Origin of the sequence: Herminiimonas fonticola, assembly GCF_003293745.1 — a bacterium.
Classification (GTDB): domain Bacteria; phylum Pseudomonadota; class Gammaproteobacteria; order Burkholderiales; family Burkholderiaceae_D; genus Oxalicibacterium; species Oxalicibacterium fonticola.
Genome location: NZ_PTLZ01000001.1, coordinates 168979 through 226649, shown reverse-complemented (window position 1 = coordinate 226649; position 57671 = coordinate 168979). Strand labels below are relative to the sequence as shown.

The window sequence follows — 57671 nt, the reverse complement described above, 5'->3', positions numbered from 1 at the left end:
GCGACTCTGTTTTGCATGGCATGTCGATTGCGTAGTGATCTCCACTGACAGAAATGTTTGTCACAAGTGATGCGTATCAAAGTATGCGCATCGCAAATAAAACGTCGCGGCACAAAGATGCCGTGCAGAGTTCAAAGGAGATTCACATGCTCGATTTTTTAGCGAGAGAGAAAAGCGTCGCCGGTCCGGGTTTCAATCGCTGGATGGTGCCGCCGGCAGCACTGGCAGTTCATTTATGTATAGGACAGGCGTATGCCTTCAGCGTATTCAATGGCCCGCTTTCCAAAATAATCGGTATCGACAGTTCCGCACCGGATGACTGGAAGCTCACAACACTGGGTTGGATATTCAGTATTGCGATTGTCTTTCTCGGTTTGGCTGCTGCTTTCGGTGGCAAGTGGCTGGAAAAAGTCGGTCCGCGTCTGACCATGTTTGTGGCGGCGTGCTGTTTCGGCGGCGGCTTCATGGTGTCGGCACTCGGGGTGCATCTGCATCAAATCTGGCTGGTCTATCTAGGCTACGGCGTACTTGGCGGAATAGGATTGGGACTTGGCTATGTGTCGCCGGTTTCGACGCTGATCAAATGGTTTCCCGATCGACGTGGCATGGCGACCGGCATGGCGATCATGGGCTTTGGCGGCGGTGCAATGATAGGCGCGCCATTATCGGTCTTCTTGATGAGTTACTTCAAATCGCCGACTTCGGTTGGTGTGACGGAGACCTTCATCGTCATGGGTGGGCTGTATTTCATTTCAATGATGATAGGCGCGCTGTCGATTCGCATCCCTGCTCCAGACTGGAAACCTGAAGGCTGGACGCCGCCCGTGGTCGAAAACAAGATGATCACACGCAATCATGTGCACATCGACCAAGCCATGAAGACACCGCAGTTTTATCTGTTGTGGCTAGTGTTGTGCCTGAACGTGACGGCCGGCATCGGCGTGCTTGGACAGGCATCGGTAATGATTCAGGAAACCTTCAAAGGCGAGGTAACGGTAGCCGCTGCGGCTGGTTTTGTCGGTCTGATGAGCGTGTTCAATATGGGCGGTCGTTTTATCTGGTCGTCGATCTCGGATTATCTGGGACGTAAAAATACTTACTATGCCTTCTTCGTCCTCGGCGCGATTCTATATGCCTGCGTACCGTATGCCGGTCATGTAGGTAGCGTCGCGCTATTCGTCATGTGTTATTGCCTCATCGTCAGTATGTACGGCGGCAGTTTTGCCACTGTGCCGGTTTATCTGGCTGATCTGTTTGGCACTAAATTTGTCGGTGGTATACACGGTCGTTTGTTGACGGCATGGTCGGCGGCAGGTGTATTCGGTCCGGTGCTGGTTAATTACATACGCGAATACCAGGTCAATCATGGTGTGCCGAAGGGCCAGGCGTATGAGGTAACGATGTACATCATGGCGGGGTTGTTGATACTCGGCTTTATCTGCAATCTGTTCATCAAGCCGGTCGAGGCCAAGCATCATATGGCTGATGATTCTGCACGCGAGAGAGCGCCATTCGGCAGCGGCGCACTGCAACCATCCGGCGCAAATTGAACGCAGCATGAAGCAATAACAGGAGAATATTTATGTCTAGCCATCATTCAGAGATCAAGCCTAGTAGTCCGATTATCGTTGTTATCTTCTGGGCTTACGTCATCATTCCATTGGCATGGGGCGTGTCCTCAACCATGCAAAAAGCGATGGCATTGTTTCATTAAGTTTTTGCAGGAATGAAAAAAAGCGAGGCACTCATCGGCCTCGCTTTTTTGTTATTTCAACTACTATGCAGTTTGTTATGATCAAAGACGTATGTACAAAAAAGAATCGTGCATAGCCTGCAGTTATCCAACATAGAATCCGACATGACTGCTGCAAAACATATTCATACTGAAGACGAACCTTTTGTCGAAGCATTCGGCGGATGGCAGGAGCGTTCCATTCTCATCGTCGATGACGAACCCGGCATGCGCAGTTTTTTGCAGCGGACCCTGGTTGGTCGCTGTAGCCGTGTCGAAGCGGTTGAATCGGTGGAAGACGCCAGCGTACTACTGGGCTTGCGTCATTTTGATTTGATCATTCTGGATAATTCATTACCCGGCAAGGCCGGCGTCGATTGGTTGCAAGAGATACGCGAGTTGGGTTTGCATAACGACGTCGTGTTGATCACCGCCTTCGCCGACCTGGAAATAGCCATCCGCGCCTTGCGTGCAGGTGCTGCAGATTTCTTGTTGAAACCATTTCGCGTTAATCAAATTCTGAGCGCCATCGGTCGTTGCTTCGATCGCACGCATCTGCGCCGTGAGAATTTTGTTTTGCGGCGCGAACTGGATTATCACGTCGATCTGGGTGTCGATGGCCTGGTCGGCCAGTCGGAAGCTTTGCAGCCGATACGTGCTGCAATCAAGCGACTTGCCACCGTTCCCAGCACGGTCTTGATCACAGGTGAATCCGGTACCGGCAAGGAGATTGCGGCGCGCGCGATGCACTACTTGAGCAGTCGTTCCGGCAATCATTTCGTGCCGGTGAATTGCGGTGCGGTAGCGCCGGATATCATCGAGAGTGAATTATTTGGTCACGTCAAAGGCGCATTCAGCGGTGCTGCATCTTCGCGCGAAGGATTGTTTTTTTACGCACAGGGCGGCACGCTGTTCCTGGATGAAGTCGCCGAATTGCCACTGGCGTTACAGGTCAAATTGCTGCGTGTGCTGGAAGAAAGAAAGATCCGTCCGGTCGGAGCCGAGCGCGAAATCCCGGTTGACGTACGTGTTATCGCAGCGACCAATCGCAATGTGGAAGAAGCCGTGCGTGAAGGGCGCTTTCGACAGGATCTGTACTATCGCCTCAACGTTGTGCAACTGCACATGCCACCCTTGCGTAAGCGTATTGATGACGTTCCGGCTTTGGCATCATATTTTGTGCGGCAGTTATCGCAACAACTGGGCGTGCCACCACAAGAGCTGGACAGTACCCTGCTCGCTTCGATGACATCCTACAATTGGCCAGGCAATGTACGCGAATTGCGGAATGCCATCGAGCGTTGGTTGATACTGGGCAGCATTCCACATCTCGCACCTGCCAAGCCGTCTACGCAGAGCGATGCGCATAATGGCGACGAATCACTGGATGCAATCGAGAAGCAGCACATGCTTAAAATTCTCACAGAGACCGGTGGCAACAAGACAGAAGCTGCGCGTCGTCTGGGCGTGTCACGCAAGACACTTGAGCGCAAATGCGCCGAGTGGGGCGTATAGGAGCTTCAACCATGCGTGGATTTGTTCAGCGCGTGTTTGCGATGCGCTTCCTTGGCAATACCTCCGTGCGCACCAAGTTATTACTGGTGGCTTTGGTGCCCTTCCTCACGGTGTTGCCGATACTTTTTTCGCTGATTTCATATTGGGGCGTGGCTTATTACGATCGCCTGCTCACTTTCAAAGTCAGTAGCGATTTGACGGTGGCGCACGAATACTTCATACACGTACGTGAAAAAATCGGACTTGATATTGCCAGTCTTGGCGAGTCGCATCCGTTTGTGATGACGGTGCGTGATGGCGATCATGCGAGCTTGCAACGCATGCTCATGGAAAAGCATGAGGCATTGGAACTCGATTTTTTGAATTTGCTCGATACGAATGGACGTGTCATCGCATCGTCGAATCGTATGAATGGAGCGCTAGGTAACAGCCACGCGAACTGGCCGGTGGTACGCGCTTCGCTGGAAGGAACAAAAGCAACTGGCATCGATATCTATTCCGAAGATCAACTCAAGCAAATCAGCGACAAGGTTACGCGGCAAGCTTATCTGGAACTAGTCAATACCTCGAACGCCGCACCGACCGACAAGACTGCTGAGAGAAGCGGCATGATCATCCATTCCGCGACACCAGTGCGCAATGCAGATGGCAGTTTGCTGGGCGTGCTGGAAGGCGGCATGTTGTTGAATCAGAATCTGGGCTTTGTCGACACCATCAACAGTCTGGTCTATGCGGATGGTTCGCTGCCGGAAGGTAGTGCCGGCACCGCAACATTATTCATCGACGATGTACGCATCGCCACCAACGTACGCTTGTTTGGTAACAAGCGCGCCTTAGGTACGCGCGCATCACAAATTGTGCGTAATCATGTGCTGAATGATGGCAGGACGTGGCTGGACCGTGCCTTCGTCGTGCATGACTGGTATATCTCTGCTTATGAACCGATCAGCGACAGTTTTGGTAATCGCGTCGGCATGTTGTATGTCGGCTATCTGGAAAAACCATTCCGGAATGCCAAGGAAACCGCGATCGCCCTGCTTGCTACGCTGTTCACGTTGATCTGTATTGGCGGCGTGTATTTTTCTCTACGCGTTGCTCGTGATATTTACGGTCCATTGACGAGCATGAACCGCACGATGACGGCCGTCGAACAAGGCAATATGCATGCGCGCACAGGTGGCACGCAGACGCGTGACGAATTGGGTAGTCTATCGCACCATCTGGATGAATTGCTCGATACTGTGCAACAGCAAAACGAAGAGCTCAAGGCATGGGGCGACCAGCTCGATCGCAAAGTGGTGGAGCGCACGATAGAGCTGGAAAAAACCAACAAGTTATTAGTGCAGGCACAACAGCAATTGGTGTTGGCAGAAAAATTGGCCGCCATAGGCGAGATCACTGCCGGCGTCGCGCATGAGATTAATAATCCGATTGCGGTGTTGCAAGGCAATCTGGATGTATTGCGCGATGCGCTCGGTGCTGCCGCCAAGCCAGTGCAAGGCGAATTGCAATTGATGGATCAACAGATACATCGCATCAATACCATCGTCACCAAATTATTGCAGTTCGCCAGTCCAGGTGAGTTTGCCGGTTATGTTGAAACCATTTCCGTCAATGATGTCGTGACTGATTCACTGGTGCTGGTGCGTCACTTACTCAATCAAAGCAATATCGAAGTGGTGCATAACCGCTACGCGACGTTTGCAGTGCCGATCAATCGTGGCGAGTTGCAACAAGTGTTGATCAACCTTTTTACCAACGCCATCCACGCGATGAAAGACGGCGGCAAGCTCACGATAGAAACCTGCGACTGGCAAGATGAAAACGGTACACGCGGTATCACTATCGCGGTGAAGGATACCGGGATCGGCATCAAGCCAGAAGATATGGCGCGCGTATTTGATGCCTTCTTCACGACCAAGCGCCAAGGCGGCACTGGCCTTGGTTTATCCATCAGCTATACATTGGTCGCGCGTTATGGCGGCACCATTACAGTTAAAAGCGAACCTGGTGCAGGGACAGAATTCACCGTCAACTTGCTGGCGTGATGTCCACTTCCAGCGCCATCAATATTGCAGCGATCAGCAGATGCGCGTGACTTCTATTCATCATTTTTCTTTCGTCATTTGTCTTCGCGTTTTATCTTGACGCGATCTTGATGCCAGACCTGTCACTGTCTTGGTGAGCAGGTTCTTGAATAAAAATTCAGCGAAAATAAAACCCGCGCTATCGCTAGGCGGGCTTGGCAAGGGACAGAAAATTACTTCTTCTTTTCGACAGGATCAGTAGTCGAGTGATTGTTTGCCTGACCAGAAAGCGGCATGTCGGTTGATTCCTGCTGCTTGGTTAATTCTCTCGAATCAGTTTGTGCGGGGCCGCCGGCATTACCGCTACTGGATGTGCCGTACGGTGTGGTAGGCAATTTGGAATCCGATGGTGGCAGCGTACTTGTTGGTGCGGCAACGGAACCGCCCATGGTTGGTGCAGGCGGCGTCTCTGCCTTTTTACAACCGATCAACAGTATCGCGAGAAAAGCGGAAACAAGAATGGAACGGGTAAAAGGCATATGACCTCCTATGGTTAGTTGGCCAAGTCATTGTAGTGAGCGAATCGCCGGATAGTAAGGCTTATTTTGTGAAATGAACAAGAAAGATAAAGAAGATTCTATTTTGCAAAAGTTACACGGAAGATGCCCGTGCAATTTGCAAACTGCATAAGTTTTTAACGCTAAAACAGCTGCGCTTAACTTACACCGCAAATGAAATTCAGCGGGTGAGCTACTTGAAAAAGTTGATGACGATGAAGAACTTGCAACAATAGTGGTGACCGACCTGAATGTTCGATTCGCGCTATCCTGTTCAGCTAGTTCTCGCTTGTGCGCATGGTCGCCGAGACGGGATTGCAACCATTCATCGCTTACAGATTGCTGTTCATGAAATCCCTGAAAAATACACCGCTTTCCATTCTTGATTTATCGCCGATTCTGGTTGGCGGTACGCCAGCCGATGCATTTCATCGTTCACTGGATTTGGCGCAGCGCGCAGAAAAACTTGGCTACAACCGCTACTGGCTGGCCGAACATCACAGCATGCCGGGCATTGCCAGCGCCGCGACGTCGGTGGTGATAGCCTACGTTGCCGGCGGCACATCAAAGATCCGTGTTGGCTCAGGTGGCATCATGTTGCCGAACCATGCACCGCTGGTTATCGCGGAACAATTCGGTACGCTGGCTTCGCTGTATCCGGGACGTATCGATCTCGGCCTCGGTCGTGCGCCGGGATCGAATCAGGCAACTGCGCGTGCCTTGCGTCGCGATATCAGTGAAGATGGAAATGAATTCCCACGCCAGTTGAATGAGTTGCGCGCCTTCCTGCAACCAACTGATGGCGAAGCGCAGGTGCAGGCGATTCCCGGTGAAGGTCTGGATATTCCAATCTGGTTATTGGGATCCAGCAGTTACAGTGCGCAACTCGCTGGTCATCTCGGTTTGCCATTTGCATTTGCAGGGCAATTTTCACCCGATTACATGCTGACCGCGCTGAATTTGTATCGCGAAACCTTCCGTCCATCTGCAAACTTGGATAAACCGTATGCGATGGTGGGCGTTAACATCTTCGCGGCAGATAGCGATGAGGAAGCGCAGCGTCTGGCGACCTCGCAACAGCAAATGCATTTGGGGCTGGTGCGTGGCAAGCCGGGCAAATTGCCGCCACCGGTAGAGAACATGGATAGTTCATGGTTGCCGCATGAGCGTGTGTCGGTTGAGTCCATGTTGCGTGCTTCGATTATTGGCAATGCAGCGACAGTGAAAGAAAAGCTCAATCAATTTTTAGAGACTACGCAAGCCGATGAGATCATCATCAACACGATGGTGTTCGATCATGCAGCACGTGCACGCTCTTATGAAATCGTCGCCGATGTCTGGCAGTCATAAACTCGTGACCCTGTTCACATAACTATAACCAAGGCATCCGATCATGGTGGATAACTCGCTCTACAACACCGAAGAAATCATTCGCTTGCTGAAGCCGGAGCAGATCGGGCCGGATCAATTTGTCGGGCAAAGTCATTTCATGGGTAGCCCGAATATTTTCGGCGGCCAGACCCTGGGTCAATCGCTGTATGCCGCCGGCATCACGGTACCGGATCGACGCCCGCATTCCATGCATGCGATGTTCCTGCTGCCCGGTAATCATCAATTGCCGGTTGAGTATGAAGTGGAGCGCGTGCGCGATGGCGGTACCTTCAGCACGCGACGTGTGGTCGGCACGCAGGAAGGACGACGCATCTTTGTGATGTCGGCTTCGTTTCAGGTTGATGAAGATGGTCTGTCGCATCAAAAGCCGGCACCGCCTATGAGCGATCCGGACGCGTTGCCGTCCAGTCTCAAGGTGTGGCAGGAACGCGGTATTTCTACCGGTCGTGCGTTTCAGCCCGTGCCTGTGGATTTTCGTACCAATCGGGATGACAATCTTTTCGGCGGTCAGGTTGATTCTGCCACGCGCAAGGTGTGGGTGCGCGCACCGCTTCCTTTGGGCGACGATCAGTTAATGCACGATGCATTTTTCGCTTACGTATCCGATTACGGATTCTTGTGGACGGCGCTACAACCGCACGGCATACGGATGGATGATCCGCGCTTGCAGATTGCCAGCCTCGATCATTCGATCTGGTTTCACAGACCTTTGCGCATGGATGACTGGTTGCTGTTTTCCATGGAAAGCCCGAATGCATCGGGCGGTCGCGGACTGTGTTTTGCGCATATCTATAACCGCGATGGCGTGTTGATGGCGAGTGCGACGCAAGAAGGCTTGATACGTTTGCGGGAAAGTAAAAAGTGAATAAATCGTATCGCTGTTTTGCGTTGATCAATTTGATTGGATTGTTGCTGTCGGGTTTGTTGTTTACGTGGATGTCACGTAATGGAGCTGTGGATTTTTGGGCGGCGAATTTGTTTTTCGATAGCGCCACGCAGCAATTCCCTTTGCGTATTTCACACGGGCTGGATTTTTGGGGGCATACAGTACTCAAGGCAATTACCGTGTGGGCGTGGGCGCTGTGCATAGTGTTGGCGATTGCGAGCAACTGGCTTGCGCTATTGCGGCCGTGGCGCCGTGTGTTGACGGTGTTCGTCGTGATGGCCGGTGCTGCGGCCTTCGTGGTGCAGACCTTGAAAGGCGCCAGCGTGCATTCCTGCCCGTGGGATATCAATACCTTTGGTGGTCACGCAATGTGGTTTCCCTTGTTTGAAACCATCAACAATGTGAGTGGCCCAGGACGCTGCTGGCCGGGTGGACATGCTTCCGGCGGCTTCGCAATTATTGCGGGTTACTTTGCGTTGAGAGAGAGCAAGCGCCAACTTGCACATTGGGCGTTGGCCATAGGCATGGCATTAGGTGTTGTGATGAGCTTGGTGCAAATGGTGCGCGGTGCGCATTTTCTGTCGCACAATCTGTGGAGTGTGTGGCTGGTGTGGGTCACGTGTTTTGTGATCGATTTCTTGCTGCACCTAATGCAAAGCAGAAAAAATCCGGCGGTATAAAGCCAGCGCTTATTGCTCATGCGTAAAGCGCGTGTGCGTACTGCGAAAAATCAAGACTGAATTTCTTCAGTGCTCGCTTTGATCGCAGCTTCTTCATCCAGTCGCAGATGACGGCGGTCCAGCCACCATGCCAATACCGGTAGCACCAGAAATCCGCCCGGTGCGACAAACAGCACCATGTAAGGGCTCAATTCCACCAGCTTGTGTAAATGCACCTTGATGCGCTTGCGGTCGAGTTCGGTCCAGCGATAACCATTGCGTTGCTTCATCAACAGCGGCAACAAGCCGCGCATCTGCGTCATCTCGTCCCACAGGCGTACGCGCTCGCGATTTTGCAGAGCCCAGACACCATATGCGGATTTTTGTACCACGCGAAAAGGCAGGGCGACGACGGAGATGATTCGGTGAGACACAAGAGATCCGGGAAGGAGAAGCGAGGCCTGATTTTACGCGAAGCGACTGTTGTCAGTCAGAAAACCTGCATATAGGTCAATCGCTGTTCCTTGCCGGGCAAAGCGCTTTACTTCAAGTCGATCACCATTTCAAAACCGCCGAAGATCATGCGCTTCGCGTCAAAGGGCATCTTGTCCGGCGACATGTCAGCAACACGTGGATCTTTCATCACTTTGTCGTTGACCTCGTCGCGGTGCTCGCGTGAACGATAGACGATCCATGAAAAGATGACCGTTTCGTCATCCTTCAAATCTACGCTTTGCGGAAATGACGTGAGCTTGCCCGGTTTGACGTCATCTGCCACGCACTCCCGATATTCGAGTGCACCATATTCTCTCCAGATCACACCAAACTTGTGAGCGAATTCTCTGTACTGATCAATATTGCTTTTCGGTACAGGTACAACGAAACCGTCTACGTAAGCCATGTAGTTCTCCTTGAGTGGTTAGCGGTTTGCATTCGACTTCGGGATAGTGGGACAGTTCGTCAATATCGTTATTCGAGGTTTGTTTTGATAATAGGTATGAGCTATTACTTCTTTCAATTTAATCAAATTGCTTGATTTAATGAGAATGATTATTCTTTGCTTCAAGGCCTCAGGCATTAGCTATCAAGAAAGGATGAATCATGGTCACTGCAGCAAAAACCACCAGTCAAATCGGCATGCACATGGGCGTTGCGTTCGGCCTCATGTATGTCTTCACCGGTTCGCTCGCATTGGGCGGTGTAGCAGCGGTTGTTGAGCCTATCGTCAATGTGACCTTGTTACCTTTGCATGACAAAATGTGGGAACGTATTCGTGCAAAAATCGAAGCGCGCAAAGCGAATGCAGCGAGTGTTGCGACAAGCGCTATTGCAAGTTCTGTTGCGCCTAAACAGATGCAGATGGTTTAGCTTCATACGCACATGAACTTCATTCCACGCTAAAAAAGCCGCTGAACCATCAGCGGCTTTTTTACGATTGGGGTATCGAGGTTTTTGACAATAGCGCTCAAAGCAAAGTCCACACGCTTTTCTGCAAGCTATCGGATAATACGAAATCATTTCCTTGCGGAGCTTGCCCATGAAAATAGCGATTCTTGATGATTATCAGGATTGTGTACGTCAGCTAGATTGCTTCTCACTATTGCAGGGGCATGAGGTCAAGACCTTCACCAATGGTGCACGCGGTGTCGGACAACTGGCGATACGCCTGGCCGATTTCGATGCCTTGGTATTGATACGCGAACGCACGGTCTTGTCGCGTCCTTTGCTGGAAAAATTACCCAAACTCAAACTGATTTCGCAAACCGGCAAGGTCAGCGGCCATATCGATCTGAGCGCGGCTGCGGCACGCAATATCACGATAGTCGAAGGTGTAGGCGATCCGACTGCACCGGCAGAATTGACCTGGGCCCTGATCATGGCCGCGATGCGCAAGCTGCCGCAATACGTCAATAATCTGAAAGATGGCCTGTGGCAAATCGCGTCTACTTCGCCGGCCCGTAACACCTTGGGCACCGTGTTGAAAGGCCGTACGCTGGGCATCTTCGGTTATGGCCGTATCGGCCGCATGGTGGCCGCTTACGGCAAGGCATTCGGCATGAATGTTTTGGTGTGGGGCCGTGATGCAAGTCGTGCAGCGGCGGTGCAGGATGGTTATCAAGCGGCCGCATCGAAGGAAGAATTTTTCAGCAAGGCGGATGTGCTCTCGCTGCACTTGCGCTTGAACGATGTCACGCGCGGCATTGTGACTGCAGATGATTTGGCGAGAATGAAATCGTCAGCGCTGTTCGTCAACATCAGCCGTGCCGAACTGGTAGCGACCGATGCATTGCAGGCAGCACTGGAGCAAGGATGCCCTGGCTTTGCTGCGCTAGATGTTTATGAGAACGAACCGCTGGCACCGGCTTCACCGCTGTTGAAAATGGAAAACGTGCTGGCGTCACCGCATCTCGGCTATGTGGAAAAAGACAGCTACGAACTTTATTTTCGCAGCGCGTTTCAAAACATCGTCGATTTCGCCAACGGCACACCGAAGAATGTGCTGCAAGCGAAGCAATGAATTGAAATTTCCGGTATCGAGCTTGCCAGCGTTTAACGAGTAGCGTCTGAGCGATCGCCGGCAGGATTCTTTTTGGTTTTCGGTAGCAATGTTGCAGTCGTGCTGGCCAGATGCGCACTGCCCCACAACTTCGCCCAGCCCGGTGGCCATGGCAGAGGCGGGCCGGCATATTCCGGCACACCGCGTCGTACCGGGATCACCGGCAAGGCATCGGGGATGCGGCCATCCTGTTTATCCCAGCCGAGCGAGAAGGTGTAATCCGGCAGCAGCGCATCGCACACCATGTCGAACCACCTTGCGTGATCTTCATCACGACCAAGTGCTTGTGCCATGCCGGTCGGGTCGAACTGCGCCAGGGTGCTGGCCAGTTCTTCAGCAGTTTCGCCCGGTGTATCGCCCCAACCCATCACAGGATTGCAGTTGTATTCGGCACCTGATCCGTACCAGCCTTCGCGCCATGGACGTTCCATCCAGTTGCGCGGGCCGGTGAATAGATGCCAGCGCCAGTGCAGGCCAGAGGGTTTTGGCCAGCTATATAAATACAGACGTTGATAGCCGGCTTGATGCAGCTTGCGCACCATTGCCATCAATCGCGCGTGTGGCATAGGATCGGGTGGCGTGCGGCGGAACAAGATGGGCTCGCCATCTGCGTGCTGCACTTCGTCGGTAGACAAATTCAAATCGAGCGTGCGCATCTCGTTGCCGAAGCGAGCAGAAATCCAGCCTGTCATCAAATTGACGGCCGTGATGACGCCATAACCACGATGGCGGTGAAAAATCACGGTTCCCGGAGCAATAGGTTTCATAGCTAAAACAATACGAATTCAGAAATGGTGTGGACCGGCGATAGTGTAACGGCATTTGCAGTGCACAGTCAGCGAGCGTTTTTTCTGCAGCGCTATTAAATGAAGCAAGAACGCGAAGCAGAAGCTCACGATGAAATGTTGAGTAAAAAAAGCACCAATAATCTATAGGCAACGTTATTTGCAAGCGATGTTCACGAATTAAACATTCGTAAATTTGCTCATGCGAGCTGTAACCCGCAGTGCGCGTGAGTGTCCAGGTTGACGACTGTGCCGAGTTCGCATTCGGGCATTAGAAAAGAACAAGAAGATTCCCCGCTGGTCTGCAATTTGCTTATTGCCTATGTGCACTAATTAGGCGATCAAGTCTTGCCCGCGTGCCGCTGTGGAGCGGCAGCGAAAAAATCACAGCCCAGGGAGCTTCACATGGACCATCATTCCGCACTGCAAATAGACACCTTCCTGCCTTACATGCGCGACGTCAGCCGCTGCGAAGAATCGCTGCGCGAGCTGAACCTGATGTGGCGCATGATCGAGGCGTCCGCCAAGATGAATTGCCCGGTCGAAGCGAAGGCGATCTTGCCGACGATGGCAGCGACCCGCGCCGGCTTCAATCGCCTTGAGCAGGAGTTGGTGAGCAGTCTGGTGCGTGAAAAAGTTTCTAACGTGCTGGAAGAGATAGGGACCAAGGCGCAATACGTGATCGATATCGTTGTGCGTAATCTGTATGAACGTACCGCCGACGTCGGCTTTCTCGCCACCGATCGCGAACTCTGTACTTTTGTCGCCGGCTTGCACGATGACCGCGACATGATACGTGCGCGTCTGCGCGCTTACCGCAACAAATACACCGTCTATGACGAAATCATTTTGCTGGATGATGCCGGCAACGTGCTGGTACAGATCGATGAAGCCACACCGCTGGAAGGCAGTACCGATCCGCTGATTCGGCAAACGTTGGCGTCTGATACTTATGTAGAAACTTTTCGTGCGACCGATCTGCGTCCAGGCAAACATGAAGCGCTGATTTATTCGCGCCGCATGCATCATCCGGAAACCGGTGCAGTGGTCGGGGTGCTGTGCCTGTGCTTCCATTTTGAAGAAGAGATGGCGAGCATCTTCCGCTCGCATCGCGACCCGGCTGAACGTTCCAATATGCTGTTGCTTGATGGTGAAAATCGCGTCATCGCCAGCGCTGATCCGCGCTGGATTCCAGTCGGTGCGATTGTGCCTGTCAATTGCGATGCCGATCCGCGTCTGGTCGTGTACGGCGGCCGCGAATATCTGGCGCGCACCTTCCCTGCAGATGGCTACCAAGGTTATATGGGGCCGCCGGGCTGGCAAGGGCAAGTGATGATCCCGGTTGAGCTCGGCTTTACCGGCTTGGCGACCAACGCATTAACCTCGCTGGATAAAAATGTCGCCGATGGTTTGCTGTCGCATGCAGAATCGTTTTGTCCGCCCTTGTTTGAAATCATGAGCGCGGCAGAAACTATACGTCGCGTCGTCTGGAACGGACAAGTCATGACCGCCGGTCAAAACGGCGAACTGTTGAAACTCAAAACCATACTCGAACAAATCAGCGAAACCGGCGCACGCAGCAATGAACTGTTTTCGCAATCAATACGCGATTTGTATGAAACGGTATTGTCGTCCAGCCTGCGCGATTCAGAATTCGTCTCGCATCTGATGGTCGATCTGCTGGATCGCAATCTGTATGAGCGCTCCGACGATTGCCGCTGGTGGGCATTGACGCCGGAGCTGCAAGTTGCTTTGGCCGCGCCGGTCAAGTCGGCAGAAACCGTCGCTCGTTTGACAGAGATACTCGACTACATCAATTCACTCTACACGGTGTACACGCGCATCTTTGTTTACGACGCGACCGGCACCATTATTTCGAGCAGCGACTTCAAGGAAGACGGTTTGAGCGTGGTCGGTACCTTGATCGATGACATCACATTTGAACAGGTATGCGGCTTGTCCAACGATCAGCACTATTACGTCACACCGTTTGAAAACACGCCGTTGTACGGTGATAGACCAACTTATGTGTATCACGCAGCGATTCGTCATCCAGAGAATCCGGCGCAAGTGGTCGGTGGCATCGGTATCGTGTTTGATTCCGAACCGGAATTTTCAGCGATGCTGCAAGGCGCGCTTGGCGACAAGGAAGACGTCAGCGCCCTCTTCGTTGATCGCAGCGGCCGGATTATTTCCAGCACCGATGCGACGCGCCCGGTCGGTGCCATGCTCGACATCGCTCCAGAATTGTTGAAGATGGAAAACGGCAGCAGTGCATCACGCATAGTCATCCACGATGGTCATTACGCGATTCTCGGTTGCACGATGTCGCACGGCTATCGCGAGTTCAAAACATCCGACGGTTATTGCGAAGATGTGCTGGCCGTGGTCTACAAGGCCTTTGGCGAAGAGCGGCAACAGGTCAATACCGGCAACAGCGCAGCGACCGAACTGGAGGTCGATCCAGGCGCCGCGCCCGGTCGTGAATTTGCTACCTTCTTCATTGACGGTTCGCTGTTCGCACTGGCGGCAGAATACGCGCAAGAAGCCTTGCCGGCTTCGGCGATTTCACCGATGTCCATGGGCAGCCGTGCGGAACGTGTCGGCATCCTCGCTTTGCGGCATGAAAATGAAGCCAAGCATTTCGTCTGGGTATTCGATCTTGGCCATTTGATGCGTGGTTACAAGTCAGAGATAGACAGTAGCAGCCAGGTCATCATCGTCAAGCGCGGCAATCAAAGTATAGGTTTGCTGGTCAGCGAGTTGCATGGCGTGCCGGAATTTCAGGCATCGCAAATCACCCCAACGCCGCTGGCAGCGCCTAGCACCGGGATGCTGGTGACAGAAGTGATCAAGGCCAATCGCGGCAATCTGCTGATCCAGTCCATCAATATCGATCACCTGTTTGCGGTGCTCAACAACGAGGAAATCCCGATTGATGCGGAGATGAAGATCGCAGCCTGATCTTGTGCTTGGCGGTAGCAAGAACGGCTTGCCTGTTCAATTGCGGCCAACCAGTTGCGTACTTATCGCCTGATAAGTACGCAACTCTTTTCATTGCGACCTTGCTCGCTTATGATGTGATATCCAACTTTGGACTATCCTTCGTTTCCTTGTGATCCAAAATGACCTTGCGCATCATTGCCACCGGCGGCACATTCGATAAACATTACGACGAAATCGAAGGCAAGCTCGGCTTCAGTCACGGCCATTTGCCACATGTCATCCAGCGCGCGCGCATCACGGTGCCGATTCAGCTGGAGCAATTGCCCTTCCTCGATTCGCTGGATATGCACGATGCCGATAGACAGCGCATCGCTGCGTCATGCCTGCGTGCGGATGAGACCAGCATCGTGGTTGTGCACGGTACCGACACCATGCGCGAAACTGCCGAAGTGCTGGGAGCGGCTCAATTGCCGAAGACGATCATCCTGACCGGCGCGATGGTGCCGTATGAAGTCAAGAATTCGGATGCACTATTCAACTTCGGGTTTGCATGCGGGATCGCGCAGGCTCTGCCGCACGGCGTCTACATTGCGATGAATGCGCAGATTTTCACGTGGAATAACGTGAAGAAAGATCGTCTCAAAGGCGTATTCCAGAAACGCTGAATTTCGATCTGATTCAGTCGGTCAAAAAAAAGCCCGCTACCTTGCGGTAGTCGGGCAAAAATCCAATACATGGAGAAGGACAAGCACATCGTAACAAGCGATTGTTACTGCTGTATGACGTCCGATTATTCTGCTGCCATCTTGCACATCGCTAATATACGTGGCGGCAATACATCACTCCAAATACAGATAATTTGTAGGGATAAAAACATTGCGCCAAATTTTGTATTAGAATTTAAATCAGGTGGTGGAAAGACGGTGCCACTCGCCGGGAATAAAAAGCTACTTTCAAATCAGGAGGATGCAGCTGAACTCTTAAGTATCTAAGGTATCGAACGAGATCGAATAGAGAGACAACACGCAATCACTTAGGAGGAAAAAATGGATGCAGTATTAAAACCTTGCCCAGTTTGTAATAGCGAAGCAGAGCTGAAAGAAGCCCATTACTTTGAATCCGAATTGCCGTACAGCTACGTGCATTGTACGAATGAGGGGTGCACACTGAATCATAATGCGGCACATTTCAGCGCCAGCAAATCCGAAGCCAAAAACGATCAGGATGCGATCTCGGCCTGGAACAAACGCGAGCAAATCCCCGCTCATCATTAATATCCTTTTGCCTCACACAAAGAAAAACAGCCCGAAATATTCGGGCTGTTTAAGTTTTGAGGAAACCAATCTCAGACTTGCTTGCTGAGTCTTATCTAAATAACGGTCAATCTAGTCAGTGCTTGAGCAGCGAGGTCGCACAGGTGTTCGCGCTGCTGCTGGTTCCTGGTTTTCAGTTTCGCTTATCGCGAAGCCGCGACGATCACTGGCGAATGATCCGTCGGGCCTTCAGCCATCACCATGCTGGCGCAGAAAAAACTCAGTGCCGCAGCGACGGAAATCAAACCAATCGTAGGTATCTTGCGCATTTTCAATTCCTTCAATATTGTTTTTGTTCTTAATGAGGTGGCGCGTGGCCGTAGATGGATAGTAGGTAAAGCCATGTCGCGCTTCTATCGGCGTTCTCCTCATCTTGCTGTAGGAGAAGAGGAGTTTGTTGCAATCTGACTTACGGATGGTTTTCAACGGATCATCGTGCTTGCAAGGGCAAGGCTGAATAGAAAAGCCCCGCTTACGTTTCCGTATAGCAGGGCTTTTTATTGCGTTGGCCTATGCACACACCAAATCTTACCTAAGGTTTTGCATAACGGCTCTTACATCAAAGGATAGTGTCCAGCACCTGGTTCAGGGTTTTGCTAGGGCGCATAGCCTGGCTGGTTTTGGTGGTGTCCGGATGATAGTAACCGCCGATATCAACAGCCTTGCCCTGCGCCGCTTTCAATTCAGCCACGATTGCTGCCTCATTGTCGGACAGCGCTTTTGCCGGTGTCTTGAAGTGTGCCTGCAATGCCGCATCTTCGGTTTGCTCGGCCAAGGCTTGCGCCCAGTACAGCGCGAGGTAAAAGTGGCTGCCGCGATTATCCAGGCCGCCAACTTTGCGCGCTGGTGATTTGTCGGTATCGAGGAATTTACCGGTTGCCTGATCCAGCGCTTTTGCCAACACCAATGCTTTGGCATTTTTGTTGACCTGGCCGAGGTGTTCCAGCGATGCAGCCAGCGCCATGAATTCACCCAGAGAATCCCAACGCAGGAAATCTTCTTCAACAAATTGCTGCACGTGCTTAGGTGCAGAACCGCCGGCACCGGTTTCAAACAAACCACCACCCGCCATCAAAGGCACGATGGACAACATCTTCGCGCTGGTGCCCAGTTCCAGAATCGGGAACAAATCCGTCAGGTAATCGCGCAACACATTGCCGGTTACCGAGATCGTATCCTTGCCGGCGCGTATGCGTTCCAGCGTGAAGCGCGTCGCATCGACCGGCGACAAAATGCGTAGATCGAGTCCGGCAGTGTCGTGGTCTTTCAAATAGACATTCACCTTGGCGATGATTTGCGCATCGTGCGCGCGTTGTGCATCCAGCCAGAATACTGTCGGTGTGCCGGTTGCGCGTGCGCGATTGACCGCGAGTTTGACCCAATCCTGAATTGAAGCGTCCTTGGTCTGGCACATGCGGAACAGATCGCCTGCTTCGACTTTTTGTTCGATCAATACTTTGCCGCTGGCATCGCTGACACGCACTACGCCGTCAACAGCGATCTGGAAGGTCTTGTCGTGCGAACCGTATTCTTCAGCCGCTTGTGCCATCAAGCCGACGTTAGGCACACTGCCCATCGTGACCGGATCGAAAGGACCGTGTTGTTTGCAATCGTCGATGACGACTTGATAAATGCCGGCGTAGCAGCGATCAGGGATCACCGCCTTGGTATCTTGCAGTTCGCCAGCGGTGTTCCACATCTTGCCGGAATCGCGAATCATCGCCGGCATCGATGCGTCGACGATCACATCGCTAGGCACGTGCAAATTGGTGATGCCCTTATCAGAGTTCACCATCGCCAGCGGTGCACTGCGTGCATACAGCGCTTGAATATCTGCTGCTATTGCAGCCTGCGTATCGGCAGGCAGAGTCGTGATGCGCGCGTACAAATCGCCGATGCCGTTGTTTGGATCGAAGCCGACCTCTTTCAACGCATCTGCATACTTGCTCAATACATCTTCGTAGTACACCGCGACAACCTGACCGAAAATGATAGGGTCGGATACCTTCATCATCGTGGCTTTCAGATGCACCGAGAACAATACGTTCTTCGCCTTCGCATCGGCGATCTGCGCTGCGAGGAAGGTACGCAATGCATGGCGGCTCAATACTGCTGCATCGATGATCTCGCCGGCCTGGACTGCAGTCTTTTCTTTCAACACAGTTTTGCTGCCATCGGCTGCTGTCAGTTCAATCTTCACATTGCCGGCTGCGGCGATCAGTGCTGATTTTTCACTGCCGTAAAAATCGCCGCTATCCATGTGTGCGACATGCGTTTTGGAATCGGCCGACCAGGCACCCATCTTGTGCGGATGCTTGCGTGCATAATTTTTTACCGACAGTGGCGCGCGGCGATCGGAGTTACCTTCACGCAGGACAGGGTTAACCGCACTGCCCTTGATCTTGTCGTAACGCGCTTTGGCATCGCGCTCTGCATCGGTTTGCGCATCGTCCGGATACTCAGGCAACTTGTAGCCTTGTTGCTGCAATTCCTTGATGGCCGCTTTCAATTGCGGAATCGATGCACTGATGTTTGGCAGCTTGATGATGTTGGCTTCCGGCGTGGTCGCCAGTTCGCCGAGTTCGGCCAATGCCGGTGCAATCTTTTGCTTGTCGTCGAGGAAGTCGGGGAAGGCTGCAAGGATGCGAGCCGCCAAAGAAATGTCGCGCGTTTCCACCGCGATGCCGGATGAGCGGGTGAAAGCTTCGACGATAGGCAGCAAGGAATAAGTCGCCAGCGCAGGCGCTTCGTCAGTGAGGGTATAAATGATTTTCGAATTTATGGACATGGTCTTGAGCTACGTGGCGGTGTAAGGGGAAATCAATGTGGCAACCGGCAAGTCTACTATCGATTGCCACATTGAGTTTTTGTTGCGGAAAAAGCCCGGCAAATTGACTATCTGCACGAGCGTTTCAAAAGCAGAAATTTCAACAGCGGACGTTTTTAAAACAGGATTACTTGCCGATGCAGAAGCGACTGAAAATCACACCCAGCAAATCATCCGATGTAAATTCACCGGTGATGCTGCTCAAGCGATCTTGCGCCAGTCGTAATTCTTCTGCGAATAAATCGAGCGCAGGATCGGTTGCTTCGCTATCGTGTGCTGCATGTTGTGCGGCCATTTCCAGATGGTCGTGTGCCGACTTCAATGCAATCAGATGACGTTCACGCGCCATATACAAGGACTCACCGGTTTGCTGCCAGCCGACCAGGTGCAGCAACTCGCCACGCAATAAATCCATGCCGAGTAAATCGGTGGCAGACAAATAGATGTGCGTTGCATCCGGCATCCGATCGATGGCTGGTCTATGGCCGGACAAATCGATTTTGTTCCAGATGCGCATTACCGGTACATTGACCGGGAAGCGCGCAGCGATTTCTTCATCGTCTCTGGTCGGGCCGCGGCTGGCGTCCAGCATGTGCACGATGACGTCAGCGGTTTGCACTGCGGCCCAGGTGCGTTCTATGCCTATGCGTTCAACTTCGTCACCGGCGTCGGCGGCATCGCGTATGCCGGCGGTGTCGATGACGTTAACCGGGATGCCTTCGATCTGTATCGTCTCTATGACTTTGTCGCGTGTGGTGCCGGCGATGGGTGTGACGATGGCGATATCGCTGCCTGCCAATGCATTCAGCAACGATGATTTGCCGACGTTCGGTTGACCGGCCAATACGATATTCAAACCGTCGCGCAGCAATGCACCTTGCGATGCCTGGCTGAATACCGTTTGCAACGCTTCGCGTATGCCGTTGAGCTGGCCGCGTGCATCGGATTTTTCCAGGAAGTCGATTTCTTCTTCAGGGAAATCCAGCGTCGCTTCGACCAGCATGCGCAGGTTGGTGATCTTGTCGACCAGATCCTGAATGGTTTTGGAGAATGCGCCCGACAGCGATTGCGATGCCGACTTGGCTGCGGCTTCTGTCGATGCTTCGATCAAGTCGATTACACCTTCAGCTTGTGCCAGATCCAGCTTGTCGTTCAAGAATGCACGGTGCGTAAATTCGCCCGGCTCTGCCATGCGCAAACCGATATCCGCACCAGCCTCAAGGCAGCGTGTCAGCAGCATTTGCAGTACGACTGGTCCGCCGTGGCCTTGCAGCTCCAATACATCTTCGCCGGTGTACGAATGCGGTGCCTTGAAGTAGATCGCGAGACCTTGATCGATGACGCTGCCATCGGTATTGAGGAAGTCTAAATACGTGGCATGGCGCGCTTGCAGGGATGAGCCCTTGTCTGCGCCGCATACCGCGGTCATTACACTGGAAAGATTTTTGCCGGAGACGCGTACGACGCCGATGCCGCCGCGACCTGGTGCGGTCGCGATTGCTGCGATGGGGGAGGAGTCAAATGTCATGTGTAATTTATAAACGGTTTGAATGGTGAGCGCAACAAAAAGCCCGTGTAATTGCACGGGCTTTTTTTGATAACAACAATTCGTTATCGATAGTGAAGCAAAGAGTTTAGCTTGCGACTTTGCCCACGAGTTTGTTATTGATCACCCATTGCTGTGCGATCGACAGGATGTTGTTGACTACCCAGTACAGCACCAGACCAGCCGGGAAGAAGAAGAACATGATCGAGAACACAATAGGCATCCACATCATGACCTTAGCTTGAATCGGATCAGGAGGTGTCGGATTCAACTTGGTTTGAATGAACATCGAGATCGCCATCAGGATAGGCAAGATACCAATCGTCAGATGGAAACCGAAGATGTTATATGCGCCGAACAGAATATCCGGTGAAGCCAAATCATGTACCCACAACCACGATGCATTACGGATTTCCACGCTGGCCAGCAAGACCCAGTACAGCGAAATGAAGACCGGGATTTGCACGATCATCGGGAAGCAACCGCCGATAGGATTGATCTTCTCTTTCTTGTACAGCTCCATCATCGCCGCATTCATTTTTTGCGGATCGCCTTTGAAGCGGGTACGGATGTCGGTCATCTTAGGCGTGACTAGCTTCATCTTCGCCATGCTGCGATAACCTGCTGCCGACAATGGGAAGAACGCGAGCTTGATGACAATCGTCAGAACGATAATGGTCCAACCCCAGTTGCCGAGGATTTGATGAATCTGAATCATCAACCAGAAAATCGGTTTAGCGATAATCGTCAACCAGCCATAGTCTTTGACCAATTCAAAGCCGGGAGCAACTGCTTCCAGGCGTTTCGATTCTTGCGGACCTGAGTACAGCGTAGCGTCCATCGAAGCCGTTGCGCCCGGTGCCACTGTGCCGATAGGCAGGATGGTGCCGACTGCATACAGATTGGTCGCCAGCTTCTTGGTGAAGTATTCGCGCGGTGCTTTGTCTGCAGGTACGAATGCCGAAACAAAGTAATGCTGCACCAGCGCGATCCAGCCGCTGTCGCCTTTCAATGCGTGTTCGTCCTTGCCTTTTTCGATCGACTCGAAAGTGACTTTCTGGAACTTGTCGGTATCGGTGTAAATTGCTGGGCCAGTAAAGGTCGAAGCCATGAACATCGAGCCGCCGGCGTGTGCAGTGCCGTCGTGTACCAATTGCATGTACAGCGATGGGTTGATCGGTGCATTGGTGTTATTGACGACATCATGTTTGACATCGACCTTGTATTCACCACGTTTGAAGGTGAACGTTTTGATCAGCTTGACGCCTTGTTGCTCGGACTGCAAAACCAATTGCACTTGATCAGCGTTATCCAGTGTGCGCGCACCTGGTACAGCGGTGAACAGTGATTTGTGATTTGGATATGCGCCACCGATCAAGCCGGTTTGGCCGAGGTAAGTGTGTTGATCATTGACGTCGAACAGCACAACGTTCTGGCTGTTGTTGCTGCTTTCGTGATGCTTCAACAATTCCAGACGACGAACTTCACCGCCGGCGGTATCGATATCGACCTTGATCAGATCGGTAGTGATAGTGATCACTTCACTTTTGGATGGTGCAACGCCACCGGTCGGTACGCCAGTGCTGTTCGCGCCACTCGTTGTTGCAGTGGTAGCGGTTGGTACATCGGCGGCAGGCTTGGCGGCATTGTCGCCCGCAGCTGCAGGTGTCGCGGCTTGTTGTGTGGTTTTGTTATCGAAGAAAATCGATGGCTTGCCGGTATAACGATTGTAGTTATCCCACAGCATCAACAACGAGAACGAGAAAATAACCCACAGGACGGTACGTTTGATATCCATAAGTGTCTTAATCAGTAATCAGGAATGGCCGCAACCGCAAGCGGTTGTAGAAGTAGTTTTTTCGGATGACGATTTTTTTGGCACCGGATCATGGCCGCCGGGATGCCACGGATGACATTTGCACAGACGTTTGGTCGCCATAAAGCTGCCCTTCAAGGCGCCATACTCGCCAATGGCTTCCATGGCATAAGCGGAGCAGCTTGGATAAAAGCGGCAATTCTGCCCGAGGAAGGGGCTGATGCCCAACTGATAAGCGCGTACCAGTAATAACAGGATGGTCTTCATTTTTGCCCTTCCGGCAAAGTCGGCGTCAAATTCTGAGGCCGGTTTTGTGAAGCAAACAGTCGTGTTAATTCTTCTCTCAATGCGACTTTCAGGCTGGCCGTGGTGGCAGGCCCTTTTTTCGTATTGACAGAGTGCGACAGGCGAACGATGCAATCGATGGACGGCAATGCCGTTTGTCGAAACAGTTCACGCGTCACGCGTTTGATCGTATTGCGCGTCACGGCGCGAGGCGCGAGGCGTTTGGCAGCGACCACGCCCAAACGGGCGTGCGGCAAATCGGTAGCACGCGTATAAAGTACGAAATGCGCGGTACGATACACGGGTCGCAAACGAAAAACGGATGAAAATTCATCCGTTTTAACGATCCGCCGATCGCGTGCAAAGTCGAGCGAACGATCGCCGGTCACGCCATTCGCTTAAGCAGCGAGGCGTTTGCGGCCTTTGGCGCGGCGTGCGTTAAGCACAGCGCGGCCACCGCGGGTTGCCATACGGACACGGAAGCCATGGGTGCGCTTGCGGCGTACGACGGAAGGTTGGTAAGTACGTTTCATGTTGGTCTCGCTAATCAGCAAATAATAAATCGGAAGTCACGCGCCCATCGCCAAATCTCTGGCAGCTGGTGCATGCTGAGCCGTACGGCGACAACACAAATACCAACACCCTGGGTAGTGAACCCTGAATTAGACAGCATTTTCCGCTTCCCTGTCAATCACTTAGCGCAATTGCGCCGCTTTGTTGCCTGATAATTACTTGATGAAATAAGCGCCAGGCCTGTGGATAACTCTGGCCGCTCGGGTTAGAATAGGCCAACGCGTGGCATGCCACCAGGCATATAAATAGACCACCCAAGGGCAGCAACGCAATACCCCTGTACCAATTCAAGTAGACGATTCAATGGAAAATTTCTGGCAGACCTGCTCCGCCCAGTTGGAGCAGGAGTTGACGCCTCAACAATATAGTGCGTGGATCAAACCACTGGCGCCGCTCGATTACGAGGACGGTACCTTGCGGATTGCCGCGCCGAATCGTTTCAAGCTGGATTGGGTCAAAACCCAGTTCGCCAGCCGTATCACCAGCCTCGCCGCCCAGTTTTGGGAAGAGCCGGTCGATGTCCAGTTTGTACTCGACCCGCGTTTGAATGTGGCCAAGAAGCCGGCTTCGCAATCCAGTGTTGCGCCAAGTCAATCCGACGAAGTGCCGTCCAATGTGCTGGAGCCGATTCCGTCCAACGCCACCGACCACACACCGCGTCGCGATCAAAGCCGTATTAATACAGCGCTGACATTTGACAGTTTCGTTACTGGTAAAGCTAATCAATTGGCACGCGCTGCCGCGATCCAGGTGGCGAATAATCCTGGTAGTTCGTATAACCCGCTGTTCTTATATGGCGGTGTCGGTCTGGGTAAAACCCATTTGATTCACGCCATCGGCAATCAGGTTCTGGCTGACAATCCCAACGTCAAGATTCGCTACATCCACGCAGAACAGTACGTTCGTGACGTAGTGACTGCTTACCAGCGCAAGGGTTTTGACGATTTCAAGCGTTACTACCACTCGCTCGATCTGTTGCTGATTGACGACATTCAATTCTTTGGCGGCAAGAGCCGCACGCAGGAAGAATTCTTCTACGCGTTCGAAGCTTTGATTGCAGCAAAGAAACAAATCATCATCACCAGCGATACCTATCCGAAAGAAATTTCGGGCATGGATGACCGCCTGATTTCACGTTTCGATTCGGGTTTGACGGTCGCCGTCGAACCGCCAGAGCTGGAAATGCGCGTCGCGATCCTGCTTAAAAAAGCCGTCCAGGAAGGCGTGACCTTCTCCGATGACGTCGCGTTTTTCGTTGCCAAACATTTACGTTCCAACGTCCGTGAGCTGGAAGGCGCCTTGCGCAAGATCCTTGCGTATTCGCGCTTCCACGGCAAAGACATCACGATTGAGGTTGTCAAAGACGCACTGAAAGATCTGCTGTCTGTACAAAACCGCCAGATTTCGGTCGAAAATATTCAAAAGACTGTCGCCGATTTTTTCAATATCAAAGTGGCGGATATGTACTCCAAAAAGCGTCCTGCGAATATTGCGCGGCCACGCCAGATTGCGATGTACCTTGCCAAAGAATTAACGCAAAAGAGCTTGCCGGAAATCGGCGAACTGTTCGGCGGTCGCGACCATACGACGGTTTTGCACGCGGTTCGCAAGATCGCCGCCGACCGTGGCAAGAGTCCGGAATGCAATCATGAATTGCATGTGCTGGAGCAAACTTTAAAAGGTTGATGAGCAAAAACTCGCTGCCTATCAGCCTGTGGATAACTTTGTGGATATCCTCGGTATAAGTTGTGGATAGCAAGTGAATAAGTAGTAAGACAGAAAGATGCGGCACAAAATAGCGCCGAACCGGCTTTTAGGCGGGTCTTTCTGTCAAAATACGGGTTGTTGTTTACAGGTTTAATTATCAGTGCCGATTCAGTAAAAAGAGCCTCATTTTCATTCTGCCCATTACGGGTGATGCACCGATGAAAATGTCGCAAAAAGAAAGCTGATCGCTAATTAATAAAGCCAGCGCTGATTGAGCAAGTGCTGGCCGAGTAAAACAAGCAAGTTGCAGCACGTCTGCTACACGCATGGCAATAATGAATACCGCATCCGTTTAACCATCGATAAGGATCTAACTATGCAATTGGTCAAAACCCAACGTGACGCGCTGCTACGTCCGCTGCAGATTGTGAGTGGTATTGTCGAGCGTCGGCACACATTGCCGATTCTGGCCAATATCCTCATACGCAAGGATGGCGAGCGCGTTTCATTCCTGTCGACTGATATCGAAGTGCAGATCACCACGCACGCACAAGTCGGCAGCGGCAACGAAGTTGCTTCCACCACTGTCGCAGCACGCAAGCTGCTCGACATTTTGCGCGCCCTGCCGGATTCCGGCGACGTCTCGCTGACACTTGCCAACAAACGCATGACCGTGCAATCGGGCAAGTCGCGTTTTGCTTTGCAAACACTGGCGGCGGAAGAATTCCCAACCGTTGCGCAAGCCGAGCAATACAACGCCAAAGTTACGCTGCCGCAAAAAACATTGAAGCACCTTTTCAACATGGTGCACTTCTCGATGGCGCAGCAAGACATTCGTTATTACCTGAATGGTTTGTTGCTCGTCGTTGATGGCAAGAACGTCATCGCAGTTGCAACCGACGGTCACCGTCTGGCCTTCTGCCAGGTTGAGACCGATCAGGAATTTGCGCGCCAGGAAGTCATCATCCCGCGCAAAACGATTATCGAATTGCAACGCCTGCTGGAAGATACCGACCAGCCTGTCGATCTTGAGATCGCCAACAACCAAGTCAAGCTCACCTTCGGCGACATCGAACTGATCTCCAAACTGGTTGAAGGCAAGTTCCCGGATTACACCCGCGTCGTACCTAAGGGTTACAAGAACAATTTCACGATCGGCCGCGATGCCTTGCTGCGTTCGCTGCAACGCGCTGCGATCATGACGTCCGACAAGTTCAAAGGTGTGCGTTGCATCATGAGCCCAGGCAGCATGAAGATCAGCTCCACCAATGCCGACCAGGAAGAAGCAGTCGAAGAAATCGAAATCGATTACGGCGGCGATAGCGTCGATATCGGCTTCAACGTGACCTATCTGCTGGATGTATTGAACAACCTCAAAGGCGACAGCATCAACATCGCTTTGGGTGATGCCAATTCATCCGCATTGATCACGGTGCCGGACAATGCAGACTTCAAATACGTCGTCATGCCGATGCGTATTTGATCTGGAATTTGACCAGTATCAGCAGCCATAAAAACGGGGCAAAACGCTTTAAAATCAGCGCTTTGCCCCCATATGCAAAAGAGCAATAAAAGGTTCAAAATAAGAGCGGCCACGCATCATCAGCCATCTTAAGTAATTCTCATCAACACGCACCGTGTTCACAGGAATTTAGAACCAGCAATATCAGGATTAGAAGTAAAAAGCAGCAGTAGTCATTCGCAACATGAGTAAGAGGCCAAGCCAGCGCATTCATCCGCGCAAGCCAGTTTGTCCCCCGCCGTCGAAAGCCGAGCAGCGACATAAAGACCCCTCGTTTTGCGCAGTAATCAAGTAACCGTTTTTTAAAGGTAGCCATGTCCGCGATCCCGAACGACAACACCCCGCAATCGCCATCCACGCTTTCCGCGTCATACGGCGCATCGTCCATCCAGATTCTTGAAGGTCTGGAAGCCGTGCGCAAACGCCCGGGCATGTACATCGGCGACACCTCGGACGGCACCGGTCTGCATCACTGCGTGTTTGAAGTGCTGGACAACTCCATCGATGAATCGCTGGCCGGTCATTGCACCGAGATCCACGTCACCATCCACTCCGACAATTCGATTTCCGTTACCGATAACGGCCGCGGCATTCCGACCGGTATCAAGTGGGACGACAAGCACGAGCCTAAACGCAGCGCGGCAGAAATCGTCATGACCGAACTGCACGCAGGCGGCAAGTTCGATCAAAACTCATACAAAGTCTCTGGCGGTTTGCATGGCGTCGGCGTGTCTTGCGTTAACGGTTTGTCCAAACTGTTGAAGCTGACAATTCGTCGCGATGGTAAAAAGCACGAGATGGAATTCGTCCGTGGCGTGCCACAGAATCGCGAAATCGAAACCATCGATGGTCACGTCGTCTCGCCAATCAAAGTCGTCGGCGAAACCGACAAGCGAGGCACCGAAGTTCACTTCTGGGCCGATGAAGAAATTTTTACCAATGTCGAATTCCACTACGACATTCTGGCAAAACGTATTCGCGAACTGTCCTTTCTCAACAATGGCGTCAACATCAAATTGAGCGACCAGCGTACCGGCAAGGAAGAAGTATTTGCGTTTGAAGGCGGCACTCGTGGCTTCGTTGAATACATCAACAAAGCCAAGAGCGTGTTGCACCCGACGATTTTCCAGGCAACTGGTGAACGTATGTCGGACCAGAACACCAACATCACCGTTGACGTCTCCATGCAATGGAACGACGCCTACAACGAACAAGTGCTCTGCTTCACCAACAACATTCCGCAACGCGACGGCGGCACGCATCTGACCGGCCTGCGCGCCGCGATGACGCGCGTCATCAACAAATACATTGAAGAACACGAGTTCGCCAAAAAAGCCAAAGTCGAAGTCACCGGCGACGACATGCGCGAAGGCCTGACCTGCGTCTTGTCCGTCAAAGTACCTGAACCAAAATTCAGCTCGCAGACCAAAGACAAACTCGTATCGAGCGAAGTACGCGGCCCGGTGGAAGAGATCGTCGCCAAAACTCTTGCCGACTATCTGCAAGAAAAACCAAACGACGCCAAGATCATTTGCGGCAAGATCGTTGAAGCCGCACGTGCGCGCGAAGCAGCACGCAAGGCGCGCGATCTCACCCGTCGCAAAGGCGTGATGGACGGCCTCGGCTTGTCCGCCAAGCTGGCCGATTGCCAGGAAAAAGATCCAGCACTCTGCGAACTCTACGTAGTCGAAGGTGACTCCGCGGGCGGCTCCGCCAAGCAAGGTCGCGACCGCAAGTTTCAAGCGATCCTGCCACTGCGCGGTAAAGTCCTCAACGTCGAAAAAGCCCGTTTCGAAAAAATGCTCGCCAGCGAACAAATCACCACACTGATCGCCACGCTAGGCACCAGCATAGGCGCGGAAGAATTCAATATCGAGAAGCTGCGTTATCACCGCATCATCATCATGACCGATGCTGACGTCGACGGCGCCCACATCCGCACCCTGCTGCTCACGCTGCTGTATCGCCAGATGCCGCAACTGGTCGAGCGCGGCCACGTCTACATCGCGCAACCGCCGCTGTACAAGGTCAAGCACGGTAAGGACGAACGTTATCTGAAGGATGACGTGGAAGAAGCCATCTACATGATGCAGATCGCATTGAACGATGCCGTCCTGATCCCGTCAGAAGGCGCAGCGCCAATCAGCGGCGACGCATTGTCCGAGCTGGTTCGTCAATACAACACTGCCAACGCCATCATCAACCGCCTCACACGCGCAGTCGATGGCGCAGCACTCACTGCCATCATGACCGGCGTTACGCTAGACCTCAGCAACAGCGATGCAGCAGAGGCATCGGCCAAGCGTTTGCAAGACGGCATCAGCGAGCCATCGGTCACCGTGCACGTCAAGTACGACGAGCTGGCAGACAAATATGCGTTACGCATACACCGTATGTACCACGGCAACGTCAAAGTCAGCGCCATCGACGCCGACTTCGTCACCGGCCCGGACTACACGGTACTGGCCAACGCTGCTGCAACCTTCAAGGGTTTGATCGGCGCAGGCGCAATGGTCCAACGTGGCACCGGCGAGAAAGTCAAAACAATCGGCGTCAGCGATTTCCATCAAGCGATGAACTGGCTGCGCAGCGAAGCAGAACGCAACGTCGGCAAGCAACGCTACAAAGGTCTGGGCGAAATGAACCCAGAACAACTGTGGGAAACAACCATGGACCCAACCGTGCGCCGCTTGTTAAAAGTTCAGATCGAAGACGCGATTGCAGCTGATCAGATCTTCACCACATTGATGGGCGACGACGTCGAACCACGCCGTGCGTTTATTGAATTGAATGCGCTGTCTGCTGGGAATATTGATATTTGATGATGTAGGCCTTGGAATATTTGAAACATTCACACATAAACAAAAAAGACCTCGTAAAGGTCTTTTTTGTTTTCTAGGCGGGAAGCTCTTAAACCAGAATTAGCATCACTTCACCGTTACTTGGCCATTCATCAGTAGAGGCAAGAGCCAGTCACGAAGTTGGGCGAGTTTCTGGTTTCCCATGCTTCGAGTAAAGATCATCTGGTTGTATCTAGACACAATGTCATTGTATTTCTTCAGCAAATCAGAGGGCGGGTAAGCTAGTGGCAAAGAATGCAAATCATCCTTTGTAATCGAACCAAATGTGGTCCCCTCACCGTTTCGCCGATCAAATATCGTCTTGAGATACTGCATCACGTAAAACAAAAAACCGTCAAATCCGTCTCGACTGTTCAGTGCAGCCAAGCCACGCCCAATGCAACAATCAATATGTGCAACATTTAAGTCCCCAACCGGTGCGCGAACACTCAACAGAATGTCACCGCGCTTTGCCATTCGCGCAGGCTGAGTTGTGTACTGACGCACAGTAGGAAATTGCCAGCCAAAGTCAGTGGAACCTTGAAAAAATTCGACTCCGTCGCCAGAGTTATTCAAGGAGTCGCCTGAAGGTGAGGTTCCCATCGTGATGTTTGCTATTTGGCTCAACTGCTTATCTTTCCAGCCCGCCGGGATCTCGCGATTCAGCGTGGAGTTGTAGACCATCTTGCCGCCGTTGGATTTGTAGGGTTTGCCGTTGGCGTCGGGAAAGTTGAACTGCACGAACCAGTAGCCGTACAGCGTCTTGGCCATCGCCTCCAGTTCGGAGTTGATGCTGTTGTTGCAGTCGATCATGGCATCGAGATCCTTAAGCAACCCTGCGACTTTCTTTTGCTCTTCTAATCCTGGTATCCGTATCGGGAAATTAGGCATCTCATTCAGCGCAATTCGATTAACAGTGGCGCCTGTGATGGTATTGGCAACAATGGTTTGCTGAAATGCTGGAGATAGATATGCGTAGAGAAGGTACTCAGGAATTACCTTGTCTGACCGAGGTCGCAGCAACCCCATGCGACGGCCCAAACATGCCCTGATACCACCAGGCATCAGGGCTGATTCGCCCAATCGAGTTTCATAAGAAAACAGCAGATCACCCTTTCGTGGAGTGACTCGCTTTGCCCATTTCTTAAAATCTTCTTCTCCAAGGTGAGCCGATTTGGATAGGTCAAGTCGTCCGTTTTCCAGACTAGAAATGCTCAAGAAAAACGGGCCGATACCAGTTTTAAGGGGCGTTGCGTGCGGGCCATCAAAAATATCAGCGATACTCCCGATGGTGGTAAGCAAGTTACTCATTCAGAGCCACTCCCGCTAACTGTTTTTTGATTTCCTGTTCCAGCGCCGCTGACTCCTTGAAAAGGGTATTCAGTCGTTTGTTGAACCCCTGCATCTTCGCGGCAAACTGCGCTGGTGTTAGATCGCTGTATTCGATCTTCACTTCGAAATACTGCCCGGCGCTCAAGGAGTAATTCTTGGCGGCGATCTCCTCGTAACTCACTGCTATCGAGAAATTCTCCATCGCCAGCTTGGCATTGAAGGTAGCGATGATGCGATCTTCTTCCTCGGTGGAAAGTAGCGTTTTCTGGTTCTTGCCGTCCTTGACCTTGGTGCCAAGGCCGGATGCATCGATCAGCACCACATCAGCTTTGTTGGCGGCGTCGATAAACAAGATGGAGACGTTGGTGCCGGTGGTGGCGAAAATGTTGCTGGGCATAGAGACTACGCCAGCCAGCATCTTGTTATCAACAAGATGCTGGCGTATGCGTTTGTCAATACCGCTTTGTGCCGTAATGAAGCCTGTAGGGACCACCACCGCCGCTTTACCGCCGGGCTTCAAGGAATAAATGATGTGCTGCATAAAGAGTTGGTAGATGGCCATTTTGCCCACCGCCTGCTTCGGAATATTGGGCACTCCTGCAAAGAAGCGCTCCCGATGCTCTTTGGTATCCAGTTCCTTCTTAAAATCTGAGAAATCCATCTTGAATGGCGGATTACTGACGATGTAATCAAACTTCTTGAGCGCCTTGCCTTCCCGGTGGTAGGGGTGGAGCATGGTGTTGCCCTGGATGATGTTGGGGATGGAGTGCACCAGATTGTTGAGAATCAGGTTCAGACGTAGCAGGCTGGAGGACTTTTGCGAGATGTCCTGCGAGTAGATGCTGCAGCGTTGCTCGCCGATAGCGTGCGCAATATTCATCAAAAGCGTGCCGGAGCCGGCCGAAGGGTCGTAACAGCTCACATTGCTGACTTTGCCGCGCCGGTTATCTGGCACCAGAATGGCGGCCATGATCTTGGCCACGGCATGCGGCGTATAGTACTCAGCGTATTTTCCGCCGCTGTCTTTGTTGTAGTCCTTGATTAGATACTCAAAAAGAGCAGCGTAGAAGTCGTATTTCTCGTCAAAGATGCGTTCGAAGCTGAAGTCGCCTAGTTTGTTGATGACGGCGCGGCAGAAGGCATCACGTTTGGACGAATCGGTAATGAATTCACTGACGCGGTCAAACAGAGTGATTTTCGTGCCGCCATCAGTTTTGACAGCGAAGATGTCGTTGTTGCTGATGGCGATATCACGCAAGGTGTCGTCAAAAAGCTTGGCAAATTCCGGTGTGGTTTGACGATTCCACAGATGGGCAATGAAGTGCTCGGGTTTCAGGCGAGCGGTTTCCGGTCCCATCCGTCGTAGTAATTTCCCATATTCATCTGCACTTAGGCTGGCAAGAGCCTGTTCCCATTTATCAACCTTCGCCAGTGCGGGTCGGATTTTCTTGGCTTCAAACGCGAATTTGTCGTTTAGAAATTTATAGAGAAAAACCTGGGTGATGATCTTAAATTCGTTGCCGTCGTTACCGAGGCCATAGGCGGCGCAGATAGCCTTGAGACTGTCGATCAAATCCCGGGTTCGTTTTTCGAAATCCTGCGTTACCAAAGTGCTACTCCTGTTCGGTTGCCTGAGGCAAATTCATTCATGTATTCGGCTACTACTAAATGGTTGATGGCGTCGGCGGCATCAAGGTTAAGGTTAATCTTTTGGCCACTCTCGAACTCGTCCATCACGATGGGCTGCATCATCCGCTCGAAGTATTTTTCATTATCAAGTAATCGGGTGTTTTGCAGCACATGCTCATCGGCCCGTTGCTTGACGCCAGTGAGAGCTTCGAAGAGGCGGCGCTCTGTTTGGGTGAGTGTGCCGTGCTCCAACAGCCGCTTGTGTATGCGAGTGTATTTGGCATCACCCCGATATTTGGCGCGAAGTTGATTGTTCTGACGGTTTAGCTCTTTGATTTTGTCGTGAATTGCATTGAGCGTGCCAATGTTAGCAGTCATTTCTTCCTGACTGACTTCGTTCAGCTTCTTTTTTTTAAAGAGTCGCTCTAGTTCTTCTCTGAGGGTTACGAACTTGGGATCCTGCGGATCAAAGTTGTCAGCGAGCGCTTCGCGCGTCTTTCGCAGAGTGCTCTTTAGAGTATCCGCCAGTACCAGCTCTTCTTCCCGAATTTTGGTAAACATGAAGAGCACATCTTCTAGCGCGATGTTGAGTAGATTGCTGGAGTCTGTGCTGGACTCAATGCTTTCTTTGAGATTCAGCAGATCGAGGTGATTGCTAGTTTCTCGATAGAGTTGGTTAAGTTTTTGAAAGTCGAGTTGTTGCAACAAACCGTCGTCACCCTGCAGGCGGATCAGGTTGTATAGGCTACGTGCATCGGCTAATGCTTTCTTAAGCGCTAGCACCGTGGCACGATCTTGTATTTGACTAATCTGTTGTGAGAAGACTTCAGCGTTTTCGATGTTGAAGGTGAATAGAATATCCTTGATCGCTTCGATTTCTTGAGCGATCTCTTCTGTGGATTTAAACAAGTTTGAGTAATGTTCGACTTCGTCGCCTAGCTCAGCTTGCAGTTCATCAAAATATGCCTTATTGGTGGCATCGAACTCCTTGCGGATATCGGCGAAATCGACGACATAGCCGTAGCGAAAATCCTTGTAGGTCCGGTTCACGCGGGTTAGCGCTTGCAGAAGGTTGTGCGAACGGATGACCCTGCCAAGGTAGAGTTTTTTGAGGCGCTTGGCGTCAAAGCCGGTGAGCAGCATGTTGTAGACGAACAGCAGGTCGATCTTGCCGGCCTTGAAGTCTTCAACCCATTGTTTGCGCTCATCCTTGCTACCCACGTCGTGCAGGATCAGGGCGGCACTTTTGGCTCGGTTATCTAACAGTGTGCGGGCTGCATAACTTTCAGGCTGCGCAGCGGCGATTAATTCTTGGGCTGAATCCTGTGCTGAATAGACGGACACGGGTCGGGCTGCGTAGACAATGTTGAAAATTTCGAACATCTGTCGCGCCTGCTCGGCGCTGTCGCAGATGACCATGCCGCCGATGCTGACATCACCCAGTGCGCTTCGGCTTTTTTCGAAATCACGCACGATGTAATCGAGCATGGGCTCAACAAACTTCGGGTGTGCGTAAATTAGATTGCGGTCGATATCCCCTTGCTGCAGCTCTACAGCGGCGAGCGCCTCTTGCAACGTGAGCTTATAGTTGGTGGCGATTTCTTCGCGAATGAGGCGCAAGGTGTAGCCATCAGCGATGGAGGCGTTGTAGTAGTACTTGTGGATGTAATCGCCAAACAGTGCGCGGGAGTTGTAGTCGTCACCCAGCAGCGGTGTGCCAGTCAGACCGATCTTGATGGCATCGCGGTCAGATTGGCTGAGATTAGCGAGAAAGCTCCCTTTTGGGTTGTAGCTGCGGTGTACTTCATCAAGAAAATAGACGCGTTGGATACTGACGTCGTAGTCCTCAGCGCGCACTATGTCGGGGTCATCTTGGAATTTCTGGATGTTGACCACTGTGATTTCGGGCTTGCCAGTGTGGTTGTGTATTACCTGCGTGGTTTTAATGTCGCGGGAGAAAGCTTCGCGACTGTCGATGGTATGTACTACCAAACCACGGCCTGCAAACTCATGCTGTGCTTGGGTGAGTAGATCGAGCCGGTCAACGATGAAGTAGAACTTCGGGACTATGCCTCTCCGCTGGAAGTAGTCAGTGAGAAAGCGAGTGTTGTAGTAGGCAAGTGCGGTTTTGCCGCTACCCTGCGTATGCCAGATGATGCCTTTGCGTATGCCCGCATCAAGCTTGCGCTCGATGGCCTTAGTAGCAAAGAGCTGTGGGTAACGCATAACGTGCTTTTGCAGACCCTCCGACTCATTCACATAGGCGAGTGAAAATCGCAAGAGAAAGGCCAGCCTGTCTCTACTGAACAGTGAAGTACATATACGGTTAGTCGGCGCATCGGGTGATTTATTGCTGAGAAATTCCGGGCTGTGTTTGATGACATTGAGGTTGTTGTCGCGCAGCACCTCGTTCTCGATGATGTCGTTCTCATCTGCTAGCAGATTTGCAAGATCCAGTGTTTCTTCTTCGCGGAAATAGTTAAAGACTGGAGAGTCATACGACGGGCTGGCATAAAACGCGCCTTCGATTGGATGTGGTGAGCCATCGTCGTACTCCATGTTGTTGGAGAAGACCATCAACTGGGTGATGTTTATGAAACGACGGAAGCGCGGGTTCCGGCTACGCGTGATGATGCGGTTGCGCTCGGCTAGTACGCCTTCGCGATTATGGGGTTTTTTGACCTCGATGAAGGCAAGTGGCATACCGTTGATGAGCAACGTGATGTCAGGCCGAAACTCATCATCACCGTTCTTGTAGGTCAGCTCGGTAACGACATGGAAGCTGTTATTGTCAAAGTCAGCGAAGTCGATCAGACGGACTCCTGAGCGTTCAATGAGTTTTTCGTAGAAAGCTTTTCCGAGGTCTTCATTTTCCAGTAGAAGCTTGGTGTCGACCAGTAGACGGGTGATCTCATCGGCTTCTATACCCGGGTTGATTCGAGCAATTGAAGCTCGAAAAAGATCCGGAAAAATATTGTTTTCCTCATCCAAAATGGCATCTTTTAGAGAAAGATAGCTGTAACCAAGTCGCACTAAATGCAGAATGCAGGGAATTTTGACTCGCGAGTCTTCGCTAAAAACCATTGGGCTTGATCTTTCTCATTTTTATTGTTGGCTTGTGCCGCTCGATTGATCGGCGGAGCCACCGATGTGACCTGCTTATATAGCTAGTTTTCAGCGACAAGTCTACCAGAGCGATTCTAGATGGATTTAGATATGATTTAAGTCTTGTAGGAATGAATAGATCGTCCTAAGTCGCAGCATTTTTGAAATATATTTTTGAACGGCATCGAGGAAAATTTGAGCAACCCCAAAAGGCCTTTTTCTTAATCATCTTGATCCCGCAAGAAGCGCAGGTAGGTGTTTTGTAATCACCGTCAAATGCAAACGCTTTTAGCCCCTCTTGTGCAGATGAATCCAGAACTTGAATTTTCTGAAGAAATGCGTTGCCATCCAAAAGCTGTATCGGATTGGATGCGCCGAATGCAAGTGCGTCTGGTGTGTATGTTCCATTCGTTATGAAAATACCGCGCGCTACTTTTTCATGCACCATCACACCTAGCAACTCGCGAACCTCTTTTACACCGACGGCTTTGCTCCAAGCCTTGCACTGAACGATTGCAATCGGCGTATTCAGATCGGTCTTGAATAATTTTACGTCGATACCACCATCCGCACCGGCTGCGATTGTCACGGCTTTAAATCCTGCAGCTTCGTAGTACTTCGCACAGAGCAGTTCAAACCGTTTCCATTCGAGCGACCGCAAAGACTCGATGCTCCATGTCGGTGTGTGAGCGGGAGTAATAACATCGGGGTTCGGAGAGGCCGGGCTTGTGTTATTTGCCCATTCGTCAGGGCCGTTGATGTTAAAGCTAGGCTCTTCTTTAGGAAGCTTTTGTTTTTTCTGCTTTTGAGATGTAAAAGCTGGTGGCTCGGAACGCTTGTTTAAGAAAAATGAAATCAAGGCGATCAGGCCGAATCCACAGGGTACCAACCATGCAAGTGATTTCGACAACGTTCCTAGCGCCACTAGAAAAGGATTCGCCGCAAAGATTGATGGAATAACCCAACGCAAAACAATGAAGCCTACAGTTCCCAAGGCTGCGCTAATCCACCAAGGTGAGCGTACTAGCAGATCGATACCGCTTTGTTTTCTTTTTCTGGCCATAGCTCGATATGAAATTAATGCATTTCAGAAAACGATTGGTTGCATTTATATACTATCGATTAGATTTATTTGCCGCCATCGTAACATTGGGCATTACGAGTAGCTGTTCATAATGTGGTTGTTCCAATAATTCTTTTAAGGATGCAGAATGCAAGACGATAGCAAGCATTTGGTAAGCAGTGATCAAAGGGCGAGAGACACAAAATTTAAGTGGGAATTTTTCAAATTAAAGATCGAAGTAGCAGCTTTAATACTAGCCTTTATTTACATTCTTGCCACATCACTAGGAGGCGCCCTCCTTTATATTTATTTCTTTCGCTACCAATTTAATCCGGGAGGGCTTTCTGTAGCGGATGCTCTTTCATTTTCTCTTACATCTTTTGGATTTTTTCTCACGGTATCTATTGGCCTTCTCTTAGCAACATTGGCAGGGTTTTCATTGGCACGTTGTATACATTTTATGGTGACGAGTTTTTTCAATTGGAGAGCGAGAAACAAAGTAGCTTCTCCGGAAGAGGAGATGCCAAAACGAACAAGAGAGTTCGAATGGAGGAAGGATTACGAAATTCTATTGATATTAAGCGCACTCACTTTATTTATTTTCTTGTGGCTCGCGTTTACTGTGCCTTCCGGTGGAAGGGGTCTTATCTTGACTTTCTTAGGCATTGGGGCCGTACTAAGTTGTTCTGTCTTTGGTAAATTTACCGATATATATTGCCCTTGGCGTCCACAGGAAGGGATTGTTGCGCAAGCGATGCGAAAGGTGCCGTGGTCGTTGCGGCGGGCCTTGGCCGTGGCGGCATTTGTCATGGCTCCGTTGATTTTGTCGTTTGGCGCGTTACAAGATAGCTCTTTGTTGGTAATTGGGATGAGAGAACAGAATGTCTCTGCAAAGGTGAGCCAAGATGATTTCGACTATTTCTCAAAGAGTGCTAGTTCTGTAGGACTTGCAATTAATCCCTGTAGGCAGTTAGACGCTACTCCGGTACTTCACGGCGTTGATGTCCTATGGCATAAACTCGGTACTTATGGGTTAGTTAGGTTTCCTTCCATGCCAGTTACGGCAGATGTGCTTTTTGTTCGGCAAGTGACGAATGAGGTTACTAATTCCGAGCTTAAGGTTAGTCGCGTGCAAGCAGCAAATAAACGGTGCTCTGAATTTTTGACGCAATTGACTTTCGATAGCTCAAAGGAAAAAATGACTGACGTCGGGGCGAATATGTTGGACAAACATCTTCAATGGATACACGCCATTTCGTCCGACAGCAATATTCTCTTGATTACTCATAGTGGCAAGTCGGCCGATAAAAATGAAAATGAATTGTCAATGCGGCAAGCTTTGAGAATCAAAGAATTTTTAATGGAAAGATTTTCGCTTGTTGATTCACGGATTTCGGTGACGAGTCTTGGAAGCACTGTTCCAAAGAAGGATTGCACTACATTAAAGTCTTCTATTGACATGAAATCATGTGAAGGTCTTAGTCGGCGGATTGAAATTGCTGAGTCTGGTTATGTATTTATGGATCGTTAGAATGCGCAGCTTTCCATAAACTGCAAAGTAATATGAGTTGCGAGAGTCCTATGATTAAAAGGTGGCGGTACTGCTTAATCATGATTAAGCAGTACCGCCCTTTTTCTCAAGCATTTAGTCTGCGAGAATGATTAGTGGTGCTTGTGGTAATGCTTGTTCTTCTTATGTTTTTTGTTTGACTTATGGTTGTCGTAGTCATGATCGTGATGGTCTTCAGCGCGCCATTGATTTGCCCGCACGCGGCGTTCACGCCAGTCGTTTTCGTATTGAGGTTGGACATATACGGGGCGTGGCTCAACATAGACGCCGGGAAGGCCGATGTTGACATCGACATTGGCTGCCATGCCGGAGGCGGCTGCCATTAATGCGAGTCCTGCCAGCAGTCCGCTGATGATCTTGCTTGTTTTCATTTTTATTCCCTCAAGATGACCGATCGGGCAAGCCGGTGTTGAGACACCAGCCATATGTAATCCAGATAAGCGGCGCTTATGTGGATAGCCTTCAGTCTGACGGGCGTGTGCTTGTATCAATACGATGAGGTGATTGATATAAGAGCCTTTCCGCGCGCCGAGTATAGCTTGCTTGATACGGCAGTACGGTACGCTGACGAACATAGCGAAGATATTGTGGGATGTGAGAGACGTAGAACGATCCCTGCGATAAATCCGTATGGCAGGTTGAATGCGCTTGCGTAGATTCACGCAGCATCTGCAGCAAGTTCGTGGGTCTGCTACTCTGATTCGCTCATCCATCAATCGGATCAATCATGAGCCAACTGTTTTCACCCTACTCCCTCCGCGGCCTTACCCTCCCCAACCGCATCGTCGTTTCCCCCATGTGTCAGTACTCCGCCGATAACGGTGCGGCAACTGCATGGCACATGATTCATCTCGGCCATCTTGCCTTGTCGGGTGCCGGCATGTTGATGATCGAGGCGACGGCTGTTGAGCCGGAGGGACGTATCACGCCGACGGATCTGGGTTTGTGGAATGACGCTACCGAGGCGGCGCTGGTACCTATCCTTGCTGCGATCCGCAAGCATTCCAGGATCGCCGTGGTCATGCAGCTTGGGCACGCGGGACGTAAGGCATCGAGCAAGTCGCCGTGGGAAGGCGGGCAACAGTTGCCGGTCGAGGAAGGTGGCTGGATATCGTATGCGCCGTCGGCTGTGCCGCAGAAGGAAGGCGATGTCGAACCGCTGGCGCTGGATGCAGCAGGTTTGCGTCGCGTGCGTGATGCGTTTGTGTTGGCGGCCAAGCGCGCCGCACGCCTGGGTATCGATGGACTTGAAGTACATGCCGCGCATGGTTACTTGCTGCATCAGTTTCTATCGCCGATTGCCAATCAACGCACCGATGAATACGGCGGCTCGCTGGAAAATCGCATGCGCTTTCCGCTGGAAGTATTCGATGCGGTGCGTGCTGTTTTTCCGGCAGATAAACCGGTTGGTATTCGCGTGTCGGCAACTGACTGGATGGAGAACGGCTGGAATCTGGAACAGACTATCGCCTTTGCCGCTGAGTTGAAGAAGCGCGATGTCGATTGGATCGATGTGTCGTCGGGTGGCATTTCACCTTTGCAGAAAATTACTATTGGGCCGGGTTATCAAGTGGCCTTTGCACAAGGTGTGAAAGAAGCGACTGGTGTGAACACGATGGCAGTCGGCCTGATCACCGAGCCGCAACACGCGGAAGAAATCATCGCTAGCGGCAAGGCCGACTTCATCGCATTGGCCCGCGGCATTTTGTATGACCCGCGCTGGCCTTGGCATGCAGCGGTTGCGCTTGGCGCAACGATAGAAGCGCCACCGCAATACTGGCGCTCGGCACCGCATGGTCAGAACAAGATATTTGGCGATACGGTTTTCGGTGGGCGTTGAATTTTCGGGTGACGAATTGCAGAGCTTGCGGAGCGACAACAAAAAAAATCGCTTCAAACTCTGAATGACAATAAGCGTTAAGCTGTTTCTTCAGAGGCTTTTCCGTTTTGGTTTCATCTTGCGTCACTTGATGAAACCAATATTTCACGCCAACGAAAGAAGGAATAGAAATCATGGAAGACAAGCTAGTCAGAATCCCCGGCCCCGATCATCCGATCACGATTACACCTAATCCCGCACGCGTCAAAGTCACAGTAGCGGGCCGCATCGTCGCCGATACGACGGCAGCACTGACCTTGCAAGAGGCGTCGTACCCAGCGGTGCAATACATCCCGCGCAGGGACGTAGACATGTTGCTGCTGGAACGTAGCAATCATGTGACGTATTGCCCGTTCAAAGGCGATTGCTCCTATTACGGCATACCTGCAGGTGGCGAGCGTTCAGCGCATGCAGTGTGGACGTATGAGATGCCTTATCCTGCAGTTGCAGCGATCAAGGAATATGTCGCGTTTTATCCCGATCGTGTGGATGCGATTGAAGTTGGTTAGCGATTGATAGTTAACATCTGCAGCAGAGCACAATTTTGTTGCAAGAGTTTTATGTAATCTGAAAGCAAGGCAATGAAACGATCTGCAAAATATTTCGCCAGCCGCCTGACCTTGTTATTGCTGGTCTCTTCAATTCTTGGTGGTTGCGGTGGTTATGCACGCACACCCAACAGCAGTTCAGGCGTGGAAATGTATGGCGTGATTGATGTGGGTGTGCAACACGACAGTCGCTAACAGAGCCCAGTTTTATGCGTGCTGCAGACATAGTCGCATTGCGACTTTTCTAAAAACTGAAGAATCGATCAGGCAAACGTTAGCAGTTACTTGGCTGACACTTGGTGTCATCAATACGTCATGAGGGCTGGCGCCCTGTCTTCGTATTAAATGACTAAACGATGAGCTCGGATGCACTTGATCGGTGCGCCGTTTCGGCGAATTGAATGCTTGTCGAACTACTGTGGCGTTCCTGCCGCATTCCCCTCTTTTATCTTTGAAAATTCCCTTGCCGAAATGCAAAATCGGTACACTTGCGCTTGTGCCATCCCCAGTTTGTTGCTCAAGGGTGCGGCCATTCAAAAACATAATAATTACGCACCCAGGGCGCAAGAATGAAACACCGTTTAATACCTATGCTGGTCGGCGCATTGTTGACGGCCGTCGGCTCCATCTCCATCGCAGCTGATGCGGACAATACTTCCCCTCATTTCGATATCAACCGTTTTGACGTACGCGGCAATACTTTGCTGTCGGCACAAACCGTCGATAACACCGTCGCCCCTTTCGTTGGCAAGCAACGCGATTTTGCCGATGTGATGGGTGCGCTGGAGGCGCTGGAAGCTGCGTATCAAGCGCGCGGCTATGAACTGGTGCGCATCGATTTGCCTGAACAAGAATTGAATCAGGGCGTGGTGATTTTGAATGTGGTGCAAACCAAAATCGGCAATGTGGTTGTTGAAGGCAATCAGAATTTCACCGACGCGAATATCCGCAACAGTTTGCCGGGTTTGCGCGAGGGGGAAATTCCCGATCTGAAGAAGATTTCGAAAAGCCTGAAACTGGCGAATGAAAATCCCGTTAAAAAGACTGTCATGAAAATGAAGTCCGGTGCAGTGGATGGCGAGGTTGATGCAACGCTGGCGGTCGTCGACGAATCGATCTGGAGCACTACCGTCAATCTCGACAATACCGGCACTGTCGCGACTGGCAGGACGCATGCCGGTGTCGTGCTGCAGAATGCAAATCTGTTCGGACTTGATCACGTGTTGAGTCTGCAGTACACGACGACACTGGAAGAACCGAGTAGCGTGAGCGTGTATGGCATTGGGTATCACGTGCCTTTGTATGCGCTAGGCGATTCGCTGGATTTTTTCGCGAGTCATTCGGACGTGAACGCGGGTACGGTTACGGCAGGGATTCTTGATATTGCGGTGAGCGGTAAAGGTTCGATGTACGGCGCACGTTATAACCAGAATCTGGCGACAGTCGGCAACTACGAATCGAAAGTGGTCTATGGTTTGGACTACAAGGAATTCAAGAATAGTATGCAAACCTTGGGCGTCGAGCTGGGCAATGACGTGACCGTGCATCCGCTCAGTGCTGGTTATTTTGGAAGTTGGGCATTGCCGAATGGCGATGCGAATTTTGGCGTGACATTGCTGCATAACATTTCCGGCGGTTCACGCGGACGTCAGCCGGATTTTGACGCGATGCGCTTTGAGGCTGATGCCGATTACACGGCGTTGCGTTTTGCTGCAAGTGCAACACAGGCTTTACCGCAAGAGTGGCTGGCACGCGCTATCGTCAATGGTCAATATACGAAGGATGCGCTGATTCCGGGTGAGCAGTTCGGTGCCGGCGGTGCGAGTTCAGTGCGCGGCTTTGACGAGCGTGAAGTGTCGAATGATTCCGGTATGACGGCTAACTTTGAAGTGTATTCATCGCCTTTATGCCGCAATACGGATTGGCAATGCCGCGTGCTGGCGTTTTACGACACGGCTTATCTGACACGCAATCATGCTTTGCCGGGTGAGTTCAAGAGTATTGCTATCAGCAGCATCGGTGTAGGTGTGCGCCTGCAACTGCGTAACAACGTCAACTTCCAGATGGATTACGGTCATGTGCTGCATGCGGAAGCGACGGCTACGCAAAAAGGCGATGACCGTTTGCATGCCCGTCTCAGCTTGTCTTTCTGAGGACATCATGAAAATCACTCCAACGAATATGACTCGTAAACTAGCGACGACCCCAGCACTACGGATCAAATCCATGCAGCCTAAAATTTTGCCTTTATTGCTAGCCGCTTGTCTGGGCGCAACAAGTGCTGCTTATGCGGCACCGATAAATCCAACTGTAGTGAATGGGCAGGTGACGTTTTCTCAAGACGGTAATGTCTTCTCGATTACCAACAGTCCGAACGCGATTATCAATTGGGGCAGCTTTTCGATCTCGCAGGGCGAGGTTGTGCGCTTCCTGCAACAAAGCAGCAACAGCAGCGTGCTCAATCGCATCACAGGGCAGGACCCAAGTCGCATCATGGGTGCGCTGCAGTCGAATGGCCGCGTCTACCTGATCAATCCGAATGGCATTGTGTTCGGTGCGGGCGCACAAGTGAACGTGAATGGTTTGATTGCGTCAACGCTGGATATCGCGAATGCAGATTTCCTCGCTGGTAAAAACAAATTCTTTTCCGGTGTCACCGCAGGCAGCGTGGTCAACGAAGGTGAGATTACGACGCCATCGGGCGGCAAGGTTTTTCTGATCGCACCTGATGTCACCAACAGCGGCATCATCACTTCGCCGCAAGGTGAAGTTGTATTGGCGGCGGGACATAGCGTGCAATTGGCGGACTCATCCAATCCTGCGATGCATGTAGTGCTGTCGGCGCCGACCAATAGCGCCATCAATATCGGTCAAGTCATCGCGCAAGGCGGCAAGATCGGTATCTACGGCGCGGTGGTTAATCAACGCGGTACGCTCAATGCCAACAGCGCAGTGGTCGGCGAGAACGGCAAGATAATCTTGAAGTCTACGCGCACCACATTGCTGGAAGCAGGCAGTGTGACGACCGCGACGGGTGCTGGCAGTGGCGGCGAAGTACAGGTGCTTGGTGAGCAGGTTGGTCTGATGGGCAATGCCTTGGTCGATGTCAGTGGACAGAGCGGCGGCGGTACCGCACTGATAGGCGGTGATTACCAGGGTAAAAATTCTGCGGTGATGAATGCGGAACAAACTTTTGTCGATAAGGATGCGGTTATCAAGGCGGATGCGATTGCCAGTGGTGACGGCGGCAAAGTTATCGTCTGGGGCAATAAGACCGCACAGGTTTACGGTTCTATATTTGCGCTCGGTGGCGCGTTGTCCGGTAACGGTGGGTTTGTTGAGACCTCGGGGCACTATCTGGACGTGGCAGGTATACGTGTGAATGCCGGTGCCGCAAATGGGAAAAATGGTCAGTGGTTGCTTGATCCTCTGAATATTGTTGTCGCCTCGGATGGCATGAATGTCATCCCACTTCCTGGCTCAGGTTTTGTCGCTTTTGCTGATGATTCCGGCCCTACAGAATCCAACATTCTGTCTTCAGCAATATCAAGTGCAACCGCGAACATAACATTGCAGGCAACGAACGATATTACTTTTTACAGTTCGGTCAATATCGCAGCTGCCGGTGTTGGATTAACGGCGCAGGCCGGCAATAACATTGTTGTGAATACCTCGATTGCTACAAATGGTGGAGCCATTGTTTTGTCAGCAAATGATAACAGTGCGGGCACTGCGAGCCGCAGTGGACGAATAATTATTAATTCGGGTGGTTCTGTTAACGCAAATGGTGGCAGCGTTACCAAAAGAGATTCCATCTCGGCACCGCCATCTGCCGATATTTGTACCATTGCCCCCAACTCGGCCTTGTGTCAGGTCTTGTCACCACCAACTGCAAGTGAGCCGAATAAACCAGTTCAACAAGCAAGTAATGAGGTGATCAAGACTGTCACCACAGCGGCACCAAAAACTGATTTCGACCAAGTGGCATTTCTAGATACAAAGAAAACTACCACTACATCGAGTGGTGGTACATCGGGTGGATCAAGTGCAACGTCGACTACCCCCGATGATACGAAAAGCGACAAGACAGCTGACAAACCAGCCGATAAATCCGACACCAAAGAAGTCGCGTCAAATGACAAGAGTGGAACAAAAAATGAACCAACCAAAAAAATGTACTGCAATTAAATCGCTGCTGTTGCTGGCAGCCTTGTGCGCGGCAACAGTGGTTCAAGCAGCACCTGCAATCGGTACGGTGACGCATCTGAGCGGTCCGCTGTTGGCGAAGAAGGCGAACGGAAGCGTACGCGTGCTCGGTATGAAATCAGTGGTTGAGCCGGGCGATACGCTATCGACGCAAGGCAGGGCTTATGCGCAAATCAAGTTCAGCGATGACAGCGTGTTGATTCTGCAGCCAGATACAGTGCTTACTATCGATAAGTTTTCGTATGAAGCAGGCAAGCCGGCTGCCGATAGTATTGCGTTTACCTTGATTCAGGGCGGCGTGCGGTCAAATACGGGCTTGCTCGGCAAGCGCAGCAAGGACAGTGTGCAATTGGTGACGCCAGCCGCAAACATCAGCATGCAGGCGGCGAATGTGGTCGTGCAATATATCAAGCCGAATGAGGAAGCGGTCGCGGCTGCGCGCCAGGCTTATCTGCTGGCAAGTACAGCGGCGTTGGATCTTTCCATGCAAGCTACGCGCAGCGATATGTCTATGCCCTCAGCTATTCAGCCCTTGATGCTGGCGCAACTTACGCTCCCTTCACCGACTGCCGCCCGGGCACCTGGTTTGTATGTGCAGGTGCTCGATGGTTTGATTCATGTCACTAATCCAGCTGGTACCTCGAATTTTTCCGCCGGGCAGTTCGGCTATACCCCAAACTTCAAACAGCCCCCTGTCCTTTTGCCGGCGAATCCTGGGATACCGTTCACGCCGCCGCCCGCATTCAGTCAGTCCACAGGTCCAGCTTCCAATACAGGCCCGAATAAATCGAATACTGTCGACTGCGAAGTACGATAAGTGCTGCATGCAAGTCGTTCCTTTAATAAAGGGAGTGACTTGTACTAGAGCTGCCTTGCGGAGTTACGTCAAACCGGATTCGCCATCCACCAATAACCGATGCCGCTATCGCTGCGCAGCACGTAGCGCACATTATTGACAAAGCGCTGCGGGAATCTTCCTGCTTCGTGATTGCTGCCGGATTCTTGCATCATGTCGCTTGCCAATGCTGATGCTTTCTTTTGACTCAGCTTGGGATTGGTCGCTTCGGCGATGACTTCCGAGATTGCTAGAACAGTGCCACGGTCTATCGCATCCGGATTACCGGCGACGACAGCTGTGACACTGATGATGCGTCCGGTCTCTTTCGATACGCTGACAGTGAGTGAAGTTTTATCCGCAAAATTCTGTTTAAAATAGTCATGCACCGCACCGTGCTTGACGTCGAATTTGCCGATGCGAAATGATTGCCCGGATGATTTGGCAGCCGCATTGAATGCATCAACAAATTGTTCAGCATTAAATGTGAATTCAACTTCCTTGGTGATGCTGACTGCTTTGGCAGGCAATTCCATCACCTCAGATGATGAGGTCTTGACGTCGTTGCTTTTGCTGCATGCGACCAAACAGAGCGCCAATACGGCGCAAGCTACCTTCTTCATGTCCCCTCCATAAACCGTTTGAACTCTTGCAGTTCGACGGTTGTTTCTTTTGTGTAAACGGATTCGTATGATCCGTTTTTATGAAAGATTACACCAAGTGCGCAGAGCTTGCGGTCAGGATAATCGGAACGTGCGAATGACCTATATCGTCCCAATATATGGGTGGCATATTTGCCAAATGTGGCGGAAGATTTGGCTACAAAGCCACGTAAAATAATCACATTAATTACAGGCAAGAAATCACCATGAAACCTATTCCATTGGATCAAATACAGATCGTCTGGTACCAGGATTCCATTTCCGGTGAAACGATGTCGTCCGGCATAGGCGGCAAGACGCTTAACTTTTGGCTACACATGGAATTTTTTCCGCTGGAAGTGACGCAAGCTTACCTGATGGATGAAGGCGAGCCGCGACCGCATCCCAAGGATGGCTGGTTTTATGCGCGCGGGATGTTGCGTTAATTGGTGATGTTGCCGGTGAAGTAAGCGCGCCGATTTTCAGGCGCGCTAGATGTGGATTGCTTGATTACAGGATTACTTCTGCAAAGCGTCGATCGTGGATTTGGATCGAGTTACTTATTTCGGAAACATATCGAACGCTTCGCCGACTTTCAGTGCGACCAGGTCGTACAGTGAATGTCGCGGTTGCGGGCCGGCACGTTCAAATCCTTCTACCGTATCCGGCTCCACGCCTTCAGGCGGCGGTACAAATTGCATCCAGTCTTCGTAGCCTGGATGATCTTTCAGGTTGCGATTGAGTTCATCCAGAAATTCTTGCGGTGTTAACTTTCCAGCCATGATGACCTCCTCAAAGAATAATTTATCTTAGCACGCTGACATATTCTGTTCGAGCACAGACGCGTGCCGGAGTTCATTCTGATAGCGCTTATACCTTGTAGACGCCACAACCGATAATCAGGTTTTGATATCGATCCAGATACATCGATTTTGCTTCTACCTGTTTCGAAATCGGGTTGAGGAACATATAGTCTTGCCAGCCTTTACCGGTGTTCTGGATGATGGCGACGCGTTCCCGAATGTACAGGTTGCCGGCACCATCTTTGGCGTCGATCATGTCCTTGCCGGCATTACTCGGATTGGCACCGTGTGCCAGATTGCGGCCGTTCATGTCATAGACGACGACGTACAAATCGCGGTCGCAGAATTGGCCGAGCTTGTTGTTGATTTCTGCAAAGGTTTTTTCCGTGCCGATTTCACGCATGGCTTCTATGGCTTTGCTCACCATTTCTTTTGCTTCAGTCGTTGAGCCGTGGCTGCCGCTCTTGATCGTGAAGATACTGACGACGTTGATCAATTCAGTGGTTTGGCTTTGCAGCGCTTCGGCTGAAGCGGCAGCTTGTTCTACCAGCGCTGCATTTTGCTGCGTGACCTGATCCATTTGCGCAATGGCTTGATTGACCTGCTCAATGCCTATGCTTTGTTCGCGACTGGCCGAACTGATCTCGGTCATGATGTCGTCGACGCGTTTGATGCTGGAAACGACTTCATCCATCGTGGTACCTGCGTGCGCCACCAGCTTGCTGCCGCTTTGTACTTTGTTGACCGAGTCTTCGATCAGCGCCTTGATCTCGCGTGCAGCAGCCGAGCTGCGTTGCGCGAGATTGCGTACTTCGCCTGCGACGACCGCAAAACCGCGACCCTGTTCGCCGGCGCGTGCTGCTTCTACTGCAGCATTCAATGCAAGGATGTTGGTTTGGAAAGCAATGCTGTCGATGACGCTGATGATGTCGACAATTTTTTTCGACGATTGATTGATCGAGTCCATCGTGTTGACGACTTCTGCCACTACGCCGCCGCCTTTGATGGCGACTTGTGTAGCGGTTCTGGCCAATTCATTTGCCTGGATTGCATTGGCGGCATTTTCCTTGACGGTAGAAGTCATCTCTTCCATCGCGGAAGCAGTTTCTTCCAGTGAACTGGCTTGTTGTTCGGTGCGCGATGACAGATCCAGATTGCCGGCGGCGATCTCGGATGTGGCGGTCGATAAGGTTTCTGTGCCGTGACGGATATTCCACACGACATTGGCCAGACCCTGGCCTATGCCGTTGATGGCAGACAGCAAATGGCCGATCTCATCCACGCGTTTTGTTTCGAGTCGTGCAGTCAGATCGCCGCTGGCAAGTTGCCGTGCCACTTTTGTTGCCTGGCCGAGCGGGCCGGTAACGGTTTTGCGTATGACGGTGTACAACAGCGCAGCCAAAATCAGCAAGGCAAGGAGCGCGGCTGCGCCGGACATATTGCGCAAGGCGGTGGCTTCGCGTGTGAATTCGTTGGCGTAAGTGTCGCCGACGATTACCCAGTTCTTATCCTGCACGTAAGTGAATGCGGCTACGCGTTCTGGCGCGCCGGCATCTGAGCGATAGTGAATCACGCCGTCTTTTTTGCTGAGGATTTCCTTGATGTATTCGCGGCCGTCAGTTGCCTTGTCTGCAAGGACGTTCTGGCCTTCTTTTTGCGCAGCGATGATCAACTTGCCGTAATTTGCGCCAGCATTCGCATCAAGTACGTAATAGCCGCCGGTGGTGCCGACTTTGAGTGACAGCAGTTTGCTCTTGATTAATGCGACATCGTTACTCATGCCGACTACAAGTTTGCTTTTCGCGGTGACTTCTTCTGCAGCACGCTGTTCCAGCATGTTGGAAGTTGCCTGCCCGGTGGCCCATACAAAAATGCCAAAGACGATGGCAATCAATACAAAAGAGATGGCGGCTAATTTAACTCCGACACCAAGCCTTGCTAGATAACGCTTAACGCTGTTCATCGCTTACTTCCATCCATGAATGTGGTGATCGAAAGATTGCCTGGCGGCGATCATTCCCGATGGAAACATCATAACTGTATACAAGTGATTTTTGCCGTAACGGCCCCCCGTAGAAAGTGAACTGTTGTGTACTCGCACCAAGGTAGAGCAACTCTGTTACAGAATCACTTGCACGGAAGCTCGCAGGGCTATGCATTCCGGCAGAATTAATTTTTTATAATCGTTTAACATTTGATGTCTCTACTTCTATATCGACCAGTTCCGAGAAAACAATAGTGCTTGAGTGGCGGGCTATGGGCTAAAACGCGAACGGCATTTTATGGGCGTTCGAGGACATGATGTTTGGCGCAATCTTCTTTTAAGATTCGCACCCACCGGAGCAGGTGTTGGAATTGCTGCGCAAGCAGGGATTTGAAATCGTGATTGCGGAGTTCATGAATCAGCCTAATCTGGGTCGCGATAAAAGGCGTTATGCAATTGTGGCGCGTCGCAATAGGAGTGAAAAAAGCGGCGTGCCTGATATCAGGCACGCCGCTTTTTGTTGTGTTGCTAAAAATAGTTTAGAACTTATAACCCAGCGAGAGGAAGGTTACGTAAGGATCAAGAGTCAGGTTGGTTTGGAATCTTGAAACGACGGTACCTGCTGAATTTCTACCCGTGATATATGCATCAGTATCAAGAGGGATATAGGCAAGGGAGAAACCAAGTGACCATTTCGCGTCGATGTTGTAGGTCAGGCCGACGTTGTAGACAGGAGCCCACGATGAACTAAGTTCGGCACTAGCAGATCCTCCTACAACACCGAAAGGAACTGTTACCTGATTTTGCAGTGAACGGGATAATTGAACGTCGCTATACCAGACGCGTGTCGCACCCAAGCCTACGAAAGGACGCAGCTTCGAAGTTTTATCACCGAAGTACCATTTTGCAATCAGTGCCGGACTCCATTGTTTGGCAGTGCCGATCTCGCCCAAACCTGCGAGCGAGCCACCACCGTCAAGATGAAATTTTGGCGGAATGCCCAAATCTGCAGTAAGTGCAAAGTTATCGGTGAAAAAGTGCGTGAAAGCTATGCCTAGCGTGTCAGCATTACCGACGCTGGCGCTGCTGCCGGCAAATGGCGCAGATCCTGGGAAGGTTCGCATGAGAGTCTGACTAGAATCATCCGTATATAAATGAAACCAGCCAACATTGACGATATTATCGCCAGCGCTTTGTGCTGCAGCAGGCAAAGAAAAAGCCGCGGCTAGTGAAAGGGCGGCGATTTTTGACAATACACGGAAAGGCAAAGGCGTTTTCATATAACTAGTCTCCTTTTATGGGCCAACCTATACATCGCCTCTTGCAACGATGCAGTCTCGTAGTTAACAACTTATATAACGCTGATATTTTTCACGTTCGGGTTGCCACGTGTTTTGAAATAATAGCCTGATTTTTTGAACTTGCATGTGATGTATTGCACGGATTGGTTTGTACGCAACATGTTTTGATATCGCGTTTTTACTCAAACAGAATCAAATGTATATTGGGATAGGAACTCTGCTCGTCATCATCGTGCTTTTTTGATATTGAAATCAATCTTGTTCTGGAAATAAAAAATACCGTCTATAGACGGTATTTTTTATGGCGCACCATGATTTGCTTTATCCTCTCGCCTATAGATGCCTTGCGCATCCACCGCATTCGATAAAGTCACCATGAACAAGATAGAAGCAATCAAGCTGGTCAATCAAGACCTGCACGCCAACCTGCTGAACGAGCGCAACACGATATGGTCCACGATCGTGCCTTACGCCGGTGATGAAGGATGGTGGCTGAATATTCCGCTGTCCGGTTTTCGGCAAGAGCAGCATTTTTTGCTTTGCAGTGAAAGAGCCAAGGTCATCCGTCACATCAGAATCAAGGCCAATACCATTTTGAGTCCTGCGACCAGGTTCCGCAGCAAGGATCAAACAGCGGATGTCTTTATCTCGGCAAAGAATGCAAAGCGGCTGGTCGACTCGCTGCCAGGTGGCAGCAAGTTCAGTTTCGATAAATATGTATTCGGCGAATACAGTTTCTGAAAAACGTAGCCCAATAAAAAAGCCGCATCTCTGCGGCTTTTTTGTGTGCGATCGAAGTTTAGGCAGGAACTGCTTCACCTTTGACTGCCACGACTTCTTCATCAGTATCCGGAGTACGGATCAGATGATCGAATGCGCTCAACGCTGCTTTCGAGCCTTCGCCGACTGCAATCACGATCTGCTTGTACGGCACAGTCGTGACATCGCCTGCAGCAAACACGCCTGGCACTGAAGTCTGGCCACGTGCATCGACTTCGATTTCGCCATGACGCGACAAGGCAACCGTACCTTTCAGCCATTCGGTGTTTGGCACCAAGCCGATCTGGATGAAGACGCCTTCCAGTTCAACTGTGTTGATCTCTTCGGATTTTCTATCCTTGTAGACCAAACCGTTGACGCGTTTGCCGTCGCCAGTGATTTCCGTCGTTTGTGCTGACGTGATCACGGTAACGTTAGCCAGGCTGTGCAACTTGCGTTGCAACACTGCGTCTGCACGCAAGGCTGAATCGTATTCGATCAAAGTGACGTGACCGACGATACCAGCCAGATCGATTGCTGCTTCAACACCCGAGTTGCCGCCGCCAACGACTGCCACACGTTTGCCTTTGAACAACGGACCGTCGCAGTGCGGGCAATACGCAACACCTTTGTTACGGTACTCGTTTTCACCCGGCACGTTGATGGTTCTCCAGCGTGCGCCGGTGGCGAGGATCACGGTTTTGCTTTTCAGCGAGCCGCCATCTTTCAGTTTGACTTCGATCAGCTTGCCCGGAACCAACTCGGAAGCGAGTTGCACGTTCATGATGTCGACTTCATAGCTGCGTACGTGCTGTTCCAGTGCGACCGCAAATTTCGGACCGTCGGTTTCTTGTACGGACACGAAGTTTTCGATCGACAAAGTATCCAGCACTTGACCGCCGAAACGTTCTGCCACTACGCCGGTACGAATCCCTTTGCGTGCTGCATAAATCGCAGCTGCTGCACCCGCAGGTCCGCCGCCTACGATCAATACATCGTAGGGTGCTTTTGCGCTGAGCTCTTCCTGCTTGCGCTTGTTACCGCCGGTGTCGAGTTTGGCAAGAATCTGTTCGATGCTGACGCGACCTGATTCGAACGCTTGTCCGTTCAGGAAGGTTGTCGGCACGGCCATGATTTCGCGTTCTTTCACTTCGTCCTGGAACAAACCACCATCGATCGTGACAGCACGGATGCGTGGGTTGATCAAGGCCATGACGTTAAACGCTTGCACGACTTCCGGGCAGTTATGGCACGACAAGGACATATAGGTCTCGAAGGTGTAGTCGCCGTCCAGATTACGGATTTGTTCAATGACCGAGTCTTCGAGTTTCAATGGATGGCCGCCGGTTTGCAGCAATGCCAGTACCAGTGAAGTGAATTCGTGGCCCATAGGAATCGCGGCGAACTGAATGCCTGCGTGTGCATCTGGACGTTTAATTTGGAAAGACGGTTTGCGCTCGTTGTCGTCGGTGCGTTCGATCAGAGTGATCTTGTCGGTCAACGCAACGATTTCTTGCAGCAGCTCCTGCAATTCACGAGATTTGTCGCTGCCATCGAGTGACGCGACGATCTCGATCGGTTGCACGATCTTTTCCAAGTAAGCTGTTAATTGGGTTTTGAGATTGGCATCCAACATGATGGTCCCTGCTTTCTTTACAGTTTGATAGAGGTCTTGCACGTCCGGACCACGTGGCCCGGACGGTATTGCTTAGCTACTACTTATAACGACTACTTAGATCTTGCCAACCAGGTCCAGCGATGGAGCGATGGTTTTTTCGCCTTCTTTCCATTTAGCTGGGCAAACTTCGTTCGGATGAGCCGCAACGTATTGAGCAGCTTTCAGCTTGCGCAGTGTTTCGGAAACGTCACGAGCGATTGCGTTGTCATGGATTTCCAGAGTTTTGATGACGCCGTCTGGATTGATGACGAAAGTACCGCGCAGTGCCAAACCAGCTTCAGGGATGTGCACGCCGAATGCGTTGGTCAATGTGTGGGTTGGGTCACCAACCAATGGGAATTTAGCTTTGCCAACTGCTGGCGATGTTTCGTGCCAAACTTTGTGCGAGAAGTGTGTATCGGTTGTGACGATGTAGACTTCTGCGCCCAGTTTTTGGAATTCTGCATAGCTGTCAGCTGCATCTTCAACTTCGGTAGGGCAGTTGAATGTGAACGCTGCTGGCATGAAAATCAGTACAGACCATTTACCCTTCAACGATTGCTCGGTGACTTCAATGAACTTGCCGTTATGGAAAGCCTGGGTCTTAAAGGGTTGGACTTGGGTGTTGATAAGGGACATGTCGTGTTTCCTTCAGGGTTAAAAATTGGTGTGAGTACGAATAATAGACTGGCGTCCATCATTTGTATAATTGATTTACTTTAGAACTTCAATTTGTTTTAGCTATCGACACGGCAGCTAGCTAGTCGGACTTAATAGCGAATTGGCTATTATGCAGGCTTACCGTTTTTATTGTTGTCGGTGGTGCCAGGAATTGCTTGTGCAATCAGCGTTGAGCGTAATTTTCCTTGTTGTCAGCCTTGAATACATTGGGTTTGCAGTGTGCAAATTCAATAATTTGACGTACGAAGGAACGCCTGAAAAGTCTGGCTACTCTTGCTTTACGTGGTGTCAGACCGCATATAAGAAGCTTACCGAAAGGACAGTTTCATGAAAAAAGTCATCAATGTATCTGACGCTCCTCGCCCACATTGGGTAGGTGACGGCTTCCCGGTGCGCTCCATGTTTTCGTATCACAGTCACGGCAAGCAACTCAGCCCCTTCTTGTTGCTTGATTATGCCGGCCCGGCAGAATTTGCGGCGGCAGATCACCCGCCTGGCGTGGGTTCGCATCCGCATCGCGGGTTTGAGACTGTCACTATCGTCTACAAGGGCGAGGTCGAGCATCGCGACTCCACTGGTAAAGGCGGTGTGATTGGCCCTGGCGATGTGCAATGGATGACGGCGGGCTCCGGCATCCTGCATCAGGAATTTCATTCGGAAGCGTTCACGCGTTCCGGCGGTACGCTGGAGATGGTGCAGCTATGGGTCAATCTGCCAGCGAAAGACAAGATGGCGCCGCCCGGTTATCAAGCAATTGTTGGCAACGATATTCCGGTCGTGGCTTTGCCGAATGATGCAGGCAGCTTGCGTGTCATCGCTGGCGACTATGACGGTCATGCCGGGCCAGCGCATACTTTCACGCCCATGCAAGTGTGGGATGTGAATCTGAAGCAAGGCCAAGCGACTGAGTTCTCGCTGACCGATGGCTGGAACTCGGCATTGATCGTGTTACACGGTACGGTCTTGGTCAATGGCGAAAGTGTCGCGCGCGAGGCGCAGATGGTCTTGCTGGATAGCGCGGGCAGCAAGGTGGCGATAGAAGCGAATAGCGATGCGGTTTTCCTGATACTCAGTGGTGAAGCGATCAATGAAGAAATCGTTGGTCACGGCCCTTTCGTGATGAATAGCCAGGCTGAAATCATTCAAGCCATCGATGATTTCAATAGCGGTCGCTTTGCGCAGATTCCTGTCTGATTCTGTGTAAAAGAAAAGTCATGCGGCGTTTTGTCTGCATGACTTTTCTTTTTCCGAAGCGTCTCTTCGTGTGCTTCGATGCCGGCATTCATACGAATCTCCCGTGTTCAAGCCGGACATGGCGCAGCTAATGACTTTATAATTTGCGTTTGCATACAGACGTGCAAAGCGCATCCAAATTCAGATTTCAATGCAAGGCAATATGAATAATTCCGTTGTTAAAGCTGCACCGGCTGGTATCAGCGATGCCGAATGGCAAGTGCGCGTCGATCTCGCGGCCTGCTATCACCTCTGCGCGCTGAAAAATTGGGATGACCTGATCTACACGCATATCTCGGCGACAGTGCCCGGCGAAGAAAATCATTTCTTGATCAATCCATTCGGCTTGCGTTTCGAAGAAATTACCGCGTCGAATCTGGTCAAAATTGATTTGCAAGGCAAGATCATCGGCGATCAAAACGTGCGTGTGAACGTGACCGGCTTTGCGATCCACGGTGCGGTACACAGCGCACGCAAGGATGCGATGTGCGTGATGCATTTGCATAATGAAAACGGTGTGGCGGTCGGCATGCAGCAAGGCGGTTTGCTGCCTTTGTCGCAACATGCAATGCGCTTCTATCAGCAAATGGGTTATCACGATTACGAAGGCTTGGCGCTGTCGCCAGTCGAGCAAACAAGATTGATTGAACGCCTGGGTGATTATCCGGCGATGCTATTACGCAATCACGGCACGCTGATCAGCGGCCGCACGATAGCCGAAGCTTATGTGCTGATGGATACGCTGGATAAAGCCTGTTCCTTCCAGTTGAAAGCGCAATCCGGTGGTGGTCCGTTGAATATTCCGGCGCCTGAAGTTTGTGCCAAGACTTACAAGGAATTGCTGGGTGACGGTTCGCCGGAAGGCATACTCGAATGGCCAGCTTTACTGCGCAGGCTTGATGCAGTATCGCCGTCCTATCGTCATTAATGGCCAGGCAATTCAACTCATTCACTTTGTTTCAGAATTTATTGATTAACTAAAAAGGAAAATCCATGCCAACTATCAATGTTCAATTATTCGAAGGCCGCACAGTCGAACAAAAACGTGCATTCGTCAAAGCAGTGACCGAAGCAACCGTCGCAACTCTCGGTTCCAGCGCTGAATCGGTCGATATCATCATCGAAGATGTGAAGCGCGAGAACTGGTCAACCGGTGGCAAGTTGTGGTCCGACGTCTGATTCAATCAATAATGCAAGTTGCTGTTATAAACGGCAGCTTGCGATGAGCACGTCGGCGTGCCATCAATAACATGCAGATCACTGGCACCCTCGCTATCGACGATAGCGAAATCGATCTGACAGCCATCCGGGCGCAAGGCCCGGGCGGACAGAATGTGAATAAAGTGGCGACCGCCATTCACTTGCGCTTCGATATAGGCGCTTCTTCATTGCCGGATTATCTGAAAGAACGCTTGTTGCTGCTGAACGATCAGCGCATCACCAAAGAAGGCGTGATCGTCATCAAGGCGCAGGAAGGTCGCAGCCAGGAGCAAAGTCGCGAAGAAGCGTTGCGACGGCTGCAAGAAATCATTGCCAACGTCACCATCCTGCCGAAAACGCGACGCGCTACCAAGCCTACTTACGGTTCTCAACGCAAACGTCTGGATACCAAAAATGCTCGCGGCCAAACCAAGGTCATGCGCGGCAAAATCCCACTCTGAAATTTTGCATTAAAGTCGGTTCTCAATAAACCTTCCCTCTACGCAAGCCCTTATGTGATGTAGCGTACTGACATCGCACGGCCTTGCGGCGATGCTGTTAGTCTTATATCTATATCCCTGCGCATTCGGTGCACATCATGAACAAGGCATTCGTAAAAGAGAGCGGCGACGAACCACTGTCAATCCTGCCGGAAATGCCGACAGGTGTGCGCAATTACATAACGCCCGCCGGCTATCAGCATCTGCAAATCGAGTTGCAGCATTTGCTGGAATCACTGCGCATGGCGACGAAGGGCGATGAGCGCAATACGGATTTGGCAGGCGGCTCATCTGAAATGCAAGTGCGTGAAATCGAACGGCGTATTCACTACCTGCAAACACGGTTGGAAATGGCAGAAATTGTTGATCCCTCAGTACATGCCGGCGAGCAGCAAATCTTTTTCGGTGCGACTGTTACTTATCGGCATGAACATGGCGAGCAACACACGGTGACTATCGTTGGGCTGGATGAACTGGATCCGGCCAACGGCAAGATCAGCTGGTTGTCGCCGGTTGCACAAGCTCTGCTCAAGGCATTTGAAGGCGATAGCGTGACGCTGAAAGGTCCGTCAGGCGATGAGGAGTTGCACGTGTTGACTGTGCTTTATCCACCCATCGTTGAACTGGATGCGGATTCCACCGGTCTTACCAGCAAGGGCGTTGAATAAATACGCATGTATTTACAAGTGACTATGTCAGTAATCAAGTCATTGATTCAGTAAACAACCAAGCACGCGCCTTCGCGCATGGCTTTACTGCGGTACAAGCAAGGAGTTCCACATGACACGAGACAATACTTCCGGTGACAAATCCAGAGATGCTATCGATCCATCGGATAACACTAAAAAACGTGGTGCCGCCGAGTCGCATCAGGAGCATTTGCTCGACAACGCCTTGGCGCAAACATTTCCTGCCAGTGATCCGGTCGCAGAACTGCCGACGGCAACTACGAAATCGGAAGGTGAAAAAGCCAAGGAAGACTTGCTGGATGACGGCATTGAAATGACCTTTCCTGCCAGCGATCCAGTTTCTGTATCTTCCGGCATTACGCGCATAGAGCATTCGCCTGATTTCGTCGATGCGCATGACGATCATCAAAACAGCAATGAAATCAGCGGAGCCGAAAAAGCGGCAAAGAAAGCGCACAAATAAATTTGCTACCTTGCATTAAAAACAAGATCTGTTCACCCAGTCAACCTCCAAATCTGGCAACAAGGTCGCGATCCCTATTGCACCCCCCTCATCATTCTGACGTAGCGC

General features: G+C 51.3%; 53 protein-coding genes (1 of these 53 running past the window's edge). 30 read left to right on the top strand and 23 right to left on the bottom strand.

What is annotated here, in order from left to right; genetic code table 11:
- Positions 1-146 precede the first annotated feature (146 nt).
- The 4 genes from Hfont_RS01100 (at position 147) to Hfont_RS01085 (ending at position 5295) form a co-directional block, all read left to right on the top strand.
- Positions 147-1550 carry an L-lactate MFS transporter gene (locus Hfont_RS01100; protein ID WP_112991634.1) on the top strand — a complete coding sequence of 468 codons (1404 nt, stop codon included), beginning with the start codon at positions 147-149 and terminating at the stop codon, positions 1548-1550.
- Positions 1551-1582: 32 nt separating this feature from the next.
- Positions 1583-1714, top strand: a complete 132-nt coding sequence (locus Hfont_RS01095; RefSeq protein WP_112990415.1) for an MFS transporter small subunit — start codon at positions 1583-1585, stop codon at positions 1712-1714.
- Positions 1715-1858: 144 nt separating this feature from the next.
- Positions 1859-3247 carry a sigma-54-dependent transcriptional regulator gene (locus Hfont_RS01090; protein ID WP_112990414.1) on the top strand — a complete coding sequence of 463 codons (1389 nt, stop codon included), beginning with the start codon at positions 1859-1861 and terminating at the stop codon, positions 3245-3247.
- 11 nt (positions 3248-3258) lie between these two features.
- Positions 3259-5295, top strand: a complete 2037-nt coding sequence (locus tag Hfont_RS01085) for a sensor histidine kinase (RefSeq protein ID WP_112990413.1) — start codon at positions 3259-3261, stop codon at positions 5293-5295.
- Positions 5296-5507: 212 nt separating this feature from the next.
- Here the strand turns inward: Hfont_RS01085 and Hfont_RS01080 are convergent, their stop codons facing one another.
- Positions 5508-5813 carry a hypothetical protein gene (locus Hfont_RS01080; protein WP_112990412.1) on the bottom strand — a complete coding sequence of 102 codons (306 nt, stop codon included), beginning with the start codon at positions 5811-5813 and terminating at the stop codon, positions 5508-5510.
- A gap of 366 nt (positions 5814-6179) precedes the next feature.
- Between Hfont_RS01080 and Hfont_RS01075 the strand changes: the two genes are divergently transcribed.
- From Hfont_RS01075 to Hfont_RS01065, 3 genes are read left to right on the top strand one after another with little or no spacing between them, the layout of a single operon-like run.
- Entirely contained in the window at positions 6180-7181 is a 1002-nt protein-coding gene (locus Hfont_RS01075; RefSeq protein WP_112991633.1) for an LLM class flavin-dependent oxidoreductase, read from the top strand.
- Between the two features lie 43 nt (positions 7182-7224).
- Positions 7225-8088, top strand: a complete 864-nt coding sequence (locus tag Hfont_RS01070; protein WP_112990411.1) for an acyl-CoA thioesterase — start codon at positions 7225-7227, stop codon at positions 8086-8088.
- A complete protein-coding gene (locus Hfont_RS01065) occupies positions 8085-8789 on the top strand; it encodes a phosphatase PAP2 family protein (RefSeq protein ID WP_112990410.1) in 705 nt (234 codons plus the stop codon). Before Hfont_RS01070 ends, Hfont_RS01065 begins: the two co-directional genes overlap by 4 nt.
- A gap of 50 nt (positions 8790-8839) precedes the next feature.
- On the opposite strand, the gene Hfont_RS01060 is transcribed toward Hfont_RS01065, so the two are convergent.
- Positions 8840-9202, bottom strand: a complete 363-nt coding sequence (locus Hfont_RS01060; RefSeq protein ID WP_206604444.1) for a hypothetical protein — start codon at positions 9200-9202, stop codon at positions 8840-8842.
- A gap of 107 nt (positions 9203-9309) precedes the next feature.
- A complete protein-coding gene (locus tag Hfont_RS01055; protein ID WP_112990409.1) occupies positions 9310-9669 on the bottom strand; it encodes a DUF1428 domain-containing protein in 360 nt (119 codons plus the stop codon).
- Positions 9670-9869: 200 nt separating this feature from the next.
- Here Hfont_RS01055 and Hfont_RS01050 point away from each other — a divergent pair, with 200 nt between their 5' ends.
- Positions 9870-10136 (top strand): DUF2061 domain-containing protein, encoded by a 267-nt coding sequence (locus tag Hfont_RS01050; protein WP_112990408.1) that lies wholly within the window; start codon positions 9870-9872, stop codon positions 10134-10136.
- Between the two features lie 169 nt (positions 10137-10305).
- Positions 10306-11286, top strand: a complete 981-nt coding sequence (locus Hfont_RS01045) for a D-2-hydroxyacid dehydrogenase family protein (protein WP_112990407.1) — start codon at positions 10306-10308, stop codon at positions 11284-11286.
- Between the two features lie 32 nt (positions 11287-11318).
- Here Hfont_RS01045 and Hfont_RS01040 read toward each other — a convergent pair whose 3' ends face one another.
- Positions 11319-12092, bottom strand: a complete 774-nt coding sequence (locus Hfont_RS01040; RefSeq protein WP_112990406.1) for an L-asparaginase — start codon at positions 12090-12092, stop codon at positions 11319-11321.
- Between the two features lie 423 nt (positions 12093-12515).
- Between Hfont_RS01040 and Hfont_RS01035 the strand changes: the two genes are divergently transcribed.
- From Hfont_RS01035 to Hfont_RS01020, 3 genes are all read left to right on the top strand, one after another.
- Positions 12516-15074, top strand: coding sequence for a chemotaxis protein CheW (locus Hfont_RS01035; protein ID WP_112990405.1), 2559 nt, complete (start codon positions 12516-12518; stop codon positions 15072-15074).
- Positions 15075-15235: 161 nt separating this feature from the next.
- A complete protein-coding gene (locus Hfont_RS01030) occupies positions 15236-15721 on the top strand; it encodes an asparaginase domain-containing protein (protein ID WP_112990404.1) in 486 nt (161 codons plus the stop codon).
- Between the two features lie 381 nt (positions 15722-16102).
- Entirely contained in the window at positions 16103-16330 is a 228-nt protein-coding gene (locus tag Hfont_RS01020) for a Lar family restriction alleviation protein (protein WP_112990402.1), read from the top strand.
- A 182-nt stretch (positions 16331-16512) separates the two neighbouring features.
- On the opposite strand, the gene Hfont_RS15240 is transcribed toward Hfont_RS01020, so the two are convergent.
- From Hfont_RS15240 to rpmH, 7 genes are all read right to left on the bottom strand, one after another.
- Positions 16513-16638: a hypothetical protein gene (locus Hfont_RS15240; protein WP_277739479.1), complete on the bottom strand. Its 126-nt coding sequence runs from the start codon at positions 16636-16638 to the stop codon at positions 16513-16515.
- A 290-nt stretch (positions 16639-16928) separates the two neighbouring features.
- Entirely contained in the window at positions 16929-19157 is a 2229-nt protein-coding gene (locus tag Hfont_RS01015) for an NADP-dependent isocitrate dehydrogenase (protein ID WP_112990401.1), read from the bottom strand.
- A 166-nt stretch (positions 19158-19323) separates the two neighbouring features.
- Positions 19324-20724, bottom strand: coding sequence for a tRNA uridine-5-carboxymethylaminomethyl(34) synthesis GTPase MnmE (gene mnmE, locus Hfont_RS01010; RefSeq protein ID WP_112990400.1), 1401 nt, complete (start codon positions 20722-20724; stop codon positions 19324-19326).
- A 106-nt stretch (positions 20725-20830) separates the two neighbouring features.
- Positions 20831-22540, bottom strand: a complete 1710-nt coding sequence (yidC, locus tag Hfont_RS01005; protein ID WP_112990399.1) for a membrane protein insertase YidC — start codon at positions 22538-22540, stop codon at positions 20831-20833.
- Positions 22541-22558: 18 nt separating this feature from the next.
- Positions 22559-22825 (bottom strand): membrane protein insertion efficiency factor YidD, encoded by a 267-nt coding sequence (gene yidD, locus Hfont_RS01000; RefSeq protein WP_112990398.1) that lies wholly within the window; start codon positions 22823-22825, stop codon positions 22559-22561.
- On the bottom strand, positions 22822-23232 hold the full coding sequence (locus Hfont_RS00995; protein ID WP_112990397.1) for a ribonuclease P protein component: 411 nt from the start codon (positions 23230-23232) through the stop codon (positions 22822-22824). Before Hfont_RS00995 ends, yidD begins: the two co-directional genes overlap by 4 nt.
- Positions 23233-23241: 9 nt before the next feature.
- Positions 23242-23376, bottom strand: coding sequence for a 50S ribosomal protein L34 (rpmH, locus tag Hfont_RS00990; protein WP_011872825.1), 135 nt, complete (start codon positions 23374-23376; stop codon positions 23242-23244).
- Positions 23377-23719: 343 nt separating this feature from the next.
- On the opposite strand from rpmH, the gene dnaA reads away from it, so the two are divergent.
- The 3 genes from dnaA (at position 23720) to gyrB (ending at position 29467) form a co-directional block, all read left to right on the top strand.
- Positions 23720-25102 (top strand): chromosomal replication initiator protein DnaA, encoded by a 1383-nt coding sequence (gene dnaA, locus Hfont_RS00985; protein WP_112990396.1) that lies wholly within the window; start codon positions 23720-23722, stop codon positions 25100-25102.
- Positions 25103-25499: 397 nt separating this feature from the next.
- Complete coding sequence (gene dnaN / locus Hfont_RS00980; protein WP_112990395.1) at positions 25500-26606, top strand: DNA polymerase III subunit beta; 1107 nt, start codon at positions 25500-25502, stop codon at positions 26604-26606.
- 353 nt (positions 26607-26959) lie between these two features.
- Positions 26960-29467, top strand: coding sequence for a DNA topoisomerase (ATP-hydrolyzing) subunit B (gene gyrB / locus Hfont_RS00975; protein WP_112990394.1), 2508 nt, complete (start codon positions 26960-26962; stop codon positions 29465-29467).
- A gap of 105 nt (positions 29468-29572) precedes the next feature.
- Here gyrB and Hfont_RS00970 read toward each other — a convergent pair whose 3' ends face one another.
- The 4 genes from Hfont_RS00970 to Hfont_RS00955 all read right to left on the bottom strand — a co-directional run bounded on the left by Hfont_RS00970 (position 29573) and on the right by Hfont_RS00955 (position 36614).
- Positions 29573-30796: a restriction endonuclease subunit S gene (locus Hfont_RS00970; protein WP_112990393.1), complete on the bottom strand. Its 1224-nt coding sequence runs from the start codon at positions 30794-30796 to the stop codon at positions 29573-29575.
- Positions 30789-32426, bottom strand: coding sequence for an HsdM family class I SAM-dependent methyltransferase (locus Hfont_RS00965; RefSeq protein ID WP_112990392.1), 1638 nt, complete (start codon positions 32424-32426; stop codon positions 30789-30791). Before Hfont_RS00965 ends, Hfont_RS00970 begins: the two co-directional genes overlap by 8 nt.
- Positions 32420-35530, bottom strand: coding sequence for a type I restriction endonuclease subunit R (locus Hfont_RS00960; protein WP_112990391.1), 3111 nt, complete (start codon positions 35528-35530; stop codon positions 32420-32422). The genes Hfont_RS00965 and Hfont_RS00960 overlap by 7 nt, the downstream gene beginning before the upstream one ends.
- Positions 35531-35696: 166 nt before the next feature.
- Positions 35697-36614, bottom strand: coding sequence for a restriction endonuclease (locus Hfont_RS00955; RefSeq protein WP_112990390.1), 918 nt, complete (start codon positions 36612-36614; stop codon positions 35697-35699).
- Between the two features lie 148 nt (positions 36615-36762).
- On the opposite strand from Hfont_RS00955, the gene Hfont_RS00950 reads away from it, so the two are divergent.
- The gene (locus Hfont_RS00950; RefSeq protein WP_112990389.1) at positions 36763-38145 is read left to right on the top strand and encodes an OmpA family protein; all 1383 of its coding nucleotides are present in this window, start codon (positions 36763-36765) and stop codon (positions 38143-38145) included.
- 131 nt (positions 38146-38276) lie between these two features.
- Here Hfont_RS00950 and Hfont_RS15025 read toward each other — a convergent pair whose 3' ends face one another.
- Entirely contained in the window at positions 38277-38846 is a 570-nt protein-coding gene (locus Hfont_RS15025) for a hypothetical protein (protein WP_181666399.1), read from the bottom strand.
- 65 nt (positions 38847-38911) lie between these two features.
- On the opposite strand from Hfont_RS15025, the gene Hfont_RS00935 reads away from it, so the two are divergent.
- The 6 genes from Hfont_RS00935 to Hfont_RS00915 all read left to right on the top strand — a co-directional run bounded on the left by Hfont_RS00935 (position 38912) and on the right by Hfont_RS00915 (position 45634).
- Entirely contained in the window at positions 38912-40024 is a 1113-nt protein-coding gene (locus Hfont_RS00935) for an NADH:flavin oxidoreductase/NADH oxidase (RefSeq protein ID WP_112990386.1), read from the top strand.
- A 173-nt stretch (positions 40025-40197) separates the two neighbouring features.
- Positions 40198-40572 carry a DUF427 domain-containing protein gene (locus Hfont_RS00930; protein ID WP_112990385.1) on the top strand — a complete coding sequence of 125 codons (375 nt, stop codon included), beginning with the start codon at positions 40198-40200 and terminating at the stop codon, positions 40570-40572.
- A gap of 72 nt (positions 40573-40644) precedes the next feature.
- Positions 40645-40806 carry a hypothetical protein gene (locus Hfont_RS15020; RefSeq protein WP_162845850.1) on the top strand — a complete coding sequence of 54 codons (162 nt, stop codon included), beginning with the start codon at positions 40645-40647 and terminating at the stop codon, positions 40804-40806.
- Between the two features lie 374 nt (positions 40807-41180).
- Entirely contained in the window at positions 41181-42764 is a 1584-nt protein-coding gene (locus tag Hfont_RS00925; RefSeq protein ID WP_112990384.1) for a ShlB/FhaC/HecB family hemolysin secretion/activation protein, read from the top strand.
- Positions 42765-42837: 73 nt separating this feature from the next.
- On the top strand, positions 42838-44799 hold the full coding sequence (locus tag Hfont_RS00920) for a two-partner secretion domain-containing protein (protein WP_241522975.1): 1962 nt from the start codon (positions 42838-42840) through the stop codon (positions 44797-44799).
- The gene (locus Hfont_RS00915) at positions 44768-45634 is read left to right on the top strand and encodes a FecR family protein (RefSeq protein WP_112990383.1); all 867 of its coding nucleotides are present in this window, start codon (positions 44768-44770) and stop codon (positions 45632-45634) included. Before Hfont_RS00920 ends, Hfont_RS00915 begins: the two co-directional genes overlap by 32 nt.
- Before the next feature lie 68 nt (positions 45635-45702).
- Here the strand turns inward: Hfont_RS00915 and Hfont_RS00910 are convergent, their stop codons facing one another.
- A complete protein-coding gene (locus tag Hfont_RS00910) occupies positions 45703-46275 on the bottom strand; it encodes a hypothetical protein (RefSeq protein WP_112990382.1) in 573 nt (190 codons plus the stop codon).
- A 245-nt stretch (positions 46276-46520) separates the two neighbouring features.
- On the opposite strand from Hfont_RS00910, the gene Hfont_RS00905 reads away from it, so the two are divergent.
- Positions 46521-46739, top strand: a complete 219-nt coding sequence (locus Hfont_RS00905; protein ID WP_112990381.1) for a hypothetical protein — start codon at positions 46521-46523, stop codon at positions 46737-46739.
- A gap of 114 nt (positions 46740-46853) precedes the next feature.
- Here the strand turns inward: Hfont_RS00905 and Hfont_RS00900 are convergent, their stop codons facing one another.
- From Hfont_RS00900 to Hfont_RS00890, 3 genes are all read right to left on the bottom strand, one after another.
- On the bottom strand, positions 46854-47075 hold the full coding sequence (locus Hfont_RS00900; RefSeq protein WP_112990380.1) for a hypothetical protein: 222 nt from the start codon (positions 47073-47075) through the stop codon (positions 46854-46856).
- Positions 47076-47163: 88 nt separating this feature from the next.
- On the bottom strand, positions 47164-49059 hold the full coding sequence (locus Hfont_RS00895; RefSeq protein ID WP_112990379.1) for a methyl-accepting chemotaxis protein: 1896 nt from the start codon (positions 49057-49059) through the stop codon (positions 47164-47166).
- 560 nt (positions 49060-49619) lie between these two features.
- A complete protein-coding gene (locus Hfont_RS00890) occupies positions 49620-50360 on the bottom strand; it encodes an OmpW/AlkL family protein (RefSeq protein ID WP_112990378.1) in 741 nt (246 codons plus the stop codon).
- A gap of 396 nt (positions 50361-50756) precedes the next feature.
- Here Hfont_RS00890 and Hfont_RS00885 point away from each other — a divergent pair, with 396 nt between their 5' ends.
- Positions 50757-51122, top strand: a complete 366-nt coding sequence (locus tag Hfont_RS00885) for a hypothetical protein (protein WP_112991630.1) — start codon at positions 50757-50759, stop codon at positions 51120-51122.
- 58 nt (positions 51123-51180) lie between these two features.
- Here Hfont_RS00885 and ahpF read toward each other — a convergent pair whose 3' ends face one another.
- Both ahpF and ahpC read right to left on the bottom strand, forming a co-directional pair.
- Positions 51181-52776: an alkyl hydroperoxide reductase subunit F gene (gene ahpF / locus Hfont_RS00880; RefSeq protein WP_112990377.1), complete on the bottom strand. Its 1596-nt coding sequence runs from the start codon at positions 52774-52776 to the stop codon at positions 51181-51183.
- Positions 52777-52872: 96 nt separating this feature from the next.
- Positions 52873-53436, bottom strand: a complete 564-nt coding sequence (gene ahpC, locus Hfont_RS00875; protein WP_112990376.1) for an alkyl hydroperoxide reductase subunit C — start codon at positions 53434-53436, stop codon at positions 52873-52875.
- Positions 53437-53805: 369 nt separating this feature from the next.
- Between ahpC and Hfont_RS00870 the strand changes: the two genes are divergently transcribed.
- From Hfont_RS00870 to Hfont_RS00845, 6 genes are all read left to right on the top strand, one after another.
- Positions 53806-54672: a pirin family protein gene (locus Hfont_RS00870; RefSeq protein WP_112990375.1), complete on the top strand. Its 867-nt coding sequence runs from the start codon at positions 53806-53808 to the stop codon at positions 54670-54672.
- A 202-nt stretch (positions 54673-54874) separates the two neighbouring features.
- Complete coding sequence (locus Hfont_RS00865; protein ID WP_112991629.1) at positions 54875-55639, top strand: class II aldolase/adducin family protein; 765 nt, start codon at positions 54875-54877, stop codon at positions 55637-55639.
- Between the two features lie 65 nt (positions 55640-55704).
- A complete protein-coding gene (locus tag Hfont_RS00860) occupies positions 55705-55890 on the top strand; it encodes a 4-oxalocrotonate tautomerase (RefSeq protein WP_112990374.1) in 186 nt (61 codons plus the stop codon).
- A 71-nt stretch (positions 55891-55961) separates the two neighbouring features.
- Entirely contained in the window at positions 55962-56372 is a 411-nt protein-coding gene (arfB, locus tag Hfont_RS00855) for an alternative ribosome rescue aminoacyl-tRNA hydrolase ArfB (protein ID WP_112990373.1), read from the top strand.
- A 137-nt stretch (positions 56373-56509) separates the two neighbouring features.
- The gene (locus Hfont_RS00850) at positions 56510-57079 is read left to right on the top strand and encodes a GreA/GreB family elongation factor (RefSeq protein ID WP_112990372.1); all 570 of its coding nucleotides are present in this window, start codon (positions 56510-56512) and stop codon (positions 57077-57079) included.
- A 112-nt stretch (positions 57080-57191) separates the two neighbouring features.
- Positions 57192-57563 (top strand): hypothetical protein, encoded by a 372-nt coding sequence (locus Hfont_RS00845; protein WP_112990371.1) that lies wholly within the window; start codon positions 57192-57194, stop codon positions 57561-57563.
- A 15-nt stretch (positions 57564-57578) separates the two neighbouring features.
- On the opposite strand, the gene Hfont_RS00840 is transcribed toward Hfont_RS00845, so the two are convergent.
- A protein-coding gene (locus Hfont_RS00840; RefSeq protein ID WP_112990370.1) for a hypothetical protein crosses the window boundary here: on the bottom strand, positions 57579-57671 show its end. Its footprint extends 129 nt past the window's final position; the window shows 93 of its 222 coding nt (coding positions 130-222); the start codon falls outside the window, past its right edge; it ends in the stop codon at positions 57579-57581.

Bases quoted from the DNA above. Each gene is read 5' to 3' on its own strand.
- Hfont_RS01100 (WP_112991634.1), top strand. From the start codon at position 147: ATGCTCGATTTTTTAGCGAGAGAGAAAAGCGTCGCCGGTCCGGGTTTC.
- Hfont_RS01095 (WP_112990415.1), top strand. From the start codon at position 1,583: ATGTCTAGCCATCATTCAGAGATCAAGCCTAGTAGTCCGATTATCGTT.
- Hfont_RS01090 (WP_112990414.1), top strand. From the start codon at position 1,859: ATGACTGCTGCAAAACATATTCATACTGAAGACGAACCTTTTGTCGAA.
- Hfont_RS01085 (WP_112990413.1), top strand. From the start codon at position 3,259: ATGCGTGGATTTGTTCAGCGCGTGTTTGCGATGCGCTTCCTTGGCAAT.
- Hfont_RS01080 (WP_112990412.1), bottom strand. From the start codon at position 5,813: ATGCCTTTTACCCGTTCCATTCTTGTTTCCGCTTTTCTCGCGATACTG.
- Hfont_RS01075 (WP_112991633.1), top strand. From the start codon at position 6,180: ATGAAATCCCTGAAAAATACACCGCTTTCCATTCTTGATTTATCGCCG.
- Hfont_RS01070 (WP_112990411.1), top strand. From the start codon at position 7,225: ATGGTGGATAACTCGCTCTACAACACCGAAGAAATCATTCGCTTGCTG.
- Hfont_RS01055 (WP_112990409.1), bottom strand. From the start codon at position 9,669: ATGGCTTACGTAGACGGTTTCGTTGTACCTGTACCGAAAAGCAATATT.
- Hfont_RS01050 (WP_112990408.1), top strand. From the start codon at position 9,870: ATGGTCACTGCAGCAAAAACCACCAGTCAAATCGGCATGCACATGGGC.
- Hfont_RS01045 (WP_112990407.1), top strand. From the start codon at position 10,306: ATGAAAATAGCGATTCTTGATGATTATCAGGATTGTGTACGTCAGCTA.
- Hfont_RS01040 (WP_112990406.1), bottom strand. From the start codon at position 12,092: ATGAAACCTATTGCTCCGGGAACCGTGATTTTTCACCGCCATCGTGGT.
- Hfont_RS01035 (WP_112990405.1), top strand. From the start codon at position 12,516: ATGGACCATCATTCCGCACTGCAAATAGACACCTTCCTGCCTTACATG.
- Hfont_RS01030 (WP_112990404.1), top strand. From the start codon at position 15,236: ATGACCTTGCGCATCATTGCCACCGGCGGCACATTCGATAAACATTAC.
- Hfont_RS01020 (WP_112990402.1), top strand. From the start codon at position 16,103: ATGGATGCAGTATTAAAACCTTGCCCAGTTTGTAATAGCGAAGCAGAG.
- Hfont_RS15240 (WP_277739479.1), bottom strand. From the start codon at position 16,638: ATGCGCAAGATACCTACGATTGGTTTGATTTCCGTCGCTGCGGCACTG.
- Hfont_RS01015 (WP_112990401.1), bottom strand. From the start codon at position 19,157: ATGTCCATAAATTCGAAAATCATTTATACCCTCACTGACGAAGCGCCT.
- mnmE (WP_112990400.1), bottom strand. From the start codon at position 20,724: ATGACATTTGACTCCTCCCCCATCGCAGCAATCGCGACCGCACCAGGT.
- yidC (WP_112990399.1), bottom strand. From the start codon at position 22,540: ATGGATATCAAACGTACCGTCCTGTGGGTTATTTTCTCGTTCTCGTTG.
- yidD (WP_112990398.1), bottom strand. From the start codon at position 22,825: ATGAAGACCATCCTGTTATTACTGGTACGCGCTTATCAGTTGGGCATC.
- rpmH (WP_011872825.1), bottom strand. From the start codon at position 23,376: ATGAAACGTACTTACCAACCTTCCGTCGTACGCCGCAAGCGCACCCAT.
- dnaA (WP_112990396.1), top strand. From the start codon at position 23,720: ATGGAAAATTTCTGGCAGACCTGCTCCGCCCAGTTGGAGCAGGAGTTG.
- dnaN (WP_112990395.1), top strand. From the start codon at position 25,500: ATGCAATTGGTCAAAACCCAACGTGACGCGCTGCTACGTCCGCTGCAG.
- gyrB (WP_112990394.1), top strand. From the start codon at position 26,960: ATGTCCGCGATCCCGAACGACAACACCCCGCAATCGCCATCCACGCTT.
- Hfont_RS00970 (WP_112990393.1), bottom strand. From the start codon at position 30,796: ATGAGTAACTTGCTTACCACCATCGGGAGTATCGCTGATATTTTTGAT.
- Hfont_RS00960 (WP_112990391.1), bottom strand. From the start codon at position 35,530: ATGGTTTTTAGCGAAGACTCGCGAGTCAAAATTCCCTGCATTCTGCAT.
- Hfont_RS00955 (WP_112990390.1), bottom strand. From the start codon at position 36,614: ATGGCCAGAAAAAGAAAACAAAGCGGTATCGATCTGCTAGTACGCTCA.
- Hfont_RS00950 (WP_112990389.1), top strand. From the start codon at position 36,763: ATGCAAGACGATAGCAAGCATTTGGTAAGCAGTGATCAAAGGGCGAGA.
- Hfont_RS00935 (WP_112990386.1), top strand. From the start codon at position 38,912: ATGAGCCAACTGTTTTCACCCTACTCCCTCCGCGGCCTTACCCTCCCC.
- Hfont_RS00930 (WP_112990385.1), top strand. From the start codon at position 40,198: ATGGAAGACAAGCTAGTCAGAATCCCCGGCCCCGATCATCCGATCACG.
- Hfont_RS15020 (WP_162845850.1), top strand. From the start codon at position 40,645: ATGAAACGATCTGCAAAATATTTCGCCAGCCGCCTGACCTTGTTATTG.
- Hfont_RS00925 (WP_112990384.1), top strand. From the start codon at position 41,181: ATGAAACACCGTTTAATACCTATGCTGGTCGGCGCATTGTTGACGGCC.
- Hfont_RS00920 (WP_241522975.1), top strand. From the start codon at position 42,838: ATGCAGCCTAAAATTTTGCCTTTATTGCTAGCCGCTTGTCTGGGCGCA.
- Hfont_RS00915 (WP_112990383.1), top strand. From the start codon at position 44,768: ATGAACCAACCAAAAAAATGTACTGCAATTAAATCGCTGCTGTTGCTG.
- Hfont_RS00910 (WP_112990382.1), bottom strand. From the start codon at position 46,275: ATGAAGAAGGTAGCTTGCGCCGTATTGGCGCTCTGTTTGGTCGCATGC.
- Hfont_RS00905 (WP_112990381.1), top strand. From the start codon at position 46,521: ATGAAACCTATTCCATTGGATCAAATACAGATCGTCTGGTACCAGGAT.
- Hfont_RS00900 (WP_112990380.1), bottom strand. From the start codon at position 47,075: ATGGCTGGAAAGTTAACACCGCAAGAATTTCTGGATGAACTCAATCGC.
- Hfont_RS00895 (WP_112990379.1), bottom strand. From the start codon at position 49,059: ATGAACAGCGTTAAGCGTTATCTAGCAAGGCTTGGTGTCGGAGTTAAA.
- Hfont_RS00890 (WP_112990378.1), bottom strand. From the start codon at position 50,360: ATGAAAACGCCTTTGCCTTTCCGTGTATTGTCAAAAATCGCCGCCCTT.
- Hfont_RS00885 (WP_112991630.1), top strand. From the start codon at position 50,757: ATGAACAAGATAGAAGCAATCAAGCTGGTCAATCAAGACCTGCACGCC.
- ahpF (WP_112990377.1), bottom strand. From the start codon at position 52,776: ATGTTGGATGCCAATCTCAAAACCCAATTAACAGCTTACTTGGAAAAG.
- ahpC (WP_112990376.1), bottom strand. From the start codon at position 53,436: ATGTCCCTTATCAACACCCAAGTCCAACCCTTTAAGACCCAGGCTTTC.
- Hfont_RS00870 (WP_112990375.1), top strand. From the start codon at position 53,806: ATGAAAAAAGTCATCAATGTATCTGACGCTCCTCGCCCACATTGGGTA.
- Hfont_RS00865 (WP_112991629.1), top strand. From the start codon at position 54,875: ATGAATAATTCCGTTGTTAAAGCTGCACCGGCTGGTATCAGCGATGCC.
- Hfont_RS00860 (WP_112990374.1), top strand. From the start codon at position 55,705: ATGCCAACTATCAATGTTCAATTATTCGAAGGCCGCACAGTCGAACAA.
- arfB (WP_112990373.1), top strand. From the start codon at position 55,962: ATGCAGATCACTGGCACCCTCGCTATCGACGATAGCGAAATCGATCTG.
- Hfont_RS00850 (WP_112990372.1), top strand. From the start codon at position 56,510: ATGAACAAGGCATTCGTAAAAGAGAGCGGCGACGAACCACTGTCAATC.
- Hfont_RS00845 (WP_112990371.1), top strand. From the start codon at position 57,192: ATGACACGAGACAATACTTCCGGTGACAAATCCAGAGATGCTATCGAT.